Raw genomic sequence first — 57,671 nt, forward strand, 5'->3', positions numbered from 1 at the left:
CCGCGCCTGGCAGAGGCCTCATCGCGCAAAAGGAACCCTTGGCGGAAAACCCGCTTATGGAACTACTGTCTCAAATGGCACCATTTTCGCAACCACCTCACCACTCAGCAACGAAACAGCGCATATGGTGGCATTTCCGCCCGTCAATACTCAGGGAGCCGTTTGATCAAATGGTGGCATATAGATAAATTGGTGGTATTTGCTACTTGGGTGCCTTTCCCGCATAGGGTGGCATTACACACCTGGCGAAGGCGTCGGCGGGGCGCAATTGCCACCATATGCGCACAGGTGCGGGGCGGCGGCGGGGTTCCGGGGGAGGGGTGGCTGCTGGCACGACGTGCCGGAAGGGGTGCCCCGGCGCGGCCGTCTGTGGTTGGTGGGCGAACGGAGGGGTCTGCGCCGGGGTGCCTGGAGAGGGATCGGGCTTGGCCGCTGCGGATCGAATCGAGGGAACGAACCCGGTGGAGTGGACGTGGGTCTGCTTCGCCCTGTCGGGCGTCGATCGACTCCAGGGCTTACCGGGGGAGTGGAACGACTCATATGGAACCTTTTGCGCAATCTGTAAAGGTGCCACTTGCGCAAAGGGTACTGTTTTCACGACGATGATGTTGATCCGTCAGGCTAAATGCGCGTCTGGACAGGGGAGTGGGCGGTCCTGCGACAACTTCACCTGGACCGCCGGAACGCCATGTCCGCCAGGGCCCAGTCGTCTGGTGGCCCTTCAAATGCCTCCCATGGGTAGTCTTCGTCGGGGGAGAGGAGCTCGGCGACGGTGGTGACGTGCCTGGTGAGCCATTCCTTCCACAGGATTCGTTCGACCCGGTAGCGGTGCAACTGTACGGCCACCGTCTCCAGGACCCCGAGGTGTTCGGCCAGCTGCTTCAACGACGTGGTAGCCACGATTGTCCAGGCCCGGCCACCGTTCCGGGAGATCAAGTTCCAGGAGGCCAGTATTTCCAGCGCCTCGTTTACTGCGGAGCGCGAGAGTCGGGTGACCCGGACGATCTCGGCGGTAGGCAGCGCGGGGGAGTGCTCGAGAGCTTCGTAGACGAAGGCCGCCGGCAACCCCAGTTCTCGGAACGCCGGGCGCAGGGCGTGGATCTTCCCCTTCTGCCAGGACGCGCCCTCGGCCGCGGTCTTTAACCCTTCGGGGACGGTAAGCATATACAGATCGCCCTTCGTTCCGCGGCCTACCTCAATCAGGGTAACCAGGGGGTCCTTCTCCGCACGCAGCGCCCTCAAATGCATACCGACCGTAGTGTGATCCAGGCCGGTGGCGACGGCAATGGAACGGACCCCGAATTCAATGAACCGGGACGCGGTAAGGTGCGCTGCCTCCCCTAATGACCTGAGCACCATTCGTCGCGCCAGGCCCGTTCTCGATTCCTGATAGGTCACCTCTCTGATTCTGAGCGCATTCCGCCAGGTCCGGATGAACCGGTGCTCCGCATCGGGAGTCGACGAAATTGGATGCAAGCCCTGAAGTACTAGGGGCTGTGTACTTGGCTGGCTTGTGGGGGATCTACGGACATCGTTGGTTCCGACCACGATCACGGGTTTTTTGCTCAGATAAGCGACGGCGCTCAACCAGTCCCTACGCAGTGCCGGAACCCGGTGCCGGGAGGCATAACGGGCGTAGAAGGAGGCGAGCCCCGGCCAGGTCCCCTGCATCATCCGGCGTTCGACGTCCACGAGCTCCAGGCCGGCGGCCGCGGCCCCCGTGACGACTGCCTGGCGGGCCTCCGAGTCGGAGGCGTACCGGGTGGTGTCGTAGAGTCCCGTCTGAGCCATCAGCTGCATGGTTCGGGACATCCGGCCGGCAGGGTGCTGGAATTGCGGTGCTGCGGTGGTCGCTGGTGTAAGGGTCTGCTCAAGCCGTAGCGCCCGGACGGCGGCGACCTCGCCGGCCAGGTCAGCGGTCATCGCCTCCCACACGGAGGGGCTGTTCGGTCGGCGGGCGATGTCGTAGGCCATGGACAAGCTCATGGCGAGCTGCTGGTGGCCGCCGCGCTTGTGCAGGGAACCAGGGGTGCGCATGCAACCGTGGAGGAGGTTCTGGTGCGGTGTCGTGTCCAGGCTGCGGTGCCGGGTCCCGAGTGCCTCAACCAGGTCACGCGCCTCGGTGAAGGAGACGCGCCGTTCCAGCGGGATGTAGACGTGGCGGCCTCCGTTGGGGGAGTAGTCCTCAATCCACCGGGCGCCGCAGCCGTACAGCCACGCCTGGACGGCCCGGACGTCCGCCTCCACCCAGTCAATGCCGGCCACGGAGGAGTCAAAGTCGAGGAAAATGGCGGCGCAAGCGCCGTCCTTGCCGAAGATCCGGACCGCGGCAGGGAATGACGGCAGGGCCTCGGTGAGGGCGCGTTCGTGCTTTTGCGGGTAGGTCTTTCCAGCGTCACGGGAGAGGCGGATACGCGGCTGGCCAGCCAGCAAAGGGGCCAGCGCAGCCCACGCCTGGGCAGGGTCGGATGACTCGTGCGACACGCCAGCAAGAGACTGGGCTGGCAGCACAGAGCCGTGCTGTTGTACGATGGGGCTAATCCTTTCGGGATTAAGTCACGAAAAAGGTCCAGTCCTCCAAGACTGGTCACGAATAAAAGCAGAATAAAAGCAGAATAAAAGCAGAATAAAAGCAATACTCAGATGATCCTGTGAAGGACCATCGCGACTTACGATCTGTTCAGCCGGCAAGCAATCCAGATGGTAAGTCTCAATCTTCGAAGGCCCGCCTAGTGCGGGCCTTCTGTTTTTACGAGGCGAGGCTGATCGGCAACTCCTGCTGGGCTTGGGGAGCGATCTGCGCCAAATCTTCCTTGAGGGAACGCACAACGGCAGACGTGACGTAGTCCGAGACGGTAATGCCCTTGAATGCGGCGACATGTGCGACGTCATCAGCCGTCTGCACCTGCGCGCGAAAGCCAATGAACTTGCGGAGGCCCTTGCTCGGGCGCCCGCCTCCACGATTGATTACTGCAGTCATAGTCATGTCCTTTGAATCTCGTGCAGCCGCTAACTGGCTGTCACTACTTCATCGTTGGCGTTGCTGTTGGCCATCCACTACCCAGGGGTTCTTGTTTCCGGCTGATCTGAAAGTAACACCGTCAAGGAACATTTCTGGGGATTTGTTTTCAGAAAACAGGCGTGTCGCGTCGCGAGCCTGTGGGAACGATGCCGACCGACGCGGAATCCTCCGCCTCCAGGTCCTCTTCCCAGCTTTCCAACAAATCCAAAAATAGCTGACCCTCCCCACATGCAGGGCGGATCGGCCGTTTTTTCACCCCCGACTTAACCCTCGTGCGACGAATCCCTCGGCTGGCGTCGCCGATCGTGCCTCTGCCTGGCGGCCCGGACGCAGTGGATGACAGGCGAGCAGGCGAAGGGTCCCTGGACTTCTGGTGTCGATCCCGCCCCAACACGCAGAATGGCCCGGCCGCGGTGCTCTACACGTCCGGGTGGACCCTGCGTCCGAGGTGATGATTTGACGCTGCGGGAGGTTGTTCCGCGGGCTGAACTCGCGCCTCACAATGGAATATTTTTTATGCCGATAATGAACGTTATGTCAAGTACAGAAACTTTAGATAAATAAACAAGTATCACTCAGCTATAATGATCGTATGGCGAAGAAACTCACGCAAGACCAGGAAGCCCTGGCATCGTACGTCTGGATGCTGTCCCGCCACCGGGCGGCCCTGGCCCGCCAACTGGCCGACGTGGAACAGTTCGAACGCGACGCCGTCGCCGCCGCCGGCCAGTTCGGCGTCAAGCAGGCACTGTTGGCGACCCTGGCCGGCCGCAGCCCGGGGCGGATCTCCCAGATCATCAGCGCCACCCCGACCGATTTCGATGCCGCACCCCAGGACATCCGGGAACAGTGGCGCCAGGCCCTGGAGAACCCGGCCGGGCATTTGGAACGCTACTCATCCTTCGGCCGGACGCCGGAGGACCTTGCGGCGTGGACTGCGAAACACCGGCTGATCCACGGTGAACACCACGACGGCGGTCACTGACACCAGCCAGGGCGCAGTCCCTGTCCACCGACGTTCCAGGGGCCGGCGCCTCCCCTGCCGAAAACATGGAGGCCGGCATAACTTGCCTCCCTGCCGCCGATCACAGATACTCGGTGTGGATCCGTGGGAGGCACCACACTCCCCGATCCAGGCCGCCGGACACCACGGCCGGCCAACGCCCCATCACAGCCTGCCGGGCACACCACCTGGCCTGGCCCCGCGCACCCCATCCCGGCACCCGCGGCCCCTCCCCCATCCCGGCACCGATGCTTCCGGCAGCACACCTCGATGGCCCAGTACTCCTATAGCTGTCCCTAGGTGACAAGTAGCATGATCTGGCATGGGTGCGAATCGGGAGCTATCGACGGATGAGCTGGTGGGGACTTGGACGCTTGTCGGCGATGACTGGGAGTTACTCGGCAACAAGTCGGGGGTGACCCGGCTGGGTTTTGCCCTGTTGCTGAAGTTCTTTGAGCTTGAGGCCCGCTTTCCGCGGGCTGGATCGGATTTTCCTCACGGTGCGGTGGAGTACGTTGCGGACCAGATCAAAGTCGAGGCAACGGCCATCGATGATTACGAGTGGTCCAGCAGAACGGCAAAGCGCCATCGGACCCAGATCCGGTCAGCCTTCGGATTCCGGGAGTTCTCCCGCGGCGATGAAGAGAAGATTGCCGGGTGGCTGGCCCGCGAGGTGTGCCCGGTTGAACAGCGGGACGAACAGTTGCGCGAAGCCATACTTCTCCGGTGCCGGGCTGAGCAGATTGAGCCGCCAGGGCGGATTGAGCGCATCATTGGCTCCGCCCGGGCAGCGTTCGAGAAGGACTTCTGCGAGTCCACCGTCGCCCGTCTGGGTGCGGCGTGTGCGGACCGGCTGGAGGGTCTGGCTGCTGACGGAGCCGATATCGTGTTGCTGGCAGAGTTGAAGGCGGATCCCGGTCAGGTGGGGTTGGAAACCTTATTGAAGGAGGTCGGCAAGCTCGCCGCGATCCGTGCTCTGGGGTTGCCTGCCGGGCTGTTCGCGCATACGCCGGACAAACTTGTGGAGGCCTGGCGGTCCCGGGCGGCCCGGGCCTACCCCTCGGACCTGAGGGCGATGCCGGCACCTGTCCGGTTAACGCTGTTGGCTGCGTTGTGCTGGCAGCGGTCTTCGGAGATCACAGACGCCCTGGTCGATTTGCTGATCGCCTTGGTGTTGAAAATCAATACCCGGGCTGATCGGCGGGTCGAGCGCGAGCTGACGGAGGATCTGCGCCGGGTTCGGGGAAAGGAAGGGATCCTGTTCCGGATTGCTGAGGCTGCGATCGGCCATCCCGACGATACTGTCCGGGCTGCACTGTATCCGGTGGTCGGGGAAAAGACGTTGAGGGAACTGGTCCGTGAGGCCAAGGCCAACGAAATCGCATTCCAGGGCCGGGTCCGGACCGTGTTGAGGAGTTCCTACTCCAACCATTACCGCCGGATGCTCCCTGCCCTGCTGGCGGCGTTGTCCTTTCGCTGTAATAACACTGCATACCGGCCTGTCATGCAGGCTCTGGAGCTGCTCAACCGCTACGCGGGTGTGGATGGGAAAGTCCGGTACTACGCCGACAACGCTGCCGTCCCGGGTGAAGGTGTCGTTCCCAAGGCCTGGAGTTCGGCGGTGGTCGATGAACGCGGCCGCATCGAACGTATTCCGTACGAACTATGCGTGCTGGTAGCGCTGCGGGATGCAATCCGCCGCCGGGAAATCTTCGTCGATGGCGCCAACAAATGGCGGAACCCGGAAGATGACCTGCCCCAGGACTTCGAGGCTAACCGCGAAGTTCACTACACCGCGCTACGCCAGCCAGTGGACCCCTCAGAGTTCATCAGTGACCTGCGCGAACGCATGGCAGCAGCGTTGGAACGCTTGGATTCTGCCCTGGTCAATGACACAGCGGGCGGGGTGAAAATCACCACCCGCCGCGGGGATCCCTGGATCGGTGTGCCGAAACTTGAACCGCTCCCCGAACCGCAGAACCTCAAGGCCCTCAAGGACGAGGTCATCCGCCGCTGGGGGACCATGGATCTCCTCGACGTACTCAAAGACTCGGACTTCCTCGCGGACTTCACCGCGGAATTCACCTCTGTCGCCTCCCGGGAAATCCTGGACCGTGACACGCTGCGCCGGCGCCTGCTGCTGTGTCTGTTCGCTCTGGGGACAAACATGGGCATCAAGGCCATCGTGGACACCGGCGGCCACGGAGAAAGTGAACGCGAGCTGCGGCACGTCCGCCGGCACTTCATCACCCGTGACAATCTGCGCCGGGCTATCGCCAAACTCGTCAATGCCACCTTCGAAGCCCGCGATCCCGGGTGGTGGGGTACCGGGACCGCCTGCGCCTCGGATTCAAAGAAATTCGGGTCCTGGGAATCGAACCTCATGACTGAATGGCACAACCGTTACGGCGGACCCGGGGTGATGATCTACTGGCACGTCGAGCGACGCTCCACCTGCATCTACAGCCAGCTCAAAAACTGTTCATCCTCCGAGGTCGCGGCCATGATCGAAGGCCTGCTGAGGCACTGCACCGACGCTGACATTGAAGCGAACTACGTCGATACCCACGGGGCATCCATCGTCGGCTTCGCCTTCACCGAACTGCTGGGATTCAAACTCCTGCCACGGCTGAAAAACATCGGCTCCATCCGCCTCTACCGCCCCGACGACACCGCCGTCCAAGGCGAGCTGGGCCCGGTGCTGACCCGGCCCATCCGGTGGGATCTCATTGCCCAGCAGTACGACCAGATGGTCAAATACGCCACCGCTCTCAGGCTCGGAACCGCTGAATCCGAATCAATCCTGCGCCGCTTCACCCGCGGAGGGCCCAAACACCCCACCTACCAGGGGCTGGAGGAGCTCGGCCGCGCCGTGCGCACGATCTTCGCCTGCGACTACCTCGCCGACCCGGAACTGCGCCGGGAAATCCACGGCGGACTGCAGGTCGTGGAGAACTGGAACAGCGGCAACACCGTCATCTTCTACGGCAAAGACGGCGACCTCACCGGCCCCGACCGCGAACACGCAGAAGTATCCATGCTGACCCTGCACCTGTTGCAGTCCGCCCTCGTGCACGTCAACACCCTGCTGCTGCAAACCGTCCTGGAAGCACCGGAATTTCACGACAGTATCGGCCCGCACGAACGCCGAGGGCTCTCCCCGCTGTTCTGGACCCACATCAACCCGTACGGCAAATTCCACCTCGACATGAACACCCGCCTCGACCTCACCCAGTCAAACAGGCCGGACGATCAGGACCGTGAACCAGGAGCCGCCAGCCCAAATGCCTCGTAACCCTTAGGTTGCAAGACAGGTCGGTGAGACACCTGTCATTTTCCTCTAATGGTTCTTGGCAGGGCTGGTACCCGCTGGCAGAAAAAGACTTAGGGACCCGACGATGAGCGCCCAGTGCGTGAACCATCAGTGCGCGGTTCGAGCGACTATAAGTCCTGACAACATGGTTTCCCGTCTGCCGGTGCTGCAGGACGGATTCGTCGAGGTGGGCGAGCGGCGGGAGGACGGGCTGGAGACGATCTTCGAAGTGGCCGCGGGTCCGACCCACCGGCGAACCGGGGTCGCTGGGCTGTCCTCTGAAGCGGACGGTCCAGCCTTGAAAACGCGGCGGGCCGGAAGCGGGCGGCAGGCCGGAATCAGAATCGGGTCGCTCAGTTGAGCCCAAATATCCTGCTCACATGATATTCTCGGTAAAAATCCCTTAGACCTGAGGATGAATTCATGCAACCGCTCAATGACGAAACATTGCATTCCTTCACCGCCCCGCTGCAGGTTCCAGGCTATGACCGCTCGGCCCTGAGCGCCGGAATCGTCCATTTCGGTGTCGGCGGGTTCCACCGCGCCCATCAGGCGATGTATCTGGACCGTCTGATGAATGAAGGCCTGGCGCAGGACTGGGCGATTTGCGGCGTCGGTGTGCTGCCCTCCGACGCACGGATGAAGCAGGTCATGAAAGACCAGGACTGCCTTTACACGCTGGTGATCAAAAATCCCGACGGCAGCCGCCAGGGCCGCGTCATCGGTTCCATCGTCGATTATCTGTTTGCGCCCGATGACCCCGATGCCGTCATCGAACGGATGGCCTCGGAACAGATCCGGATCGTGTCGTTGACTGTCACGGAGGGCGGTTACAACTTCCACCACGTCACGGGGGAGTTTGATGCGGAAAATCCGGACGTTGTGCACGATCTGGCCCATCCCCGGGAACCCGTGACAACTTTCGGCCTTATTACCGAGGCGCTGGCCCGGCGCCGGGAACGCGGACTGCAGCCCTTTACGATCATGTCGTGTGACAACATCCAGGGCAACGGCGATGTTGCACGGAAGATGTTCACTTCGTTTGCGGCTCTTCGTGACCCGGAACTGGGACAGTGGGTGGCGTCCCGCGTTGCCTTCCCGAATTGCATGGTGGACCGGATCACGCCCGTCACCACCGATGAGGACCGTGAATCCATCGCGGAACAGTTCGGTGTCGTCGACGCGTGGCCGGTGGTCTGCGAGCCGTTCGAACAGTGGGTGCTTGAGGATCACTTTGTGCTGGGGCGCCCGCCCTACGAGAGTGCCGGTGTCCAGCTTGTCGAGGACGTGGAACCCTACGAGCTGATGAAGCTGCGCCTGCTGAATGCCAGCCACCAGGGCCAGTGCTATTTCGGGTACCTGGCCGGGTACCGGTACGCCCATGAAGTGTGCCAGGACGAGCGCTACACACGCTTTTTGCTTGCCTACATGGATAAGGAGGCGACGCCGACTTTGTCCCCGGTGCCTGGTATCGACCTGGACGGTTACAAGCATCAGTTGATTGAGCGGTTCGCCAACGAATACGTCCGGGACACCCTGGCCCGGCTCTGCGCGGAGAGCTCGGACCGGATCCCGAAGTGGCTGCTGCCGGTTATCAGGGAAAACCTGCGCAGCGGGGGCGAAATTGCGCGGTCGGCTGCCATCGTCGCCAGCTGGGCGCGGTATGCGGAGGGCCGGGACGAAGCCGGAGAGCCGATCGTGATCGTGGACCGGCTCAGCGAGAGGCTCCGGGCCGCGGCCAGCCGGCAGCACGAGGACAAACTCGCGTTCATCGCGGACCGGGACCTGTTCGGCGATCTGATTGACGACCCCCGGTTCGTCGAAGCGTATGTCAGTGCCCTTGATTCCCTCCACGAGCGGGGCGCCACGGCCACGGTTGAAGCCCTCATCTGAGCTTATGCGCCGGAGCCCGGGGGCGCCGTTCAGCCAGGGACACCGTTCAACCCGAACGGTGTCCCTGCCTTGTTGGCCCTTCGTCCGGACCTGGGATTGTCCTCTCCGGCTCCCCGGCTGTCCGGCCCGGGCGGGCGGTTATACCCCGTAGACGGATTTCCGGGCGTCGATGTAGCGTCCGCGGACCTCTGCGCCCCATCCTTCTTCGGGTTCGTAGCGGGCGTCGATGCTGCGTTTCCAGTCCGGGTTTTCGCCCAGGAGGGTCCAGGCCGCCTGGCGGGCCGCGCCGAGGGCGACGTACTCACCGGTTGCGGGGACTTCGACCGGCACCCCGAAGACGGACGCTGCGGCCTTCCGGAGGGAACGGGACTTGGCGCCTCCGCCGACCAGCACCACAGTCCGGATATCAACGCCGAGTGCACGGAGGGCTTCGAGGCCGTCCGCCAGTGAATTCAGGACCCCCAGGACCGAGGCCCGGGCAATATTCTCCGGATTCATGTTGCCCCGGGTCAGGCCGGTGAGTGTGCCGCGTGCCTCCGGCAGGTTGGGCGTGCGTTCGCCGTCGAGGTAGGGCAGCAGGGTCAGCCCGGCTGCGCCGGCGTCTCCGGCCGAGGCCAGGTTGTCCAGGCCCGGTAAATCCACCTGCAGCATGCCGGCCGTGGCCGCCAGGACCCTGGCGGCGTTCAATGTGGCCAGGAGCGGCAGGTGTCCGCCCGCGGCGTCGGCGAAACCCGCGACGGCGCCGCTGGGATCGCGCGTCGGCTGCGCGCTGGAGGCAAAAACGGTGCCGGAGGTGCCGATGGACACAACGACTTCCCCCGGCCTGATTCCCAGTCCCAGGGCCGCGGCGGCGTTGTCGCCGGCGCCGGGTGCCAGCAGAGCGTCCGGCAGGCCCCAGCCCGGCAGGATGCGACCGGCCTGTTCGTGGGGCCCGAGCACCGGAGGCAGTTCGGGGACGCGGCCGAAGTATCGTTCCACAAGGTCGGTCCGGTACTCGTTCGTGACGGCGGAGAAGTAAGCAGTCCCGGACGCGTCGCTGCGGTCGGTGCTGAATTGTCCGCTCAGTGCATGGTTCAGCCAGTCGTGCGGCAGCACGACACGGTGGACCTGTTCTGCGGCGGCCCGTTCGTGCCGGGCGAGCCAGGCCAGTTTGGTCAGCGTGAAGGACGCGACGGGCACGACATTGACTGCGTCGACCCAGGCGGCCCCGCCCAGATCCTCCCGCATCTCCCGGGCTTCCGGGGCGCTGCGCACATCGTTCCATAAGAGGGCATCGTAAACGGGCTCGTCGGCACTGTTCAGCGCGACCATCCCGTGTTGCTGGCCCCCCACGCCGACGGCGCGCACATCCTGAAACTCCGCTGCACGGGCACCGGCCCAGGCAGTCCGCAGCGCATCGACCCAGAGGTGCGGGTCGACGGCGGTGCCATCCGGGTGCCCGGCGGCCGAGGCGGAGACGATGTCCCCGGTCTCGGCCTCGACGACCAGGACCTTGCAGGACTGGGTCGAGGAATCAATGCCGATGGTTTTCGTCATTTCCTGTACTTTCCGGTCGGTTCTTTGACAAGTTCGGCTGCCAGGGCATCATCGATGATCATCGTGGTGACAAACCCGGCCCTGGCCGCGGCGCGGACAGCAGGGGCGAGCTGGGCGGTTCGGGCCACCGCGATGACCTCCGGAGTTCTTTTGAGCTGCTCCAGCGTCACCGCAATGACTCGGCTGTCCAGATCCGTTTTCACTGCGTTGCCGTCGCCGTCAAAGAGGCGGCCGGAGCATTCGGCGATGGCTCCTGCTTCGGCAGCCGCAGCCCGGTCCAGGTTGCCGACGCGGTTCCAGACCGTCGAGGAGTTCGAATTCCATCTGCCGAGGGCCACCAGGGCGATATCCAGGGTGTCGGCCTTCGCCAGGGCACCCGCGATCTCCGGGGTGCGTCTTAATCCCGCGGCCGTGGCGGCGTCTTCGACGACGAGCGGCGCCCACACGGGCCAGGTCCGCCCGCCGGACAGCCTGCCCAGTTTATGGATCAGTTCAAACGAGTTGCCGCTTCCGGCGACGGGCAGGGCGCCGGCGAGCTGGACGATGTCGCATCGGGGCAGCCGGTCGACAAGTGTGGCCATCGCGTCAAGGGTCCGGGACCAGGAAATGCCGACCGTCGCACCCTCGCGCACGATGCTGCTGAGCACATCAGCGGCGGCCTGGGCCTGCACCTCCCGCCCGATGAGCGGGTCGTGATCGCTGCGGGTGATGACAACGCGGCGTAGGCCCAGCAGGTCCTGCAGTGCTTCAGCGCTGACGCCGTTCCGGGACTCCGGAGCCATGATTTCTATTCTGACGATCCCGGATTCCCGGGCCTCATCGAGCATCCGTGCTACCTGGAAACGGGAGAGCCCGTGTTCTTCCGCTATTTCAACCTTGGACTTTCCCTCGAGGTAATGGGCCCGCCCGATGGCCGCCAGCAGCTCATCTCGGTGGGGAACTGCCATGTCTGAACCTCTCGGTGTATAACGAATGAGAATTACTACTTGCTCAATTGAGTATATATGACTAGAGTCACTTAACACATGAGCATGAAGATGTCGCTCATATGTGCACCTTGGTGCAGGGAACCGGATCTCTCCGGGGTCACCCTCACGGGAAACCAGATATGTATCATCCATGGAGGAAATGGTGTTGACGCTAAGAGGCGTGAATCGTCTGACGATGGCCGCTGCGGCAGGGCTCGCAGGTGTGCTGGTATTGAGTGCGTGCGGCGGGGCCGGAGGATCGGGCGCGTCCGCGAAGGAAGTCAATGTCCTGATGGTGAATAATCCGCAGATGGTGGATCTGCAGAAGCTGACGGCGGATAATTTCACCAAACAGACCGGGATCAAGGTCAATTACACGGTCCTGCCCGAGAACGACGTCCGGGCCAAGATCAGCCAGGAATTTTCCAGCCAGGCCGGCCAGTACGATGTGGCCACGATCAGTAACTACGAGGTCCCCACGTTCGCGAAGAACGGCTGGCTGTCGTCGTTGGATAACACGGTGGCGAAGTCCGCTGATTTCAACCAGTCCGACATTCTTCCCGCGATGACCAAGGCCCTGACAGCGGCTGACGGCAAACTGTATGCCGAACCGTTCTATGGGGAGTCTTCCTTCCTGATGTACCGCAAGGACGTGTTTGCCCAGAAGGGCCTGACGATGCCCGCGCAGCCGACCTGGCAGCAGGTTGCCGATCTCGCGGCCCAGGCGGATGGCGCCCAGCCGGGCATGAAGGGGATCTGCCTGCGCGGCCAGCCCGGGTGGGGGCAGGTGTTCGCCCCGTTGACCACGGTGGTCAACACCTTCGGCGGCACCTGGTTCGATAAGGACTGGAACGCGAAGGTCAATGCTCCCGAATTCGTCAAGGCCACCCAGTTCTACGTTGACCTGGTGACCGCCCACGGCGAGGCCGGGGCCCCGCAGGCAGGGTTCACGGAATGCCTGAACAACCTTTCCCAGGGCAAGGCGGCCATGTGGTACGACGCCACGTCGGCGGCCGGGTCCCTGGAGGCCAAGGACTCGCCGGTGGCAGGCAAGATCGGCTACGTGGCAGCACCGGTGGACCAGACCAAGAGCTCCGGTTGGCTGTATACCTGGGCGTGGGCCATCGAAAAGGCCGGCAAGCACCAGGACGAGGCCGGCAAATTCATCGAGTGGGCCTCGAGCAAACAATACGAGGAGCTCGTTGGCCAGCAGCTCGGCTGGTCCCGGGTACCGGCGGGCAAGCGGGCCTCCACGTATCAGAACGCCGATTACCAAAAGAGCGCGGAGCCGTTCTACAAGCAGACCGAAGACGCGATCAAGAGCGTGGATCCGGCCAACCCCGGGGTCCAGCCCCGACCCGCTCCGGGCATCCAGTTCGTGGCCATCGCCGAATTCGCGGACATGGCAACCCAGGTCTCCCAGGAGGTTACCAGCGCCATTGCCGGTAAGCAGACGGTCCAGCAGGCCCTGGACAAAGGGCAGCAACTGGCCCAAAAGGTAGCGGACAAGTACAAGAAGTAACCGGACCGGGGCCGCGGAGCACGCTCCGCGGCCCCGGCCATCTACCGCAAACCCTTCGGCACAGGTGCATCATGGCACCCGAACCGGAACTAAGGAGACCAGTCATGACCGCAGCCACGGGCTTTGCCCGCCGCCGCCCGCTTCAAAGCCAGGCGCCGAAACAAAAACCGTCCGCCCGGGAGAAGGCAAGCGCATGGGCCCACCGGATCCCTCTGCTTCCTGCCCTGCTCTTCCTGATCGTGGTAACACAACTTCCCTTCGTGATCACGATCATCATTTCCTTCATTAACTGGAATGCCCTCTTCCCCGACGACGTCCGATTCGGCGGGCTGGACAATTACGTCAACGTGTTCACGAACGAATCACTTCGCAATGCCGTGCTGACCACGATTATCCTCACGGTCGCCGTGGTTCTGGTCAGTCTCGTTCTCGGGCTGTGCATTGCGCTGCTTCTGGACCGCAGTTTCTGGGGGCGGGGGTTCGTGCGGACCATCATGATCACACCGTTCCTGATTGTCCCCGTCGCGGCCGCGCTGGTATGGAAACATGCCCTGTTCAACCCGGAATTCGGGTTGCTCAACGGGATCCTCAACGGGATCTGGGGGGTCTTCGGGGGTCAGGCGCCGCAGCCGGACTGGATTACCATGCAACCGCTGGTCGCCGTCGAGATAGACCTGATCTGGCAGTGGACACCGTTCATGATGCTCATTCTTCTGGCGGGTCTGCAGAGCCGGCCCCTGGATATCATCGAAGCCGCACGCATCGACGGTGCCAGTACCTGGCAGATTTTCAAATTCATGACGCTTCCGCACATGCGCCGGTACCTGGAACTGGCCGCGCTGCTGGGGTCCATCTATATCGTGCAGAACTTCGATGCGGTCTTTACCATCACTTCCGGAGGGCTTGGGACCGCCAACCTGCCTTACACCATTTACCAGCTGTTTTTCCAGGCGCACGACTACGGGGAGGCTTCCGCCGCCGGTGTCATCATCGTCATCGGGTCCCTGTTGCTGGCAACTTATGCCCTCAGGACCGTTTCCAGCCTGCTGAAGGAGGAAAACAAATGAGTACCGTTTCCACGAGCAAGCCCCGCGGGGTAACGCCGGCGTCTTCGGGAGCCGGCAAACGCCGGCGGTCCGCCGCGACCGGCCTGCTGGGCCTGCTGGCCTGGGTCACCGGGCTGTTATTCGTCGCCCCGGCCGCCTGGATGGTTCTGACCTCCTTCCACGGCGAAACAGATGCGGCGACCAACCCCCCATCGCTCTTCGCGCCCCTGACCCTGGCCGGCTACGAAAACTTCCTGGGTGCCGGCAGCGGCGCCTCACCGTTGGCGCCCATGCTCAACTCGGTCATGGCGAGCGTGATATCCACGGTTCTGGTGCTGGCCCTGGCGATGCCGGCTGCGTACGCCCTGTCGATCCGGCCCGTCAAAAAATGGTCCGACGTGATGTTCTTCTTCCTGTCGACCAAAATGCTTCCCGTCGTGGCCGGCCTGCTCCCGATCTACCTCATCGCACAGGCCACAGGACTGCTGGACAGCATTCTTCTGCTCGTCATCCTTTACACGTCCATGAACCTGCCCATCGCGGTGTGGATGATGCGCTCGTTCCTCAGCGAAGTCCCCAAAGAGATCCTGGAGGCCGCTGCGATCGACGGGGCCGGCCTGCCAACCATCTTCCGCACGGTCATCATCCCCATCTCGGGACCGGGCATCGCCGCCACCGCGCTGATCTGCTTCATCTTCAGCTGGAACGAACTGCTCTTCGCCAACGTCCTGACCAGCACCGCCGCCACCACGGCACCGGTATTCCTGACCAGCTTCATCACCAGCCAGGGACTCTTCCTCGCCAAAGTCTGCGCCGCATCCGTCGCCATCTCCCTGCCCGTGCTGATCGCGGGATTCGCGGCCCAGGACAAACTCGTCCAGGGACTCTCCCTCGGCGCCGTCAAATAACACCGCCACCACCCTCCCCGGGACAGGATTGCCCGCATGAGCACTCTCACGCAACAACCGGCGCCGCCGCCGACAACGGTGCGCGCTTCGCTTCTCCAACGGCAAGGCAAGACCAGCCTCAAAACCGTTGACGTGCCGCGCGCGGAAGACGACCCCGCTCTGCCCTGAAGCCCTGCGGCCGTCAGCAGCCAGCGGCTCGCGGCGGTGAATAAGCAAGCGCAGATTTCTGCACCAAATACCTTCATTTCAAGCTAGACAAGGACGCGGACCGTGAGTGAAGAACGTAACTGGGCAGGCAATTACAGTTACAGGGCGCAGACTATCCACCGCCCGGGCACCGTTGAACAGGTTCAGGAACTGGTGGCCGGGGCCGCGAAAATCCGCGCCCTGGGCTCACGCCACTCATTCAACGACATTGCCGACTCTGCCGGGGCGCTAATCTCGCTGGAAAACCTCAACCCTGCCATCTCCGTCGACGCGGCAGCGAGCTCCGTCACCGTGAACGGCGGAATGAAGTACGGAACCCTGGCGGCGGAACTGCAGGGCCAGGGGTTTGCCCTGCACAACTTGGCGTCCCTTCCGCATATCTCCGTCGCCGGCGCCATCGCCACAGCCACGCATGGTTCCGGGGACCGCAACGGCAACCTGGCCACCGCGGTATCCGCCCTGGAGATCGTGACTGCCAGCGGAGAAATTCTCACAGTCTCCCGCAGCAGCACACCGGACTTTGCCGGGATGGTGGTCGGGCTCGGTGCACTGGGCATCGTCACCAGGGTCACACTGGACATTGAACCAACATTCGACGTGCGGCAGGACGTGTTCGAAAACCTGCCGTGGTCCCAGGTTTTGGAAAACTTCGACGATGTGACCTCCAGCGCCTACAGCGTCAGCCTGTTCACGGACTGGCGCGGCGACACCGTCGGGCAGGCCTGGTTGAAGAGCCGGATAGCCGACGGCGAGGTTCCTCTGAGAGGCCGGCCGGAGTTCTTCGGCGGAACGCCAGCCACCGAGGCCCGACACATCTTGCCCGGCGTCTCTGCTGATAGCTGCACCCAGCAACTCGGGGTTCCGGGTCCCTGGTCCGACCGGTTGGCGCACTTCCGGATGGCGTTCACGCCTAGCAGCGGCGAGGAGCTGCAGAGCGAATACATTGTCCCCCGGCAACATGCTGTGGAGGCCATCGAGGGCATGCGCGCCCTCTCCGATCAGATCTCCCCGCTGCTGCAGGTGGCTGAAATCCGAACCATGGCCGCCGATGACCTGTGGCTCAGCCCCAACTACCAGCAGGCCGGGATCGGGCTGCACTTGACCTGGAAGCAGGAACAAAAGGCTGTGGAGAAGCTGCTACCGCTGATTCAGGGCAAGCTGGCCCCCTTCGCTGCCCGCCCGCACTGGGGAAAGCTGTTCCACGCCGAAGCCGCGGCCCTTGAACCCCTATACGCCAGGCTCGGGGACTTCCAGTCTCTGGCCGAGCGGCTGGACCCGAAGCACAAGTTCCGCAATGACTTCCTGGCCCGCAACATCTTCGGCGCCTGAATAAGAGGCCCATTGCACGGGAAGCGACACCATACACACGCTCAACGAACAACGCCGCCTACTGTTACCGCCACAACGATCCTTAGCGCTACTTTTCCGCGCAATGGTCCCCGACCCCCGGTTCCACGCCCAGGATGCCGCCTACCGCGAGCAGGTCCTGCCCGCCGCGGTCAAGGCCAGGGTCTCGGTCGAGGCCGGAATCGCCCAGGGCTGGCGGGAATGTGTCGGGGATGCCGGACGCTCGGTGTCCTTGCAGCACTTCGGCGCCTCCGCGGACTACAAACGCCTGTTCCAGGAATTCGGCATCACCGCGGACGCTGTGGTCGGCGCCGCCAAAGACTCACTCGCAGCAGCAACCGCATAGCGGGAACGACAGTAAGGACAGAGCATCATGACAAATTCAACGCCCACCTCCCGACTTTCCCAGGCCGGGGTCTCCATCTGGCTGGACGACCTCTCCCGGGAACGGCTGACCTCCGGCGGCCTGCAGAAGCTCATCGATGAAAAGAACGTCGTCGGCGTCACTACCAACCCGAGCATCTTCGAAGCCGCCATCACTAAGGGTGAGGCCTACAAGGAGCAGCTGGCCGCACTTGCCGGCCGCGGCGCCGACGCCGCAACGGCCGTATTCGAAATAACCACCGAGGATGTGACCAACGGCTGCGATCTGTTCGCGCCCATCGCCGCAGCAACCCAGGGCGTTGATGGCCGGGTCTCCATCGAGGTTGACCCGCACCTTGCCAGAGACACCGCGGGCACCATCGAAAACGCCAAGAAGCTCGCCGCAAAGGTCAACCGGGACAACGTCCACGTCAAGATCCCCGCCACGGTGGAGGGACTCGAGGCCATCTCCGCGACGCTGGCTGAAGGCATCAGCGTCAACGTGACCCTGATCTTCTCGCTGGAACGCTACCGCGCCGTCATCAATGCGTTCATGAACGGCCTGGAGAAAGCCAAGGACAACGGCCACAATCTGTCCAGGATCCATTCGGTCGCGTCCTTCTTCGTATCCCGCGTGGACACCGAAATCGACAAGCGCCTGGATGCTCTGGGAACGGATGAGGCAAAGGCCCTCAAGGGTAAGGCAGGCCTCGCGAATGCCCGCCTCGCCTACCAGGTGCACGAAGAGCAGTTCTCCTCCGAGCGCTGGTACGAGCTGGCTCACGCCGGCGCCCATCCGCAGCGTCCGCTCTGGGCATCCACCGGCGTCAAAGACCCGGCCTACCCGGACACCATGTACGTGACGGAACTCGTCGCCCCCGGCGTCGTGAACACCATGCCGAAGAAGACCCTGGACGCCACCTTCGATCACGGCGTGGTCACCGGCGACACAATCACCGACAGCTACGACGAGGCGAACACGGTCCTGAACGACCTCAAACAGCTCGGCGTGTCCTACAAGGACGTCGTCGCCCAGCTGGAAACCGAGGGCCTGGACAAGTTCGTCGCCAGCTGGAACGAACTCCTGGACCATGTTCAGGATGCCCTGGACACAGCCGCAACCGGGGTTAAGGACTAATACGAAAGTAGAACGGGATCAGGCCAGCGTCAGCTGCGCATGATGGGGCATCAGCCGCTTCAGATTCGTTTCCTCCCGGCACTCCGTCGCCGATTCGGTGCACTCCTATACTCAAGGTCGTCCTGGATCAAGCCGTCACGGTGGTCCTGAATGAGATTGACATAGACACCAGATGGAGGTTCGGCTTACCTGGCGGCGTGTGAGAGTACTTTGGCCCCGTCCGGACGTAGTTCACCCGTGGGTGATACATGGCGGTACAGGGTCTGCCTGGTAATTCCCAATTCTTTGCAGAGATCGCCGACCTTGGTGCCGGGTTGTCCCATGGATGCCTTGGCCAGGCGGACTTTGGCGGGGGTCATCTTGTAGGGCCGTCCGCCTTTCCTTCCGCGGGCGCGGGCTGAGGCGAGGCCTGCGATGGTGCGTTCGGAGATGAGTTCGCCTTCGAATTCGGCGAGGGCGGCGAAGATTCCAAAGACGAGTTTCCCGGAGGCTGTGGTGGTGTCGATGGCAGCACCTTGGCCGGTGAGGACTTTCAGTCCGATGCCGCGTTCGGTCAGGTCATGGACGATGTTGACCAGGTGGCGCAGGTCCCGGCCCAGCCGGTCGAGTTTCCAGACCATCAGCGTGTCGCCATGGCGCAGGGCTTTCAGGCACGCCCCCAGCTCGGGGCGGTCTTCGCGTTTGCCGGATGCCTTGTCCTCATATAGGGACTCCGGATCAATGCCCGCGGCGATCAGTGCGTCGCGCTGCAGATCGGTGATCTGGGAACCATCCGCTTTGGAGACCCGCATATAACCGACCAGCATGGGCTTGATCCTCCATCATTTATACGGCCGATTACGTGACAACCAGATTCGGACCAGTAGCGATTCACAACCTGTCACTTAACCCGTAACTTATAGTAGGTCACGCAAAGGGCGCCCAGTCGGTGTTACCTGACACATGTTCACTTGGCGTGCCCGGTCGATGAGATTCTTCGTGACACCCTCCGCGGCGTCAGCCTGGTATAGGTCAAACCAGCCAAGCTACTTGTCACCTAGGGTCAGCTATAGGAGTACTGGACCTCGATGGAGAGAGCGGGAAAAACCGTGGGAGGGCTATGCAGCGTCGGCTAGATCCTCGGCGGGGGGTGGGCAGTGCGCGAATCCGGGGTACCAGCGGTGGAAGTCGGCGTCGAGTCGGCCGTCGAGCACTCGGGTGCGGATCTGTAGTAGGAGGTGGGCGCCGCGGGGGGTCCAGCGCATCTGCTGCTTTTTGACCATGCGTTTGCTGATGACCTGGTTGACGGTGGACTCGGTGAACGCGGTGGAGATCGCCTCTCCGGCGCGGCGGCGTTCGCCGTAGTTGGGGATCCTGTCGGTGTTGGCGCGGATGTAGGAGTCGAACTCGCCGATCGCTTTGGCCATGCGGGCCTGTTCTGGACCGTCGCGGGCGATCTCGGTGCCGACGGTGATCTGGGTGATGGTGATCAGCGCGCGGAAGACGTTGCCGTGCCACAGCAACCATTTGAGCCGTTGAAGGTCTTCGGCGATCTGCCCGGCCAGATCCGGCCGGGGCACTTGGGCGCTGGGGAGGCCGGCACTGTCGGTGTCGCCCGCGGGTGGTGGTGGTTGTAGGGATTTGGCCATGTTGGCCATCACGGTGATTCGCATGGTGATGTGGAACCAGTCCAGCAGGTGCTCGGACTGCGGGTTGAGGTAGCAGGGCAGGTCACGGATGTCCTCCCCGCCGTCGGTGAGGAACGTGACGCACTGGTTGTCCTGCATCCCCTGGGCGCGTAGCGCCTGGTACAGGCGGCGTTTGGGTTTGCTGTCGTAGGTCTGCACGTAGGCGAACCGGGTCGGCTTCCCCTCGGCCGGGACAATCTTGCCGGCGATGACCTCGAACCAGCCGTCGGTGCGGGAACGTTGCGCGGCCGAGTGCACGTAGCCGCCGTCCAGGCCGACGAGGATCGGCAGGTCCGGGCGGGGCAGTTCCTCACGCTCACGCTGGCAGGTGTCAATGAAGCTGAACTGTTCGGCGCCGAGCTCGTCTTCCAGCCGCTGGGCGACGGCCTGCGCGTGCAGGCGGACTGCGGTCGCGTGCAGCCGCCGGCCCAGGGGCAGGACCTCGGCCAGTAGCTTCGCCCCTGCGCCGTAGGGCGCCAGGCCGGCGAACTTCGTCTCCAGATACATCAACTCCGGGGTGGCCCGTTCGGGCAGCAGCTCGGCCAGCGGGCTGAACGTCGCCGCCGTCGCGGGCGTGCACAGACAGTGCCACCAGCGGGGGCTGTCCAGGTGGAGCACGCCGTAGGGGGTGCGGACCACGATCGGGCGGGTGTCCTTGTGACGGTGGGCCGCCCCGCACGACGCGCACACCGCCGCCCCGGCCAGCGCGGCCCGGGCCTGTTCGGTGGCCATCGTTTCCTGCACCACGCGCAGCAGGTCCTTGGCCTCGTGAAGGTGCAGGCCGAAGGTATCCGAGGAGAGGTGATCACGCTCGATGGTGAGCACGTCGCGGACCACGGCGGCGGCGTGCTCATCGTTGGGGTGGATGGTGACCACACGGTGATTTTCATGGTGGTGTCCTTTGCGTCGTAGCCGGGGCGAGGTGGGCGAGGGTTTGGTTAAGGGCGCGGCGGTCGAACTGGTCCAGGCTCAGCAGCGGGGCCAGGCGTCGCAACTGGTCGAGGCCGTCGCCGCCGAGCGCCGCGGCAAGCGTGGTGTCGGGGTCGGCGTCGAGGACCTCGCGCAGGATGGCGGCCGCGCGCACGGTCGCGTCGAACACCCGGTGGGGTTGAGTGCGCTCGAGGTAGTCCCAGGGGCCGTCCCAGTCCTCGTCCGGGCCGGTGCGGCGCCCACCGGCACACCGCGGATACACGCGCCCAGGTGCGGCGTCGGCGATCTGCTCGACGCGCAGGTCCAGGCGCCACCCGGCGGTGAAGTTGTAGTCGTAGGCGAACCGCTCGCCCTCGCGCAGCCCCCACTCGCGCAGCCTCACCCGGCTGCCGCCGTAGCGGGGCTCGTGCTCCGCGCCGTGGACGGTGAACCGGCACAGGTGCTCCCCGGACCAGCCGAACGCGGTTTGCAACACCTCACCCAGCCCGGCGATCGTCATGTCATCGCGAACGATCAGGCGCCGCCAGATCAGCGGGCTGACGCCAGCCACCACGACGCGTAGCCGGTAGACCGCGGCGGGCGGGCCCGGTTCGAGCACCGGGTCACCCCTGCCCGTCGGACGCCGGGTGGGGGTCGACGCGGATGTGGCGGTAGACGGTCATCGGGGCGACCGAGCAGGACGCGGCGATCTCGGCCATCGTGAACGACCGCGAGTCATACATCCGCTGCGCCTTGTCGACCAAGGTCGGGGTCATCTTCGGTGTGCGGCCGCCGACCCGCCCGCGGGCGCGGGCCGCGGCCAGACCTGCGGCGGTGCGTTCGGCGATCAGGGCGGCCTCGTACTCGGCCATCAGCGCGAACATGCCGAACACCAGTTTGCCGTGCGCGGTCGTGGTGTCGATGATCCCGTCGGTCAGCGACCTGACCGAGACCCGGCGTTGGTCGAGGGTGGTGACGATGTCGATCAGGTCTTTAAGGTTGCGGCCGAGCCGGTCGATCTTCCACACCACCAGGGTGTCGGCGGGGCGCAGATCGGCCAGGCACGCCTGCCACTGCGGCCGGTCGGCCTTGGTGCCCGAGGCGTGGTCGGTGTAGACCTTCAGGCAGCCCTCGCCGGCCAGCGCATCCAACTGGGCCCGCGGGTTCTGATCAGCGGTACTGACCCTGGCATACCCGATCTTGTCTCCCACCAGGCGACCCTATCGCAACCCACCTGCGGACGGCAGTTTCGTGGGATTGATTCCGTGGCGAGCTCTGGTGCACCCCACCGCGGGGAAACACCCTCCACCACCAGCCCGTCCCGGGGTCTATCGCAAACGGTCGTCTCCGATAGACCCCCCACCTCCCACGGTTTTTCCCGCTCTCCTCGATGGAGACCACGATGATCAAGCACCATTCCGACCTGGTCCTGGAAATCACCGCCCAGGACCCGGACACCCTCGAAAACGACCTCAACACCGCCGAGGCCATCGCCCGCACCCGGGCCGCGCAGGAGCGCCGGCACGGCATCCTGGTCACCCGGCACGGCCACACCACCTACACGGCCACACCACCTACACGGTCGCCCTCAGCGGCGACGTCCCCTACGGCGAAACCCGCGAACGGCGCGACAAACCAGACCACCCGTAGCCGGCCGCCCCGGCCAACCACTACCGGGAATCCCGACGGCCCGCGGGTCGATCGAGCGATACCAATGAGTTGTCCCAGGAACCGGGACGCCTGGTCGGCGTCCTCGAAAGAAAATATGGCCTCTTCTCATCTCCGAAGCGCTATGCGAACATGCTTCCATGAGCGAACACACCAATGCCGGTCCGGCCCCGGAGAATGCCGGAGCTGCGCGCCACAGCAGCCCGGACGGCCCCCACGAAAACCTGTCGACCCAGCAGATGCGCACCATCGGACAACGGCGCTCCGACGCCGAAGAAAAACTTGCCCGACACTTGGAACAGGCCGAGCACCCGCCCGCGGAGAAACACCCGGCAGCGGACAAGCCAACCGACCAATAGGCGGCCGCACCCTCCCAAAACCACACCCCGAAATGCTCGGCACCCGAATTCGCCCACGCCCGGGAGACAGGCGTCAGCCCGCTCACAGTCCCGCGGCCCCGGGGCGTTGTCCGGCCGGCGACATCTCTTAGCCCGGGCACCTCGGCCCAGCCAGCCCTGGACCGGCTGGCCGTCATGGTGAACCCCCCCTTCACCCCGGGTGGTCACGCCCTGGATCTCAGCGGGAGCAACCGCCCCTTCTATATAGTTCGCGGCCGGGCGTGGAGAACGAGGGGGACAGTTTTTCCTGTGCGAAGGCTCCAAAGTGGACCGGTGTCCGGCTGACACCACCCATCTCATGCCTCCTTCAGCAATAAGGTTTCCCTTGCCCCTCCGCGATAACTTCTGCCGCCTCTATATCAGGCCATCGGGGCCAAACCTCAACGTCCCACCGCCGGCCGCCGGACTTTCACTGGCGTCAGCCGTGGTCGCTGCCGGAGCATGAGGATTCCGCAGGCCCAATCTCGGAGCTCCCCATCCGGATTGTGGGACGCCATTACCCCGGCCAGCCACCCTGGATCGGGATGACTGGGAGATCCACGGATGGACGAACATGCCATACACCGGTTGGGCCCACAATTCCCCGAGCCAGAAGCCGGAAAAACGGGTAGCGGCTACTCGGGCCACGAGGGTCGGGGACTATTAAAGTAGGATCAGCGGGGGCTGCGCACCGGCGCGTACGCCTCCCGCTATGGCCATCGGTGTACCGTGGCCTCCTTGAGCGGGCCGACGGCAATGAGCCTCTGAGACCGGGCTTTGACAGCCGCCGGCCCTGGGACCAATTCCCCGCCTCGACGCCAACCAAGGAACTCCGGTCCTGCACCACAGCGGTGGCCTCCCATCAGTCGGGAAACCTTACCGTCCGACAGTCGTAGTAGAGATAGTGGTCCGTGGGCCCGTTTATGGCGTACAGGCCCATGGACCGGCCATCGATCACCATCACCACACCCTCGGCACGTCCGTTGAACGGGTCATCAGCGAGGACGTAGTCCCCCACTTTGAAAGGATTCCTGGCCATTCTTCTCTCCTGCCTGCTCGTTGTGCCGGTACCAGGGCCACATCGTTATGGACCGGTGGCGGCCTTTGCCAAGGGGATACGCCGCGGCACCCTACCGCGGCACGGTGCAGGGAGCGCTCCATGCCGGGCTGGCCGAGCCGGATCAAGGCTCCGACGCGGCCAGCGGAGATCCACTCGGAGCGAACCAGCCGGCAGATGGTCCTGTTGGACCCGTCCAGGCCGCCGGCGAGGTTTGACGCGGCCGGCTGCCGTGAGGTGGAAAAGCCGTGCGCTTGTGAGGTTTCACCCAACGGTCCCCCAACCTTCACCCATTAGCGGGCCCGGCCGCCCGTGCGGCCGGGTAAGAACTGTTCCTTCACCCTAGGGGCTCGTGTGAGGGAGGGTGCAGATGGTCACGGTTACGGTTCCGTAACGATCACCGGGGGCTGGGGCCGGTTCTCGGAACAGCCACCCCCCGCTGTGTGGCCGGCAAGAGGGCCAAACCCCGCCTGCCCGTACCGGGCGGGACGGGGGTAGGGCAGCTCCATGGTTGCGTGCCAAGGGCCTCTGGCTCGGCTCCGTGAAAAGAGAATCCAGGGACCATCCCATTGCCTTCCCTCCTGCCGCTCGAGAGGGAGAATTCAGGAATCTGGACGGGCCGCAGGCAAGTCACAGATCACTGTGCGGTTGAGGGAATTCGTCCCCCGCGCATCCGACATTGTGTGGGCGGCCGGTTACACCACGGTAATGGACGCTACCCCAGGCTGCGGCGGCCAGGTGCGCGATCGGGTGTTCCCGGCGATCGGTCAGGTGGGTGCGTACTAGCGGGTCGATGGCGCTGAACCTCGTGGTGCCGTACTGCTTAACGCCGGCCCCATCCGGGACGGTGTCCAGTCGCGGGCGGTGCTGTTGGGCTTGAGCGTTCCCGCGACGGAACCGATGAGTTCGCCGTCAACGTAGACTTCGGCTGTCACCAGGGACACGGATCCCTCACCAGCCTTATGGTCCGGGCCGAGTTCGGCGGTCCTGGTGTGGCGCCAGACGGGCCTTTTCAGCTTGCCGGGGCCCACGGGTTTCAACTTCAGGTCAGGCATGGTGGCTCCCCTCGGGGCAGTTCAACCCCTCATGTGGGCGGAGACCCCGGAAGACCTCACCGCCTGGCGGAGCTGACAGCCGACAGTTCGGGCTACAGCAGAAGCCGGCCCCTCGCCCAGCCCCTCACGGCGGCCAGGTCCAGGTCCGTGGCGATCGGCCCGTCGCGGAAGTACCGCCCGTAGACCGCGTCGGGGTCAAACGAAGCGAGGGCGAATTCGTCGATGACTTGTTCGTAGGCGTCCTGGATCCTGTCGTCATCGGCCGTGGAGCCCAGCTCGTCGGCCAATTCCTGGATCAGATCATCGCGGGTGTGGCGCATGCTTTCGTCGGGTTGCTGAGGCATCGCTGAACCTCCGGTCATGGGCACAGCGCAGATGCTGTGGCTAAATTATAGCTATTTAACCTTCCAAGGCAAGGCCCCGACGAGACTCATGAATAGTGCTCACGAAACGGGGTGTCGCCTCATTTGAGAAACGCTCGCGAAATCCTGGGCCGCTACGGGCATGGCGGTGGCGATGAGGGATGGGTCTGTCGTTAAGAACGCGTAGAGATATCACGAAGAAGTCCGCCGCGGATTACGCGAAGGCGTCCAGGGAGGCGAAGGGCGCGATTATGGATGAGCTGGGCACCGTTACGGAGTGGTCGCGGGCCAACGCTCGCCGCCCGACTGTCCGCTTCCCTAGACGGGGAGACTCCGGTTCGGACACTCCCCCTGCGGAACCGAATGCGCGGGTCTCGCGTAATCTGACTGTCTCCGATGTTGCCCCGAAGCCCGGGCGGTTAAGGCAACCACAGCGGTAACCTTCCGGACGGGGAACTCATCCGACTCAGGAATCCATGCTCAGGTACCGGTACACGGTGGCGCGGCTGGCCCCGATGACCTTTCCGATGTCGGCCGGCTTGAGCCCCCACGCCTTCAGCTCATGAGCGCGCTGTACCTTCTCGTGGTCAGCGGTGACCTCCGGGCGTCCTGCCTTTCGGCCGGCGGCAGCTGCTGCTGCCATGCCGGCCCTGGTGCGCTCGGAGAGCTGGTCTCGTTCAAGCTGGGCAAAAGCAGAAATGATGGTGACCATGGCCTGGGCAATAGCTCCCCCGACCTTACTGTCAGGGTCAGTGGCAATGCCGTCCCGCAACGAGCGGAACTTGATGCCGCGGGACTTGAAGTCATCCAGCAGCTCCAACAGGTGGCGGGTGTTGCGCCCCAGCCGGTCCAACTTCCACACCACAACCTCATCTCCGCGCCCGATGCGGTCCAACAGCCGGTCCAGCTCTGGACGTTTTATCCGGGTCCCGCTGACCCCGTGGTCTGTGTAGATGCGGTCGCACCCGAGCCCGTCCGCTACCGGCAGCTCGTCGTCGATCCTTCACCGAAGGCCACGCCGCCCCGGCCGCCCATCGCCCGGGGGTGCCCGCCAAGCATGGAGAGGCCGCCGGCAGGCCGACCATGGAGACCCGCCTCACCTGACATAGTCCGGTCAGCTGAATAGCCACTAGCCAGGTTTGCAACGAGTGTCAGGCTTTGGCTTGCATGCTTGATCGGGCGGGGTTGGCCTGTTCGGCCGCTTTGGGGTCCTTCTCGTTCTGCTTGGCCCGGACGCCAGCCTGGACCCGGTCACCGAGGTCCTGGTCGACGTTGCGCCAGTACTCGTAGGCGCGTTCCAGCACGAGGTCGCTTACACCGTTGAGCAGGTGTCCGACAATGTTCTGGACCAGCCGCTCCCGGCCGGCGTCGTCCAGGACCTCGCGGACCATCGTTGCCGCCTGTCCCCAGTCGTCGTCCTCGGCGCGCAGCGTGTAGGCGGCGCGCACCATCTCGCCGTCGCTGTACCAGAGGCCGCCGTCGTCCGTCAGTGATGGATCGGCCGCCGGCCCGTCGTAGGAGTTCGGCGCATACACGGGGTCGGTGACGTTCTGCATCCGCATGTGGCCGTCCTTGGAGTAGGAATGCACCGGGGACCGGGGCATGTTCACCGGAATCTGCCGGTAGTTCCCGCCGAGGCGTGCCCGGTGCGCGTCGGAGTAGCTGAACCCGCGAGCGAGCAGCATCTTGTCCGGCGACAGGCCGGTACCGGCGACCAGGTTGTTGGGCTCGAACGCGGCCTGTTCGATCTCGGTGTGGTAGTCGGTGACGTTGCGATTCAGCGTCAACCGGCCCACTTCCTGCAACGGGTAGTCGGCGTGCGGCCAGACCTTGGTCAGATCAAACGGGTTGAACCGGTAGGTCTTCGCCTCCTCGAACGGCATGATCTGCATGTTCAGCGTCCAGCTCGGGTACTTCCCGGAACTGATGTGCTCGAACAGGTCGCGCTGGTGGTAATCCGTGTCGACAGCAGCCATCTGATCTGCCTCGTCCTGGGTAAAGCACTCGATGCCCTGGTCGGTCTTGAAGTGGTACTTCACCCAGAACCTTTCGCCTTGGGCATTGATCCACATATAGGTGTGGCTGGAGTAGCCGTTCATGTGTCGCCACGTCCTCGGGATCCCCCGGTCGCCCATCAGCCACGTAACCTGATGGGCCGACTCCGGCGACAGCGTCCAGAAGTCCCACTGCATGTCGTGGTCGCGGAGGTTGTTATCCGCCCGCCGTTTCTGGGAACGGATGAAGTGCTGGAACTTCATCGGGTCGCGCATGAAGAACACCGGGGTATTGTTCCCGACCAGGTCGAAGTTACCCTCGTCGGTGTAGAAGCGCAGCGAGAATCCGCGCGGGTCCCGCCACGTGTCCGGGCTGCCCCGCTCACCGGCAACGGTGGAGAACCGGGCCAGCACCTCGGTCTGAACACCTGGTTGGAACACCGCCGCCCGAGTGAAAGCGCTGACGTCGTGGCTCACCTCGAACACCCCGAAAGCACCACCTCCCTTCGCGTGCGGCTGGCGTTCCGCGATCCGCTCACGGTTGAAGTTCGCCATCTGCTCGATCAGATAGTGGTCCTGCAGCAGCAGCGGCCCGTCGGGCCCGACCGTGAGTGACCGCTCATCGCTGGCGACGGGGATCCCCGCGTCCGTCGTCGTGGGCGGGCGAGATTCTGATGTGCTCACACGTGACTCCTTAAGTCAGTTTGGTTGTCCAAACGTTAATGAGTACTGATTCCGCTATCCTCTACCCAGGTCCGAGACTCATGCAACCGAGTCTCCCCCTTTTTTCGTCCGAAATGCGCTGCTGTTAGCTACAACTTTAAACTGACCAGAAACCGCGGGCCCCGGACCGGGGCGACGGCGGTCGTGCGGATGAGTGCATGCCCCCGCACCACTTCCACCCCGGTGACGGCGAAGAATTTCAGGGTCTATTGGGCTCGACAGCGGCCGTTAAGTCTTTCAGACAGTTCGTCGTTAAGTCGGGTTCCCGCGGCCAGGGATTCCTGGTCCCGGGTCTGATGAGCGCCAAGGGCCCCCGGAAACTCGGGGCCATCAACGCCGCCGGCCCGAATCATCTATTCAGGCCCGCGGATGTCGAGTTGGGGGTCTTCGGGCCGGGCTTCCGAGGCCACCCGGTTGGCCGGCCGCTTCGGCGGCATCGGGGCCGTCACCAGCCTGCGGGGTCCGCTCCACAGGGCCGGGGGCGCGTCGATGACGTAGGCCAGTCGATAGGCAACGTCCTCATAGTTCAGCCGCCATCCTCGAAAGTGGGGCCACGCCTGTTCGGCTGAATGTTCCACCGGATAACCAACCGACCGAAGCATCTCCACGGCGGCGTTAAATTCGGCAAACGTCAGTTCGGTCTCTCCGTCCGGGTCGACGTCCTCCAGGACGGGAATGGAAAGCGCGTCCGCGATCTGGTTCAGGCAGGAAAATCCCATGCGCAGGAGCAGCCGCGCCCGCAGCGTCGGCGCCGTGCCCGGACTTAGCGAGAGTTGCAGCGCGGCACCGTCCATGACACTGAGCAACGCCGTCAGCCAGTTCGACTCCGGCAGCGGTGACCGGAGCATACACAGGGTCAGATAGGTGCTGTGGGACTCGGCGACCTCCGCCGCCCACCGTTCCCAGGTGCCGTACAGCGTCCCCAGCTCCGCAGTGCTGTCCACGGTGGAGAGACCGAACCGGGTTCGCATGAGGAGCTCCGGACCCCACGCCGGGGAACCGGCACGTGATACAAGCAGGGTGACTTCGGATTCCCGACGGTTGAAAGCCGCGTACAAGGTGGGCAGGTACCCGATCTGGAGGGCAATGACGACCAGGCCGGTAAAAGCCGCCGAGTACACCAACAACGTGTTCCCCAGTTCGTCCGGCGGCGCGTAGCCAAGAGTGAACAGGGCCGAACCCGCCTCGCTGAATGCCCGGCCGGGTTCACCCTGGACAAACGGAAAAAGCATCAGCGCGAAGGAGAGGTAAAACAACATCATCCATATACCGAGCCTGATGAACAATGACATCGGTGCCTGCCAGGCAAGCAACCGGTCCAAACGCCGATATGTCCTGATCGGACGGCGGGCCACAACAAAAATCCCCTTGGTCATCAGGGCCGCTGCCGCGGAAAGCCTGTCCTTATGCTGACGCGGCACGATGAGAGTCCCGATCACACTCGTCCAGGTCCAGATCAGGATGAACACACCCGCCGAAAAGCCTAACCACCCGAAAACTCCGGCCACGCCGCTCCTCACCGGCGCTTTACGCGCCTCGTACCAACTACAGGCCCGCACAATCACGCAAGCCCGCTCTTGCCGCCTGGATCCTCTCCCGCCACGGTAGCTGTAAATCCCCTTTCGGGGATCGTCTTCATACAAAAGGAACCGCCAGCAGCCCCCGCCCACCCTGCAATCGGCGGGGATGGACCCTTGGCACCCGACCGTCCCCGGCGAGGCATGCCGGGCGCGTTTCACGCTCCCCCTCTCACCCCCGGTGGGACGATCCGCCGGCGGTAGCGCTCCCCTGGGGCGAGCGGGGTCCCGGAGGCTGCTTAGGCGGCGCCGGCCGCCCCCAGGAGCCGCCCGATGATGAAAGTGAACGCGACGGCTATGGCACCGCCGATGACCACACGGACGGCAGCATTCCCGCGTGAGCCGCCGCCCAGGTGGGCCCCACACCGCCGGTGACCGCCAGGGCTATGAGCACCGAGACGAACGTGACCGGGACCCGCCACGCTTCCGGCGGAAGGAGGATCGCGAGCAGGGGAAGAACTGCGCCGAGGGTAAAGCTGACCGCCGAAGCAAACGCCGCCTGCCACGGGTTCACGATCTCATCCTCGCCCGCATGCAGATCAACGGACAGATGCGCTTCGAGGGCGTTATTCTCGGTGAGTTCTTCAGCCACTCTCCGGGCCGTGTCCCCGCTGAGCCCTTTACGCCGGTACGCGCCGGCCAGTTCCGGCAACTTTTCTCCAGGCTGCTCGTCCAGTTCGCGGCGTTTGCGCTCGATAACCGCCCGCTGGCTGTCGCTCTGGCTACTGACGTAGACGTACTCGCCCAAAGCCATCGACACCGCACCCCCGACAAGGCCGGCCATGCCGGCAGTCAAAATCGGTCCCGGCGCAGCGCTCACGCCAGCGACACCCACGACAATCGCAGCCACCGACACAATCCCGTCATTGGCGCCGAGTACCCCTGCGCGAAGCCAGTTCGCCGGGAAGACGAACTCGATGAACGCAAGAACAACGCGCGGGCAGTTCTCGGTGCCAGCCACTGATCACAGCTGCAGAGTAGAATCCGTAGCCACCTTCAGATCGGGGCGCTCCTTTCCCACAATTCTCCGGATATGGATGAGTGCCGATCACAACCCAGGCACCCCTCCAACCACCTCCGGCGAGATCCTCGAACGCCACCGCAACCAGAACGCAATGAAGTTCCTTCACACGGTGGCAGGTGAAGCCACAGTGATGGCACCGGTAGTCGCGCCCGGAGGGGGCGTTGCGTGTAAGGCACGCGGGGCAGGTCTTGGAGGAGTGGGACTCGTTCGTGTAGGTCGGTTTGGATCCGGTTTTGTGGGCCAGGTAGTGGTCCTGGCGTCCGCGGGACCATTGGGAGAGGCGGCGGCGCTGGTCCTTGCCGAAGCGGCGCTTCTCGGCTTTGGCGGTGTTTTTCTCGATCCCGCGCACGTCGCCGACGGCGATGGTGAACCGCACTGGGTTTGGTGGAGACTCCAACCTCACAGGGAGAATAGAGTCATGGCCAGTGGCAAGAAGTTTGACGAGGAAACCAAGGCCCGTGTGGTGCGCCTGTACCTGGAGCGACGGGGCGAAATGCCTGCCGAGTCAGGGGCTGCTTCGAGGCGGCATGTCAGTGGGTTGGTGGGGATCAGCGAGCAGTCCATGAGGCCCTGGATTGCCCAGCATGAGATCGAAAACGGCACCCGGGCCGGGTCAACAATCGCCGAAAGCGAAGAGGTCAAGAAGCTGCGCCGGGAGAACGCCGAACTGCGCCGGGCCAATTCCATTTTGAAGGCGGCCTCGGCTTTCTTCGCGGCCGAGATCGACCGGCCACACACCAGATAGTTGCCTTCATTGCGGCCCACAAGGGGCGTAAAGACACCAAAGGCCTGCGATGGGGCGTCGAACCAATCTGCACCGTGCTCACCGAGCACGGCTGCAAAATTGCCCCCTCGACCTACTACGCGGCGACCCGCCGCGGCCCGTCCAAACGGGCGGTCTCGGACCAGTTGATGACCGACGTCATCCAGACCATTCATGCCGCCAATTTCTCAGTGTATGGAGTGCATAAAATGTGGAAGAAACTCCTCCGTGACGGCCACCGTGTCGGCCGCGACCAGGTCGCCCGGCTCATGCGCCGTGCCGGGTTGTACGGGGTGTTGCGCGGCGGGCGCAAGACGTTCACCACGCGCCGGGACGACACGGCGGCCCGGTTCCCGGACCGGGTCAACCGCCGCTGGGACACAGGCGTCCCGGACCGGATCTGGGTCGCCGATTTCACGTACGTATGGACCTACGCAGGGTTCTGTTATGTGTCGTTCGTCACGGATGCCGCATCGCGGCGGATCCTGGGCTGGAAGGTCTCCACGTCCAAGGAGACGGTCTTGGTCACCGACGCCCTGGCGCAGGCGCTCTCGGTGCGCAGGAGGACGCTGACGGGGTTCACCCCGGAGGGGCTCATCCACCACTCGGATGCCGGCAGCCAGTACACCTCCGTGATGCTCACGGACCAGCTCGCCGCCGCCGGGATGGCAGGCTCCATCGGCACCGTGGGTGACGCGTACGACAACGCCCTGATGGAGTCAACAATCGGTCTGTACAAGACCGAGCTGATCGACCGGAACAGGCGCACGACATGGAAATCATGCCAGCAGGTCGAGACCGAAACGGCGCGCTGGGTCACCTGGTACAACTCCGAACGGTTGCATACCGGGATCGGCGACATCCCGCCAATGGAATATGAAACCAACCATCAAAAAGCGTGTATTCTGTCATCGCAGACTGCATAAACCGAGTCTCTACAAAACCCAGTGCGGTTCATGGTGCGCACGTTGTGGGTGATGGCGATGCCGGCGGCCTTGCGGGAGACCTGGTGGTCGATGTTGCGCAGGGAGCTGTTCGCGTGGGCGCGGGCGTGTTTGGCGGCCTGGTTGTAGCGGCGCCATTGCCGGGAGCCTTTGGTGCAGCGGGACATGAGGCGGTGCAGGTCCGCGACGGCGTTGTTGCGGCGGTGCTTGATGGCGCGGGCGGCACGGCCGTTGATGACGGTGATCTCGTAGGCGTCCGGGGTTTCCACGGCGATGGTCATGGGGTTGATGATGCCGGGGTCGATGGCAATGATGTTCGCCGGGTCCAGCACGGGGGTGGCAGCGGTGCGGTGGCTGATGTGCAGGGACCAGGACCGTCCGTCACGGTCCCAGCAGAGCCGGATTTCGCCCCAGTCGGCGGCCGGCACACCATGGTTGGTGCGGGAGTCGGTGACGGCCGGCAGGGCCAGGCGGATGCCCGGCAGGTTCCGGCCCAGGGACAGGTTCAGCCGCCCGTCCCCGGTGATGCGCCACCCGTAGCCTTTGGTGAAGGACAGCGGCCGGTAATTCTTCTCCCGCCACGGTGCACGGGTCCCGGCACCACGGTTCGCCCGGGAGGTGGCGACCGCGTCGAGCAGGTCATCGACGATGGCCTGTTTCGTGTGGGCGTGCAGCCGCTGCAGGTCCGGGTCCGAGGCTGCGGCCAGGTGCCGGAGCTCCTTGGTGGTGGGGTCGGTTTTCACCTCATCCCACCGGGTCCTGAGGGCGGCGAGGGTGTGGTTCCACAGCCCGGCGGCCCGGTGGCAGGCCTGATGCGCAGCCGTGTAGGAGGCCCCGTTCAGACGCACGGGGACCACGGCCACCCGGTAGTCTGCGGAGCTTCTCTTCATCCTTTGATTTTACAGTGGTCTGGATTTAGAATCAACCTATGATTGATGATGATTTCAGGAACGGCCGTCATGTGGTCTATAAACTTCATGCGCATCTTGTCCTGACGCCGAAATACCGCCGCAGGGTCATGACGGACCGGGTCGGGGCGGAGTTGAAGTCCACGTTCGAGGAGGTCTGCACCCGGTACGGGGCCACCCTGGATGAATTCGAAACCGACCAGGACCACGCCCACCTGCTGGTGACCTACCCGCCCAAGGTCGCCCTGTCGAAACTGGTGATGAGCCTGAAGACCATCTCCTCCATGCGCGTCCGCGCGCACCAGTGGCCCGAGGTCACCCGGGCGCTGTGGGGCGACCACTTCTGGTCCCCGTCCTACGCCGTCGTCTCCTGCGGCGGCGCACCGCTGGAAACCGTCGCCGAATACATCCGCAACCAGCAGTCCCCGAACCGCAAACGCGGCAGATACCCCAGCTGACCTACAGGGCTATCCCCGCCCTCACGGACGGGGGTTGCGCCCAGCAAAACCACACTCAACTGGAATACACCAGCCGAACAGCTTCGTGATTTACTGATAGCCAGCTGACCTCGGAGGTTGCATCGACCCTAGAATTCCCCTCCGAGCACCTTTCAGACCTTAAAACACCGAGGCGAACACACCTTCATGAAAAACCGTGGCTAGGAGACACCATGAGTCTGGGTAACAGCATGTATCAGGAACCAAGAGATGGCCAGGGGCAGACGCGGGTCATTCCACTCGGAACGGGCCGGATGGCGGCACTTTTACAAATCACACTGGATCAGTTGGAGGACCGTGACTCTGCAGTCCCGTCGCTCGACGACATCCTTCGCTTGGTGGAAATCTTAAGAGCCAAAATCGCACATTACACCGTTCTTCATACCAATTTGACCCATTCCCTGGCAGTCGAAAGCGCTCATGACGATGCGGCACTTGTGTGGGTGCAAACCACCCTGGAGGACGTCGCCGCCACCCTCATGGGAATCTCCACATACCCACAAGAGGAGCTTAGAGGTTCCGCCGACAGGTGAGGCCGTGCCGGATTGGCAAGGGCGGATTCTAGGCGAGGCACAAGCCCTGTTAAACACAGATTGTCTAGATTCGGTCGTTTGCCAAGGGTGCTTTTGCAATGCCGTTCCATCCTCCATCATGAAGTCCCTGTAGGCCCCATTCGAGGCCCACATCTCGTCCGTGGCCGACGCCCACCCGCTGGGCTGTCACCGGCCCCGGGTGCCGGACCGGATCGTCTTTGACAAACTCGTTCAGGTCCTCGTGCTCGGCGCCGCCTACGAGAAGATCGCGGACACCACCTTCTCGGCCACCACGATCCGCCGGCGCAGGTACGAAGGGATGCGCGCAGGAATCTTTGCGGACCTTGAGCAAATCTGCCTGGACTCCTATATCCGGGTGGTCGGCATTGACTTCGATGACCTCGCCGTGGACGGGTGCATCGTCAAGGCACCGTGCAGGGGCGAGGCAGCCGGACGATCCCCGGTGGACCGCGGCAAACAGGGCACCAAATGTTAGTGGCCACGAGAAGATGCCCACCGGCGGTCAAGAGGATTTCGCCGAATACGCATCGGATGGCCACAAAGGGTGCCCCCTGGCGGCCACGCGAATCGCGCCTGTTTCCGCTGTCAGAATCCCCGAATTCAGGCTGTTCGACGGGCCAGGGTTCGAGTCGGAACAGCCTCGACTGACGACCTGCGTCGCCACAACCGGCGACGCCTCCTGAACGTCCCAGAGGCCGCTGGCACGTGAATGCAGGGATCGGTGGGCCGCTGGCGCCTCCCTGGCCGGTGCCGGGGCGAGGTACCACGGCTGTATCCTGAAGGCAGTTATTGGTACAGCTCCTCCGGCAATGAAGGATCGAATTTTTGGGGCCGGCATGACGACAGCCGAGCCCACTGACGGCCATCGAACTGTGGCATTCCTGTTGGCCATCTACGGGCACTTCCTTCTGGCCGCTGACAACCAAACGCTCCCTGCTCGTCGATGGCAAAGGCATCCCGCTCCACACCGAGGTCGCACCGGCGAACCGGCATGACTCGCCCCTGCTCCGCCCCTCCCTGGAAGGACTGTCCCGGTGCGGCCGTATGGTTTTGTGAGACAGGTTGTTAGGAGCCCTTTTTCGCATTACTGATCGTAAGAAGTACACGCAGCAGTTCAAGGATGATGCCGTGGAGCTGGTGATTTCCTCGGGCCGGCCGATCGCCCAGGTCTGCACTGATATCGGCGTCAACGAGGGCACGTTGGGGAACTGGGTGCGGCTGTACCGTGCCGATCATCCGGAGAGGTTCGGCGCCGATGAGAAGGCGCCGGTGCCCTGGGATGAGCACCAGAAGCTCTTGGCCGAGAACGCGAAGCTCAAGCAGGACGTCGAATTCTTGGTCAGCGCCTTCTTTGCAGCGAAGCAACGGTAGAAGATTTCTACGAGTTCATCGAAGCGGAGAAGGCGAGCCATCCGATTGCCTGGCTGTGCCGGACCCTGAAGGTCTCCCGGGCCTCGTTCTACCGGTGGCGCAGGCCCAAGCGCCCGTCCCCGCGCCAGGTGCGACACGACAAGCTCGTCGGTGAGGTAACCGGCCTGTTCAACAAGGAAAAGGGCCGGGCCGCGTAGTTCACCCCGGAGGCAGGCAGGCAGGCAGGCAGGCAGGCAGGCAGGCATGGCAGCGGCCGTGCAGGACCGGGCTGTCACGGTTCCGAGAATAATCAGGGCCGGGGTTCCGGGGAGGCTGTGACGATGAGGTTTTGGCCCCATAGGTCCCGGGTGTAGCAGCTGATGATAACGAGCCGGTCGGGCACGATGCGCCAGATGTCAGCGTCCTGCAGGGTCGTTTTGTCATGGGTGGTGATTGAATCCACGATGTACATCATCGTTCCCGTTCCCGTTGTGACCTTGATCAGATCCCCGATTTGAACACGGGTGCTTAATTGGTTGAAGGGCGCGTTCAGACCCTCCCAGCTATGGCCGATGATGTAGGTGGTGTTCACGGATCCTTTGCCCGGCTTCCCGAAGGAGGTCAGCCAGTACCCGTCCAGGGTCAGGGGCGGTTCAATCGGCTGGCCAGCGCCGGTGGGGGTGAGGGGCAGTACCGGGATGTCGACTCCGGCAGCCGCGATACTGAACCGAATGGGAGCGGACGCAACGGGAACGGAAGAGGCGGTGGGGGTGTTGTTCCTTTCCGGCACCGGCACCGGCACCGGCACCGGCACCGGCGCAGGGATGACCCCGGCCGTCAGCGGCGGGGAACCGGAGATTGATTGCGCGGCAGTAAAGGGTGGCTGGACCGATGGGACCGGGACTGGTATCGCTGTATGCTCGGTACTTGCCGCGGATGCTTTACCTGGCCCTGGCCATGTATTCCCGCCCGTCCATTGTGGGTTCAGAGCGAAGGCTGCAACGACCATCAGCGCCGTCGCGACCAGCACCAGAAAGACCGCTGTCAACAGCGCTGGTATGGCCGGCCGGGGTGAGGACCCGGGGCGAGTATTATCCAGGTGGTTCACGGCAGAGTACCCCTTATCGTCAGCCATGGGAGGTGCCAGCCCGGAAAGGGCCGGCACCTCCCTATTTGCCCTGGGACGAGTGCCCGGCCTGGCTGAAAGCCGGCACTTCGTAGGAACGAGGAACTATTTAGTGCTTCCTGCGGTATTCACGGCGCATGACAGTCCTGGCCGCGAAGAGAAGCGTCAGCCCTATGAGGATGAGAGCCCCGGACACCAGGGTGCGCCGAGGGCCTTGATCGTACGCCACGGCTGCCGTCTGGACGCCCGAGCCTGGATTCATGCCCCCGGGTCCCTCACTTGCACCTTCGCCGCCGCCTCCCGGGGTCTCAGTGACAGTCGGTGTGGCCGTAGCGCTAGGCGTGGCCGTCGGCGTTCCGCCGCCGCCTCCCGGGGTCTCAGTGACAGTCGGTGTGGCCGTAGCGCTATGCGTGGCCGTCGGCGTTCCGCCGCCGCCGCCGCCGCCGCCATTGTTGCCGCCGCCGCCGCCATTGTTGCCGCCGCCGCCGTTGCCGCCGCCGTTACCGCCGCCGCCGCCATTGTTGCCGCCGCCGCCGTTACCGCCGCCGCCGCCGCCATTGTTGCCGCCGCCGCCGTTACCGCCGCCGCCGCCATTGTTGCCGCCGCCGCCGTTACCGCCGCCGCCGCCATTGTTGCCGCCGCCGCCGTTACCGCCGCCGCCGCCATTGTTGCCGCCGCCGCCGTTACCGCCGCCGCCGCCATTGTTGCCGCCGCCGCCGTTACCGCCGCCGCCGTTACCGCCGCCGCCGTTACCGCCGCCGCCGTTACCGCCGCCGCCGCCATTGTTGCCGCCGCCGCCGCCGCCGTTGTCGGTGGGTGTGGGGGTGGGCGTGATTGTGGGTGTGGGGGTGGGCGTGATTGTGGGTGTGGGGGTGGGCGTGATTGTGGGGGTGGGTGTGGGCGTGATTGTGGGGGTGGGTGTGGGCGTGATTGTGGGAGTGGGTGTGGGCGTGATTGTGGGAGTGGGCGTAATCGTTGGAGTGGGCGTAATCGTGGGGGTGGGTGTAATCGTTGGAGTGGGGGTCGGTGTGGGTGTCGGAGTGCCGGAGCTACACGCTGGCGTAGTGACGACATTGCTGTCCAGGGTTACTGCGCCGTTGCGCGCCAGCGTGCGGCCTTCAATATTGGTGCCGGTGGTTACCGTGATTGATGTCAGGGCCAGGATGGACCCCTTGAAAGTGGAGGCCGTGCCGAGGGTGGCCGAGCTGCCGATCTGCCAGAACACGTGGCAGGCTTGGGCGCTGTTGATGAGCACGACCTGACTGGCGGACGCAGCGGTCAGGGTGGATCCGATCTGGAAGATGAAGACCGAGCTGGGGTCACCTTGCCCGTCGAGGGTCAATGTGCCGGTCAGTCCAGCAGAACTGGTGGCGGTGTAGACCCCAGCCACGAGGGTCTGGCCACCGAGGTCCCCGGAGATCGCTGCGGTTGAGGGCCGGCCCGCGGCGTCGTTGTAGGCCGTCACGAGGTCCGCCTGGGCCTGGGCGGCGGCCGCATCGGCTGCGTGCATCGTTCCGATCACTGTCCCCGGCGGAAAGCCGGTGATGGCTGTCCCCGGACTGACCCCGAGGTCACCGTTGACCACGGAGGGTCCCGTGTTTGTTACTGCTTGGCCCCCGAGGACTGCGTAGGAGTCTGCGGTCCCAAGCCCGACCGTCGCCGGCCCTCCGGCAGCTGAGGCCATGATGGGCGCCGTGAGAATGCCCGTCACAAGTGCCGCGGCCCCTGCGGCGGTAAGCGCAGCGACTGCTGGTTTCCATTTTCTTGCAGTGAAAATCTTGGTCGATCTGTCTTCCGTCCTACGGTCCATGAAAACGATTCCTTCCGAGACAAAAACTGTGGAGGCCGGCTGTCGTCATCAAAGATAACTCCAGCCGGGGGTCAGGACTGGAGCGGGGCGCTCATCGCGGGCAGGCGGTTATCCCAGTCAAGCGGGCGCCAAAGCAAAGAGAGACCTGTCCGGGAGCCGTCCAGAGTACGGCTCATCCTGCCGGCATGCCCCCGGGGCATGCCGTTGATGTAGGCGACGATGTCCTACGTCACTCGTTCGTCTTCCCCTCCCGTCGGCAAGGGCGGGGACGGAAAGCCGGAGCCCCTGAGGTGCATCAAAACCAGGGCCGGCCTCACAGCTGCGCAACGTGACATACTCCGGTACCAATCATAGGAGGAATACATAACAATTCATGGGAGGAATACATAACAATGCGGTGTGTAACGAAACATTAGGGGCCGCGAATGTGCGTGTCAATGGCTATGAGTTTGTGCCCATGGGCGGCCAGCTGAAATTCCCGCTGGGGTGAGTTCTAGCAGTTACAACACCCCGGACAAATCGGGAGTTGCAACACCCATGGATTCACCATCACTAAACAGTTCTTCCTCGAGGGAAAAATCACTTTTTAAGGGAAAAATCGGGCCCCCGGCGAGCACGCCAGGTAAACGTCACCAGCAATCACACAGCCGTGCCCAACGGGAGGAATTTCTTTCCTCCGTGGCACGCCTGGGAGCCGTGGCTGCGGCGGCCAAGGAGCTCGGCATCAACAGGAGCACCTGTCAGAAGTGGGCGAACGCTGCCGGCCTGACACCCCATGGCCGGTCCCCGACAGCCGCTGATCGAAGCCCATCATTGCGGAGTTCAATGCTCTTTGGCGGCGTTCTGTGATCGATTGGTGTCGCCTTCAGAGAGGACACGACCAGCGGCTGGTGCTGCTTTCCTCCAAGGAGGTAGGTGAACTTTCGGCGCAGCCGGCGGTGCGTTGGCGGGGGCCGTCCCCAGATCCAGGGCTTGGCGCGGGTGTTGAGCCAGGCGGTGGCCAGGGCCGTGGCCGTCCCGGTCTCGCCGGGCCCGGCGAGGGACTGCCCGGCCAGGGCGGTATTGCGGAAGATCCGCCACCAGCCCTCGGCGCCGGTCCAACCAGCACGCGCCGACCGGGATGAAGGCGTGGCTGATCCGGGGATGGTCCGCCAGCCATATGCGGGTGGCCACGCTGTGAGGGGAGGAAAGGAAAGTCGGTGGCCACCACGATGTCCTTCTCCGGGTTGTCTTCCTCCACCTTGTGCAGGAACCGCGTGCAGGAACCGGGCTCTTCGCGGTTCGTGGTGAATACCGGCCCGCTGAGATGAATTCATGCCACCGTCCGGGCGGCACTTCTCAATAGGATACGTGCTTGGTAGTTGATGGGGTTGCGGAACCCGCGGGCGGTGCGTTTGATGTTCTTGATCATGGTGTTCGCGGCCTCGACTTTGGCCGTTGTGACCCTGGTGGCGAGCAGGGTTTGTATCTCAGGCCACCACTTGGTCACGGTGGCCAGCAGCCGGTCGGTTTCCTTCATCCCGGCGGCTGTGACTTGGCGCTCGAAGAAGGCTCGGCGGTCTTGAACGCTGGCCGGGTTGGTGCTGGAGAGCAGCAGCCGCAGGGCTTCCTTGACGCCCCAGGCGGCGACGAGTTCCTGGGTCGGGTCATCGGTGGCGAAGACATCGTCCAGGCGCTTTTTCCGGCTTCGGAGAGCGTATCGTAGCCGCGGAGCAGCAGTTGTCGGTGGGCCCAGGCCTTGTCCGTTTTCAGTCCTCGTCGCCCGTTCTGCTCCCGGGAAACCCTTTGGCGGACCGTGGTGAGCATGTCGTTGGCGAGCTGGACCATGTGGAAATGATCCACGCTGACTGCCGCGTCGGGCAGGTGCTCGCGCAGTGCCTTGCGGAACGCCGCCGATGGGTCGATCCCGACCGTCTGGATGCCGGCCAGCCAGGTGGCGGGGCGGGCCTTGAGCCAGGCACCCACGCCGCGGCTGTCGCGGCCGTCCACGATGCCCAGGACCTGGCCTGTATCGACATCGACGATGGTCGACATCCACGGTTCGAACCTGGACCACTTGCCGGTCTCCTCGTTTTTGAACCACCGCACGGACCGGTAGCGGTGTTCATCAATTCCCAGCCGCGTGGCCGAAACCAGGTCCACGCACGGCAGAGCCGCAGCGGCGGAGAGGACGACCGTGTTGACCAGCCACCAGGACACCCCGAACGCGGCAGCGACCTCGCTGGCCGCTCTCCCCGAAGCGATAACGGCGTCTTTGAGGGTGCCTTTAAGCCGGGTGGTGGAGCGGGCGAACCTTGGGACCTGCGGGGTCGCCTCGGAAAAGGTCTTCCGGGCGCAGGCTGTCTCGTCGCAGAAGAACCTGCGCTTGGCCCACCACACGCTCACGGGCCCGGCAACGAGGATGTCCCTGACCCGCTGACGGCGCCGGGAGTGAACGCGGGAGGCGATCACGGCACACTCCGGACAGCCCGGCGGAAACTCCGAGACGACCGTGACGACACGGGCGCCGGCGCTGTCATCGATGGCGGAGAGGACCCGGTAATCGGGCAGATTGAAGATTATCGTGGCCGCATCCGGGCACGACTGGGTAGGCTGATTCAAGGCTCGTGGTTCCTGACCTGGGAAGAATGCTAGACACATCCATCCCAGCAGGGCCACGGGCCCCTACTTTGCTACGACACGAACCCCGGTTTCACCACCAACCGCGAAGAGCCAGGAACCGCTGGTAGGCGGTGCTGTCGCGGCGCGTCGCGGCCATCGTGGCCTCTTGGCCATCGGAGGGCCGCAGGGCCCCGTGCACCCAGGTCTTCCCGGGGCCGGGACGCACGTCCGGTTCGCTTGTGATCCGGTGCCCGTCCCCGGCCTGTCCTGGAACCGGACCAGCCCGGCGGGGGCGCCGGTGCGCTTCGATCACCGCCCGGGTTCGCGGGGGCAGGGGATCGTCGGGCGGGCGGGTGCGGGGCCCGAGGATCCGTGTCCTTTGGGGACGAAGCCGCCGGTCCTTGCTCCGGATCCAGGACCGGGTGCGGCGCCAGCGCACGCCCTCGGCGGACAGGATCGAAGCGGACCTGGCTGCGGTGCACCTCGATACCGCCGGCACGGGCCCCGGTGGGGGTGTCCAGGGTCCACTCCGGCGGGCCGGTTTCCTGGGCCGGTTTCCTGGGCGGCGGCCAGTTCCCCGGCGCTGTCGCGGACCAGGCGGCCGGGCGGTGGCTGGCCGGCCAGGGCGATGATGCGGGAGCGTTCGTCCTCGCCCAGGCGGGGCGGACGCCCGCTGATTGGCTTGTCGCCGAGCCCGTCCAGGCCCTCGGCATTGAAGCGGTGCAGGCGCTCCCGCACGGTCTTGGTGTGGCAGCCCAGGTCCGCGGCGATGGTGCTGACGGGGTTACCGGCCCAACTGCCGGTGACCATGCGGGCCCGAAGAATCCACCCGGCAGGGGCATGGCGGGCACCGGCCAGCCTGCGGATCCTGCGTTCCTCGCCCCGTTTCACGCCGCGGACGGGCAGAGGGGGGGTGTGACCATGGCACGGCCCTCCGCCACCGAGTATCCGCCGCCACGCACCGGCGGTCCATACCTCCTTTGAGGAACGCAGCGCTATCCGGGGCTTCGCCCCAGCCCGACGAGTCGTGTGGTGGTCGCTGCGGTATCGGGGGTTCGGGCCGGTGGGATTGTGGCACTGGCTGGCTGCATCGATCGGGTGTAAGAACCGTTGTAGCGGCCGGGTGGACTGTCGGCCGCCCGATCCCCGGGAGCCCGTCATGACCGTTGCACGCAGCGTAGCCGATGTTGTTGCCGAACATGTCCTGTTCGAGGTCGAATGCATTGACCGGATGTATCTTAACGTGTATGTTCCTGGCCTGCAGTATGCCCCGGGACTGGTTGCCTACGTGCACCGGCAGTTGGGGTTGCCGGTCGCTTCGACCGCACCGATGGCAAGAATCACCGACCGGTTCTCGGCCGCGGTGCACCGTTTCGCCGCTGCCGCCCAAATTCCGTGGGTGACTTCGCCAGGGGCCAGCGCAAGGACGATGTGATGCACGGGTACCTGAAGGACTTCACTGCGGCGGAGGGCGTGGTGTTCATCGGCCGGGCGCAGGAAAAGACGGCGCTGTTCCGGACCGAGGAACGCCACGACGCCGAGGGCAAGAGCTACCCGTGGATCATCAAGTCCACCGGGGTGGTCAACCACTTTTACTTCTACTGCGTCGACGCGGACTTCGGCCCGTTCTTCCTCAAGTTCTGCTCATACTTCCCCTACAACGCAAAGCTGTGCATCAATGGCCACCACTGGGCCCAGCACCAGGCGGGCAAGGCCGGACTCGGGTTCACCGCCCTGGACAACGCCTTCGCCGCGGTCCAGGACCCGGCCGCGTTGCAGAGGATCTGCGACCGGCTGACCGGCGAGGAAATCGACGCGCTGCTGCGCAAGTGGCTGGCCATTCTGCCCGATCCGTTCACCGATGCCGACCGGGCCGCGGGCTACCGGTATGACCTGCCGGTGCTGCAGGCCGAGTTCTCCCTGACCCAGATGCTCGACACCCCGGTCTCGGGGCGGATCTTCTTCGAACAGGTCATCCGCGACAATCTCGACATCGGCCGCCCCGACCAGGTCGGGTGCGGTCTTCCACCGCCGTCTGATATCCAAAGGACCCCACGCCACGCCGGGGAAGTTCCGCACCCGGGTGATCACCGAGGGCGTCACCCCCAGCCTGCACATCGACTACAAAAACACCACGATCAAGCAGTACCACAAGGAAGGACGTGCCCTGCGCACCGAGACCACGATCAACAACACCTATGTTTTCCGGATCGTCAAAAGACTGACAAATCTGCCCGCCCTGCGGGAGATCGGCTACACCGCCAACCGACGCCTTCTCCGCGTCCAACGACTCAGCCACGACCCGATCACCGGCGCCGATGCCCTCGCTGCCATCACCAGCCCTGTCACCACCGCCGCCGGCACGCGTGTGCCGGGACTGCGCTTCGCCGACCAGCGCAGCCACACCCTGTTGTCGGCGCTGCTGGTCTTCCGGCTCCAACCCTACGGATTCACCAACGAGGACCTGCGTACCCTCACCGCCGAGCTACGCGGACTTGACCCCGGCGGCGTTTCCGCCGGGCAGATGACCTACGATCTGCGCCGCCTCAAAACCCGCAACCTGATCACCCGGATCGAGGGAACCCACCGCTACCGGGTCACCGACCACGGGCTCGACACCGCCAAATTCCTCACCTGCGTCCAGGACCGGATCCTGCGCACCGGCCTGGCCGAACTCAACTCCCCGGCACCCGCACCGGGCTGCCCCAGCTCTGCCGCGACCGCCTACCGCGCCGCAGTCGATACGCTCACCACTGCCGCGCTGTTCGCGGCATGAAGCACTCCGCAGCCCCGGCCCGGTGGCCACCGGCCGAACCCGACCCAAAAATCCGGCTACGCCGCACATAGCCCTCTAGGGTCGGGCCCGGATCGGATGTCCATCGGACGGACATCATGTCCGTGAGGAGCCGACCCTGCCGCCCAACAGTGAGGTGGCGTCCGGGTAGTATCCACCCCAATTAGAGTGGTGAGGCTGGAAATTCGAGTGCCGGCACTCTCGTCTGAAGAAGTGGCTTCTTCCTACGATGGGCAAGCGGTTACCGTCCGGTCCATCTCTCAGGGGGAGTGTCCCATTAACATCTTCAAGCGCCTTCGAAACGCCAATGCAGGGCGGCATGTTGCCATTCCGGTCGGACCCGCCCTTGGGACAGCATCCCCCCCAACCGCCGCCGCCCCGGTCCCCATGCCCAGCCCCAACCAGCCACAGGCTGGGGACGGAACCGCAACCCCCGGCGAGGTGGGTGCGGCTGGAGAATCCGGGCCGGCCAGCGGGGCAACGTAGCCGACATCGGCAAACACCAGCCCGGCCAAGGCGACCGGGCCACCGCTGCACGCGCCAGTGCGCGTCAGCGTCCGGACCGCCTATCCACGCGCAATCCCGGTTCGCGGACCCGACTATTCAGCATGTCCCCGCACCATCGCAGCAGGGGCCTCAGCCTCCGCGGCGGATGGCCGTGTTGTTCCTGCCAACTCAATCAAGATTTGAGGTCCCATCATGGTCTCCATATACGTTGTACTCATCGTCGGCCTGACCGCTCTCGTGGTCGCCGCAGCCGTCGGCAGGGCCTGGTTCCACCGCCGGCATCGCAGGCCCGAGCTGCTGCGCAAACTCTCCCTCACCGTCCTCGGAGCACTGCTCTTGGCCAACTTGGCCGCCTTCGCCACCAGCGCCGACGAGTTCTGGCAGACCGCCGACCTGACGGCAAGTCTGGCCGCCATGACCGCGCTCGTCATCTCCATGGCCGCCCTGCGGACCCTGGGAACGCCGGCCCGGCAGCCGCGCCGGGTCCTGGCCATAGGCGCCCACCCCGACGACCTGGAACTGGCCTGCGGCGGGACGTTGGCCAAATTCGTTGACTCCGGCCACGAGGTGTACGGCTTGGTCATGAGCGACGGGATGCAGGGCGGGGACGCCCTCGAACGATCCCTCGATGCCCAGCGGGGAGCCGCCTTCATGGGTTGACCGGGCTGGTCCACCACAGCTTCACCGACACGGCCCTGTCCCGGCACGGGCAGGAAATGGTCGGCGCCATCGAGGCGGCCATAGCACGGTACAACCCGGACATCATCCTCACCCATTCCAACCACGACCAGCACCAGGACCATCAGGCCGTCCATATGGCGACCCTGCGCGCAGCCCGGCAGCACCACTCCATCCTGTGCTACGAGTCGCCCTCGGCGACCCGGGACTTCAATCCGAGCGTGTTTGTGGACATTGAGGACTACATGGATGCCAAGGTCGAGGCCGTCAAAATGCACACCGACCAGTTTGACAAGCCGTACATGACTGCCGAACGGGTCCGCGGCGTTGCTTCCTTCCGTGGCGGCCAGGCACGCCGTAAAACCGCCGAGGCGTATGAGCCCGTCCGTTTGCTCAGCACCGAATTGGAGAAACTGTGAACCACCGCATCCTCGTTACCGGAATCGGCGGGCCCGCCGGGCGCGCCGTCGCCACCGCACTGCACGCCCGTGGCATCCACGTCATGGGCACCGACATCATCGACGTCCCCGCCCCGGACGGGGTGAGGGTTGTCCAGGTTCCGCCGGCCACCGACCCGGATGCGGTCGACGCCCTGCGCCGCCTCATCGCCGAAGAAGGCATCACCGTGCTCATTCCGACCGTCAGCGACGAGCTGCCCCGGATTTCCGCCGCCCGCGCCTGGTTTGGCGACAACGTCCACGTGGCCATCTCCGCCCCGGGGCCGGTCTCTCTGGCGAATGACAAGCTGCTCACCGCCTGGGTTCTGGACGCCGCAGGAGTCCCGGTACCGCGTTTCGGTGTCCCGGGTGACTTTGCCGATGCCGGTGTAGCGATGGCCGCCTTGGGCGCCCCCGTGGTGGTAAAGCCGCGGATCTCCCGCGGCGGGCGAGGGGTCCTCGTCATTGACAGTCCGGACGCCGTGGATTGGGACGCGCTGCCTGCGGGGATGATTGTGCAGGAATTCATCCCGGGCACGGAATACGGTCCCATGGTCCATGGAACGGAGCAGGGAAGTCCAGACACACCCTTCGCCGTCGTCTTTGAAAAGACCGAACTCGCTCAGGGCATCATCGGCAACGCCGTCGCCGGGCACCGGGTTGGCGCGGAGGACGCGGCGGATGTCGGCACCGCAGCTTTGGCCGCAGTCCGGGCCCTCGGACTGGCGGGGCCCGCCGACGTCGATGTGCGCCGACGCGCCGACGGGACACCGGCGGTGCTGGAAGTCAATGCCCGTTTCGGGGCGAACAGTGCCTTCGCTCCGGAACTTCTGGACGCCGTTTTGGCCTCTGCCGCCACTAGGCTTGGAGCAAGCGCCCATGTCCTGGTTTGATTCGGCCGTCCCCGGCGCACAGCTCGTCCTTATGGTCCTGGGCCTGCCCATCCTGATCTTCGGGCTCATCAAGCTTCTGGTCCTGCCATTGGCACTATGGTTTGAGGCACGGGCCTGGAAAGGCCGGCGCACCCAAGCCCCGACCCTGCTGGGTGAGCGGCCCTTCGTGTCGATCATTGTCCCCGGCTACAACGAGTCGGCCGTCATCGCCAACTGTGTCGAAGCAATCGCACTCACCCGCTACGACCGGTACGAGGTCCTTCTGATCGACGACGGGTCCACCGACGACACGGCGGCCCTGATGGCCGGGCTGGCCCGCCGTGACCCGCGGTTCCACTTCTACTCCCAAACAAACGCCGGCAAGGGCGCTGCCCTGAACCTGGGTATCCGCCACGCCAGCGGGGACGTGCTGATGTTCGTGGATGCCGACGGCATCTTCTCGGACCGCACCGTCGAACAGATGCTTGAAGGGTTCCGGGATGAACGGACCGGGGCCGTCTGCGGCGATGACCGGCCGGTAAACCTGAACCGGGTCCAGACCCGCATGCTCGCCTTCATCAGCCACGTCGGCACCGGCATGGTCCGCCGGGCCCTGACCCTCATCGGCTGCCTGCCTATTGTCTCGGGCAACATCGGCGCCTTCCGGGCCAGCGTCATGGCGGAGATCGGTGTGTTCCGCGAGGACACCGTCGGGGAAGACCTTGAATTGACCTGGCGGGTCCAAAAGGCCCGGTACAAGGTCGCCTTCGCCCCGAGGGCCCTCGTCTACGCCGAATCCCCGTCGACGATCGGTGGCCTCTGGCGGCAGCGGACCCGCTGGGCGCGCGGGCTCCTGCAGACCATGCGCATCCACAAGGGGATGATCGGCAACCCGCGGTATGGCCGTTTCGGTTTCTACCTATTGTTCAACACGCTCACCATGGTCATTCTGCCCGTCCTCCAGGTCGCCGTCCTACTTGACCTGGCGTTTCTCCTGGCCATGGGCCGGACCCCGTTCGGACAGGATGCTCTGGCGGTGCTGGGCTGGTTCGGCCTCGGGGTGACCCTGGTCCTGTCGGTGTTCGCAATCGCCATGAACCGGGCATGGCGGGACCTGTGCCATGTCTGGGCGCTGCCGCTCATCCCGTTCTATTCTGTGTTCGCCGGCTTCACCATGATTGCCGCCCTCCTCCAAGAGGCAAAGGGGAGCGAGGCCAAATGGAACAAAGGGACCCGGTCCGGGGTGGTGAGCGTCACGGCGGCCCGGGCGGACGCTCTCCCTTGAGCCGTGCTCCGGCCGCATTGCTGGCGGCGGTGCTGGCTTTGAGCGCTTGCTCGCCCGTCCCAGCCACGGCTTCCGCACCCTTGCCTGCGGAACGCACCGTCAGCGCCGGTTTCGAATCCGTCGCCGGGGCACGGGCGGACTTGGCGGGGCTGGCCAAAAAGCTGAACGCGGTCCACGCCAACAGCGTCAACATCAGTGTCGGGCGGCTGGACTGGACGGCGTTCCCCTGGGACCGTCACCCCGAGACGGAAGCGGTCCCGGGCCGGGACCACGTCGCCGACGCCATCAGTGCCCTCGCGACGGACGGATCCGGCCAGCGGCGCAAGATCACGCTCACCATCGATCTTCTGGTCCCGGGCTGGATCAGCAAACAGCCAGGGGTCGCCGGCATCAATTTTGACGGCACCCGGTCCGCGGATTTTGCCAGCGTGAGCGCATTGTCGACCGGCCCGGTCGGGGACCGGCTCGTGGATTTGGTGGCCGACGTGACGAAACGCTGCCACCCGGATGCAGTCGCCCTGACGGAGCTGATGTTCGAGAACAACACCTACGGCGGGGATGACCGCAATTCCTACAGGGCGGCCACGGGTGCGACTGACTGGCCCCGGACGGCCAACGGCGACATCGACGTCAATAACCCGTCAATCGGTGCCTGGCGCTCTGGAGCCATCGCCGCGCTCGTCACGCGGGCCGCGGCGGCGGCACACGCCAACGGCGCCACCCTTGATATGGATGTAAGGGCATCCTGGACCGACCCGGAATTGGACCGGCAGGTGAACGGGCACGACTACGGGCTGCTCGCCGCGGCTGCGGACCGGCTAGTCGTCTGGGACTATTTCGGGCTGAACGCTAAACCAGCAGGGTATTCCGGAGACCTCGCCCGGGCCATGGCGGCGCGTCCGGGACGTTTCGCAATTTCTGTCGGCCTGTGGGCAGACCAAGGCGCCATTGGTGCCGCGGACTTGGTTGCGGGGCTGGAAGCGGCGGCGGCCGGCGGAGCCCAGGCGGTGGCTGTTACCCCTGCCAGCATGATGACGGACGAGGCGTGGCAGGCGCTCGGAAAAGCCTGGGCCTGAAGGCGTGAATCGCATAGCTATGTGGCCGTAAATTCGCAGCCTTATCCTCAAACTTTCATGAGGCAGGGTTTTTCGTGGATCAGGGCTGGTTGTCTGCCTGACGGTTCCTATATTGGCATTTGGGTGTGACATTATGCCCGCTGGCCTGGTGGCGGTTGTCGGTGACTGGTTCCACGCCGGTCACGGTGATGCTGGGCCTTTCTGGTTGAGTGGCGGACGGTCGGCGGTGCCCCCTATGGAGGGCTCAGTGCCGCGAACCGCTTCAACCCGTTGCTCAGCAGCGTCACTTCCGGTGCTGTCGCGGCCACGTGCAGGGTTGCCTGGCGTGCATGACTGGCGATCCTGCCGCCGATTTCAAACCGTCTGGCCCGCAGTTTCTTGGGTTCCCAGCGCCTGGCTTTCGTGCCGGTGAACGCTTTTCCTCTGGGTCCAGGCCATGATCTCGGCGGCGAGCATGACCACGTGGCACCAGAGTTCGTTGCCAGCTTGCAGCGGAAGGTTCGCCAGGCCAGCCCCAAGCCGCGGATGCACGGGCCCTGGCCTAAGGCCCGGCACCCGGCCGAGCTCTCGGCAGCGGAGCGTGCAGAGGTTTTGGCGGTGCTCAACCGGGCGGACTACGCGAACCTCTCACCGACCCAGATCTATGTCCGCATTGGATCAGGGCCGGGCGAACGCGAGCCCACCCCAACGGTTTGTACGAGTCAGAGGAGCTCCTTCCATCATGACAAGCGAGGACATAAAAGTCATTGCCGGCGTTGACACCCATGCCGACACCCACCACGTCGCCCTCATCACCGAGTACGGCAAACACCTCGGCGACAAGAAGTTCCTGGCCGTTGGATCCGGCTACCGGGAAATCGCCGAATACATCACCGGCTGCGGCCCGGTCCTCGCGGTCGGCATCGAGGGCACGGGCTCCTACGGCGCCGAACTGGCCCGGGTCCTGGCCAAGGAGGGATTCATCGTCAAGGAGGTCAACCGGCCCAACCGTGCCCAACGCCGCCTGCGCGGCAAATCCGACCCGCTGGACGCCTACCAGGCAGCCGAATCGGTGCTCGCCGACCGCGGCACCTCCACCCCGAAAACCCGCAACGGGTATGTGGAGGCCCTGCGCGTGCTGCGCACCGCACGCACCAGCGCCCTGAAGGCACGCACCGCCGTGCTGACCCAGATCAGCGCCGTGCTCACCGCCGCCCCCGAGATTGTGCGCGCCAAATACCGCGGCCACGGCAGCGAGGCCAGGTCCCAGGCCATGGCAGCCTCCCGCCCCTGCGGAGACATCACCGACCCCGCCGTCGCGACCGCCGTGACCCTCAAGCGCATGGGCGCCCGCTACCAGTACCTCAACACCGAGATCGCTGAGACCGACGCCGAGCTGGGGCACATCATCACCGAGCGTGCGCCGGCAATTCTCGAGGTCAACGGGGTCGGCACCGCTGTGGCATCCCAGCTGCTGGTCACCATCGGCGACAACCCCGAACGCCTGGCCAGCGAGGCCCAGTTCGCTGCGCTGACCGGCACCGCCCCCATCCCCGCGTCCTCGGGCAAGACGACCCGGCACCGGCTTTCCCGTGGCGTAAACAAAACTAGTCCGGTCAGATCTATACCCCAGACCGGGCTATCCGCCAAGCCCTCCATGGCTGAACGCCTCGACGATGTTGATGACGGCCGGGCCCAGGATGATGATGAACAGGGTTGGGAAGATGAAGAACAGCAGTGGAAACAGGACCAGAACAGGTAATTTCATCGCCTTTTCCTCGGCCCGCTGGCGCCGCTTGATCCGCATCGTCTTGGCCTGCGTGCGCAATACCTTGGCGATGCCAATGCCGTAGAGGTCCGCCTGGACGATGGTGCGGACAAAGCTCTTCAGTTCCGGCACGGTGGTGCGGTCCGCCAGGGACATGTAGGAGTCTTTGCGGGAGCGTCCCATCTGCATGTCCTGCAGTGTGCGGACCAGTTCCTCCGCGAGCGGCCCCTTGCCGTTCTCGGCGGCGCGTGCCATGGCGCTTTCAAAGCCCAGACCGGCTTCCACAGCGATCAGCATCTGGTCCAGGGTGTCGGCCAAGGCAAGCTGGATGGCCTTCTGCCGTTCCTGCCCCTTGCTCATGATGAGCAGATCGGGGATGAAATAGCACAGCGCGGTAAGGAAAGCCGCGAGGAGGATCATTTGTGCTCCGGGGCGCAGGCTGATGAAGAGTAAACCTACAGCGGCTGCCGCGAGTGCCAGCGTCGGTTTGGTGGCGAGCAGCCGGGAGAGCGGCATGGAGGCTGGACGCCCGGCACGTGCCAGCAACCTGTCCAGCGTTGCCTGGTAGCCGGCGGGGGTGAACCTCGTGGCCAGTTCCAACGCCCTTTGGTCATTCCTCACTGGGGCGGACTTCCCCGGTGAGGTGCCCCGGGAAAGATTCCCCTGGATGATCACTCTGGATTTGCGGTCCACCGTCACAAAAGACCAGGCGAGATAGCTGACCGGCAGAGTAATGGCGGCAATAAAGACCCACACGATGAGTGGCATTTGTCCTCACCCTCTCAGAATTTGATTTGGATGATTTTGCGGAGCCACAGGCTGCCGATGGTCATCATGACTGCCCCGACTCCCAGCATGACCCAGCCCAAAATGCTTCCGGTCAGGACTCCCAGATACTTGGGGTTGACCACCATCAGCATCAGGGCGATGCCGATCGGAAGCGCGATCAGGATGATGGCGGACAGCCGGCCTTCGGCACTGAGTGCCTTGACCTGTGCCTTGATTTCGGCCCGTTCCCGGATGGTTTCTCCAACATGGTCCAAGACCTCCGCCAAATTTCCGCCCACTTCGCGGTTGATTTGGATGGCCTGGCCGATCCAGGCGAAGTCATCGCTTTTCATGCGTGCAGCGGTCTCTGTCAGAGCCTCGTCAAGATCCCGGCCTACGCGGGTCTCATTAACAATCCGGGCAAACTCTTCCGACGACGGAACGGCAGCTTCCTGGGCCGCCGCGTCGATGGAGCGCAGAATGCTGTGCCCGGCACGCAACCCTCCGGAGATGAGCAGGATGTTATCACCGAGTTGCTCATCAAACTTCGCCCGCCGCCGGTCCGCGAGAAGGCTTAGGTATGCCAACGCAGCAAGGGGTGCCATGGCGGCGAACAGGATTGCCAGGCCGGGGCCATTGAGGACCAGACCCCCGAGTCCGAAAACCGCCATGGCCGCCAAGACAAGGATTAGAAAGTCGGGCGGTGAGATCCGCAGCCCGGCGTCTTCGAGCTTGGCACGGCTGAACGGCCCGCCGCCGACGGTGCGCTCCAACGCTGCGGACGTCCCGTCTGCGAACCGTCCCAGCCCCCTTTTTTCCATGCCGCCAAAGGGACGCCGGCGCTCAACCGGGACGCCGGAATGCCGCGGTTTGAGGACGACCAGCAGGACCAGGACCAGGGCGGCGACACACAGTGTGGCGCCGGCGATGAGAAGGGCAACCGGCATGGTCACCACCGCCCCGTGTGGGTGGTGGGTGTGCCAAAAACGGCGGGGGAAACGCTGATGCCCAGGTCTGCAAATTTGTCGGCAAAGCGTGGTCGGACTCCCGTGGGAACGGATTTGCCCAGCAACCGGCCGGACGGGTCCGCACCGGCCGAGTAGTCAAAGACGAACGCATCCTGCAAGGTGACGATATCGCCCTCCATGCCCTGGACCTCGGTCACATGTGTCACGCGCCGGGTGCCGTCGCGGAGGCGCGAGAGTTGCACTATCAGGTTGACCGCCGAGGAAATCTGTTCGCGGACGGCCCTCAGTGGCAGGTCCATGCCGGCCATCAACACCAACGTCTCCAGGCGGGCCACGGCGTCGCGAGGTGAATTGGCGTGCACCGTTGACAGCGAGCCATCGTGTCCGGTGTTCATGGCTTGGAGCATGTCCAATGCCTCCCCACCGCGGACCTCTCCGACCACGATCCGGTCAGGGCGCATGCGCAGCGAGTTGCGCAAGAGGTCGCGGATCGCGATCTCGCCCGTACCTTCAATGTTCGCCGGCCGGCTCTCCAGCCGGACCACGTGCTGCTGCTGGAGCTGCAGCTCCACTGCGTCCTCGATGGTGACAATCCTGTCGTCGGCGGGGAGGAAGGAGGAGAGCACATTGAGCAGGGTTGTTTTTCCGGTGCCGGTGCCGCCGCTGACCAGGATGTTCAGCCGGGCCTTCACGCAGGCGTCCAGAAGCTCGGCCATTTCCGTCGACACTGTGCCGTAGTCGATCAGGTTCTGCACAGTGAGTGGCACCTTGCTGAACTTGCGGATGGTCAGGGACGGGCCGTTGACGGCCAGCGGAGGGATCACGGCATTGACGCGGGACCCGTCTTCAAGACGGGCATCCACCATGGGCGAGGACTCGTCGATCCGCCGGCCCACCCGGGACACTATCCTTTCGATGACCCTGCGCAGGTGTGCGTCCGTGGAGAATTTGGAGTCCGTCAATGACAACTGGCCGGATCGTTCAATGTAAATCTGGTCAGCCCTGTTCACCATGATCTCGGTGACGGTGTCGTCGTCCAGGAACTTTTGCAAAGGCCCGTAGCCGAGAACGTCGTCTTCGATTTCACGGATGAGCCGGCGGCGCTCCTCCGGCGACAGCGGAACCTGCTCCGCGTCAATGACATGGCTCAGTTCCTCCCTGGCGGATTTGTGCAGGTCATCCTCGGTCAGGTTGGGGTCCGTCAGCCGCCCTCCCATGCGGTCAAAGAGCGCTTCGCCGGCACGGTGTTTGAGGCCGGCCAGGGCATCCCCGATACCGCTTTGGCCCGGAACAGGTCCCGGCGCGGGGACCGGGACGGAATCCTCTGGATTGGTGGGCGGCGTTGCGGGCCCCTCCCCGGAAGGCATTCCTCTGGCTGTGTTCAACCTGTCGTAGAGGCTCATGACACCACCACCCTCCGATGAAGCTGTCGATGGGCCTTGACGCCCCATTCCGGGTCGAAACGCTGAACCAGCTTTTTCAGCCCCCTGGCTGCCGCATCCCGGGCCCCATCCTGAAGAAGGGGTATGCCCCGGTTGGTGGAGAAGGGCAGGGTGGCCGAGTGGGGGATGACCACGTCCACAGGAACCCCGATGGTGGCCTCGACATCCTGGATGTTGATGCCGGCGCAGCGGTTCGCGAAATTGAGCACCACGTGGCGTCCCTGTGGAACCAGCCGGAGTTCATTGAGGATCCCCAGCCCGGTGCGCAGACCCCTGATGCTGGGGATGTCCATCCCCACCACCCAGACAACATCTGTGGCATATTCCAAGGTGGCAAGCGCCAGCTCACCGAGACCGGGGGCGGTGTCGACGACGACGTATTTGAAGCCCGAGGCCAGCTGCGCAAGGAGCCTGCGGATCTGGTCGCCCGTCACGAGATCCGCCTCCTGCGGGTTCTTTGGTGCACACAGCGCGTAGATGCCGCCGGGGTGAACCGTCAGGAATGCCTTGAGCACCATGGCATCGTTCGCTGCGGCGCCGGTGACCGCGTCAACCAGTGTGTGCTCGGGGTCCAGCAGGAGCCCGGAGGCGACGTCGCCGAACTGCAGGTCCAGATCGACGACGACGACGTTCATCGGGTCCACCTTGCCCAGACCGACGGCGAGGTTGGTGGCCACCGTCGTCTTGCCCACACCCCCCTTGGGCGACATGACGGCGATGATGCGCCCCGTCTCATGTTCGGATTCGCCCTGGGAGGGCAGCCCGCGGCGGCGGCCAGCGGACGAGAGGCATGCCCGTTCCAGCAGGATGCGGATGGTTTCGCTGTCAGCCAACGGGCTGACAATGTCCCGGATGCCGGCGCGCATAGCCGACAGGACGAGGTCCGGCGACAAGTCGGCTGCCAGGATCACGCTGATTTCCGGGAACTGGAGGTCGGTGATGGTGGCGAGTTTCAGTGCCTCGTCGGTGGAGACGCCCGGCCCCAGAATGATGACTTCCGGTGGCTCACCGGTCTGCTGGCGCAAGAGGTCATGCGGCCCACCATTGAGGGCCGACTCCGGAAGGGTCTGGACTGTGCCGCGAAGCCCGCCGGCCACGGCTTCGCGCACGCGCCGTTCAAAGTCGGCTGCCGGGGTGATGATGATAAACCGGCTCATTTGAGGACTCCGTCCTTGTGCAGCGTATCCGTGGAATCCGTGGGGGTGTCGGCGTTTTCCTTGGACAGGTAGATCTTTCCGAACTCCATGCCATGAATGGTGTGCGTGGCGTCGGCGCCGGACTGCGCCACGGTCACAAGAACCAGGGTGGTGGAACCGCTCTTTTGGCCGTTCTGGTCCGACCCGCTGGATGGGGTGGCTGCACCGCCATCGACCCTGGTAACCAGGACCTTGCGGAATTGCAGCTTGGTGGCCGGGTTGTCCTGCGAGCCGGGAGCGACGCCGGTGTTGTAGGAAATGAAGATCCCCACGGTGTCTCCGGCCTGCAGCTGGCCACCGATCACACGCTCGGGATCAAGCTTGAGGGTGACCTCCTCCAGACCTTTGGGGACCGGAACCTGGTTGGGGGTGGTCAGCGCCGTCGGATCCACCAGCCGGGACTCCATCAACTGCTCGCCGGGGACCAGGGCCACGCCGGCGACCTTTCCGGTGAACTTCGACAGGTCCTTGACGGCCCCGGCGGGCACCGCCGCCTGCGGGAAGGACTGGGTCTTGACCAGTTCCTTCAGCTTGTCGATGGTGGTGCCGACGGGAACGGGCTGCTGGACAACCAGCACGTCCACGGGATTCATCCCGGCTTGTGCGCGGCTGTCCGCGGCCTGAACGTAGGTGGAGAGCAGAACTATGCCGACAATGGCCAAGACCAATGCGGCGACGCCCCCCAGTAGGCGTGTTTTCACGATGAACTCCTTACTTGGTCAGGGCCACAAAACGGCCGCCGAGGTCCGGTCCGCCGGGTGTGAATCCTGCGTCCATGGACACATATTGGACAAACTTTCCGATGATGCCACGACAGCCGCCGGTGCAGTTAAGTGACGATGGGGTCAGCCCGGTGTTGTGAAAACTCAGTGGAGGGCTGTTGTTGCCGCCGGAGAACTTCCAGCCGAGCACCTGGTAGGCGGCGAATCCGCGGATGTGGAAGGTGGCGTTGGCGCCGTTGCCGGTTGCCTGGTCATAGACGGGAAGTAGGACGATTGCGGGGTTGCCAGCATTGATTTTGGCAACCCAGCCGTTCAAAACACTGTCGCAATTGCCTGGAGGGGAATTGCCGGGCCGGCTATCGGCGATGCCGCCATTGGCGTTGATGTTGATGGTGGCCTGGCACAGCCCCGAGTCCTGCACCAGCCAGCCAAAGCCGCCGGGCACAATCAGGCCGGAGGTGCCCCGCTGGCAGGTATGCGCGGGATCCGTCATATGGTATTGGAGCAGCTGGATTGTTCCGCTGAGATCAAACTGGCAGTCAGAAAAGGTGATGGGGAATGCGGCGGGTCCCGCCGAGGGGCCGCCATAAGATGCCGTGGCCGTGGCACCAACATTGGCGGTGCTGATGCCGAAAATGTTGGCAAAGGCCAGCTGGATGGAATCGTGGCCCGCGCCGTCCCGGCTGGACGTATTGACCTTAACGCTGCCGGCGGTCGGGAAGGTGACACTTTCCACCTTTGAGGCCCCGTCGTTCGAATTCGAGTTGGCCATGGACCGGGCATCCGCCGCGTAGTTTCCGCAGGCGCCCTTGGCACAATTGTTGGCGACGGCCAGGGCCGCCGAGTCGGCACCATTCTGCAATTGCCCACGTTCGGCGTACATCATGCCGACGTCCACAGCGATGGCCCCGAAGCCCAGCAATACCACCATGAGGATGGCAGTCACTACGGCAGCAGCTCCGCGCTCATCGTCCCTGATCCTGGTCAGCCGCCGCATTGCATGACTCCTATGCCGGTGACCTTAGGTGCCGCAAAGGGGAGGTAGCCCGTCATCCACTTGAGCTGGTTCATCACTTTGACTGTCACCGTCACGCCCGCCGCACAGACTTTGCCTGTGCTGAAGCTAACGGTGGCCGTGGTGCCGGCGGGCAGGCTTGGCCCGGCCGCGAGGGCGACACCCGCCGCCTTCGCATCGCTGTATCCCGTCTGCGAATAGTTGACTGCCACGTATCGCGCGCCTTCGCGCGCCGCGTTGCTCGCCGAGATCTGCACGTTGTACGCGCGACCAAACTCCATGATGCCAAGCACCAGCAGCAGCAACACCGGCAGCAGGAGCGCAAACTCCACCGCAACGGCGCCGCGTTCGGAATCCCTGGATTTCATGTCCGTCACCTCTCCCAGTAGAAAGCCAAAGTGGCGGCCCCAGAATCCTGGAGCCGCCACCAGGGCGGATCGGAATGCGTGCTACATGTGGATGGAGGCGGCGATGCCGTTGAACAGCGCGAGGAGGTTCCCGCCGAGGAGCGTGACACCTCCGATGATGGCAACGGCGATGAGGGCGACCATGAGGCCGTACTCGACGGCGGTGGCGCCCTTTTCCTCCCCGCCGAGGCGGTTCTTGACGCCGGCGATGAAGGCCATGGTGGAGATCATTACTGCGTTCATTGTTCAATTCCCTTCGTGCATTCGGATAAACACCGAATATTCGGATAAGAACCGAGTTTCCGCTGCCCCCAGAAAGGCGGTCTTGGAAGTTCGATAACTAAGAGATACAGGTCACTTGGAAAGCCGGGCAACACTCGTTTATTGCTGGAAAGGCCAATTCACCACTCTAAAAAATGTGGCACCACTCGCTTTTTGACCAACCGAGTACTTGGGTGACCACTCGGTTCCTCGCCTAGGCGCACAGTGCGGGGAGCATAAAATGTCCTATTTCTTGTCCGAACA

The 57,671-nt window shown here is 64.4% G+C and carries 48 protein-coding genes and 7 pseudogenes (1 of these 55 only partly in view); 24 read left to right on the forward strand and 31 right to left on the reverse strand.

From position 1 onward, the window contains the following. Positions 1-666: 666 nt before the first annotated feature. Complete coding sequence (locus ACQCSX_RS22175) at positions 667-2,484, reverse strand: MarR family transcriptional regulator (protein WP_427019402.1); 1,818 nt, start codon at positions 2,482-2,484, stop codon at positions 667-669. 265 nt (positions 2,485-2,749) lie between these two features. Further along, positions 2,750-2,980 (reverse strand): hypothetical protein, encoded by a 231-nt coding sequence (locus ACQCSX_RS22180; RefSeq protein WP_427019403.1) that lies wholly within the window; start codon positions 2,978-2,980, stop codon positions 2,750-2,752. Positions 2,981-3,614: 634 nt separating this feature from the next. Here ACQCSX_RS22180 and ACQCSX_RS22185 point away from each other — a divergent pair. The 3 genes from ACQCSX_RS22185 to ACQCSX_RS22195 all read left to right on the forward strand — a co-directional run bounded on the left by ACQCSX_RS22185 (position 3,615) and on the right by ACQCSX_RS22195 (position 9,231). Continuing rightward, complete coding sequence (locus tag ACQCSX_RS22185) at positions 3,615-4,007, forward strand: hypothetical protein (protein WP_427019404.1); 393 nt, start codon at positions 3,615-3,617, stop codon at positions 4,005-4,007. 340 nt (positions 4,008-4,347) lie between these two features. Then, the gene (locus ACQCSX_RS22190) at positions 4,348-7,320 is read left to right on the forward strand and encodes a Tn3 family transposase (protein ID WP_427019405.1); all 2,973 of its coding nucleotides are present in this window, start codon (positions 4,348-4,350) and stop codon (positions 7,318-7,320) included. Between the two features lie 441 nt (positions 7,321-7,761). Next, positions 7,762-9,231, forward strand: a complete 1,470-nt coding sequence (locus ACQCSX_RS22195; protein ID WP_427019406.1) for a mannitol dehydrogenase family protein — start codon at positions 7,762-7,764, stop codon at positions 9,229-9,231. 138 nt (positions 9,232-9,369) lie between these two features. On the opposite strand, the gene xylB is transcribed toward ACQCSX_RS22195, so the two are convergent. Together xylB and ACQCSX_RS22205 are read right to left on the reverse strand one after the other, a co-directional pair. Continuing rightward, entirely contained in the window at positions 9,370-10,767 is a 1,398-nt protein-coding gene (gene xylB, locus ACQCSX_RS22200) for a xylulokinase (protein WP_427019407.1), read from the reverse strand. Continuing rightward, entirely contained in the window at positions 10,764-11,714 is a 951-nt protein-coding gene (locus ACQCSX_RS22205) for a sugar-binding transcriptional regulator (RefSeq protein WP_427019284.1), read from the reverse strand. Before ACQCSX_RS22205 ends, xylB begins: the two co-directional genes overlap by 4 nt. Positions 11,715-11,931: 217 nt before the next feature. Between ACQCSX_RS22205 and ACQCSX_RS22210 the strand changes: the two genes are divergently transcribed. From ACQCSX_RS22210 to tal, 7 genes and pseudogenes are all read left to right on the forward strand, one after another. Then, positions 11,932-13,257 carry an ABC transporter substrate-binding protein gene (locus ACQCSX_RS22210; RefSeq protein WP_427019408.1) on the forward strand — a complete coding sequence of 442 codons (1,326 nt, stop codon included), beginning with the start codon at positions 11,932-11,934 and terminating at the stop codon, positions 13,255-13,257. 104 nt (positions 13,258-13,361) lie between these two features. Continuing rightward, positions 13,362-14,324, forward strand: coding sequence for a carbohydrate ABC transporter permease (locus tag ACQCSX_RS22215; RefSeq protein WP_427019285.1), 963 nt, complete (start codon positions 13,362-13,364; stop codon positions 14,322-14,324). Further along, complete coding sequence (locus ACQCSX_RS22220) at positions 14,321-15,211, forward strand: carbohydrate ABC transporter permease (RefSeq protein WP_427019286.1); 891 nt, start codon at positions 14,321-14,323, stop codon at positions 15,209-15,211. The genes ACQCSX_RS22215 and ACQCSX_RS22220 overlap by 4 nt, the downstream gene beginning before the upstream one ends. A gap of 36 nt (positions 15,212-15,247) precedes the next feature. Continuing rightward, positions 15,248-15,379, forward strand: a complete 132-nt coding sequence (locus ACQCSX_RS22225; RefSeq protein WP_427019287.1) for a hypothetical protein — start codon at positions 15,248-15,250, stop codon at positions 15,377-15,379. A gap of 102 nt (positions 15,380-15,481) precedes the next feature. Further along, positions 15,482-16,747: an FAD-binding protein gene (locus ACQCSX_RS22230; protein ID WP_427019288.1), complete on the forward strand. Its 1,266-nt coding sequence runs from the start codon at positions 15,482-15,484 to the stop codon at positions 16,745-16,747. 121 nt (positions 16,748-16,868) lie between these two features. Next, positions 16,869-17,111 (forward strand): annotated as a pseudogene (locus ACQCSX_RS22235) (transketolase-like TK C-terminal-containing protein); the annotation flags it as partial. 27 nt (positions 17,112-17,138) lie between these two features. Beyond that, complete coding sequence (gene tal, locus ACQCSX_RS22240) at positions 17,139-18,266, forward strand: transaldolase (RefSeq protein WP_427019289.1); 1,128 nt, start codon at positions 17,139-17,141, stop codon at positions 18,264-18,266. A gap of 185 nt (positions 18,267-18,451) precedes the next feature. Here the strand turns inward: tal and ACQCSX_RS22245 are convergent, their stop codons facing one another. The 4 genes from ACQCSX_RS22245 to ACQCSX_RS22260 form a co-directional block, all read right to left on the reverse strand. Further along, positions 18,452-19,072: a recombinase family protein gene (locus ACQCSX_RS22245; protein ID WP_427019290.1), complete on the reverse strand. Its 621-nt coding sequence runs from the start codon at positions 19,070-19,072 to the stop codon at positions 18,452-18,454. Positions 19,073-19,363: 291 nt separating this feature from the next. Next, on the reverse strand, positions 19,364-20,809 hold the full coding sequence (locus ACQCSX_RS22250; protein WP_427019291.1) for an ISKra4 family transposase: 1,446 nt from the start codon (positions 20,807-20,809) through the stop codon (positions 19,364-19,366). A gap of 10 nt (positions 20,810-20,819) precedes the next feature. After that, on the reverse strand, positions 20,820-21,461 hold the full coding sequence (locus ACQCSX_RS22255) for a plasmid pRiA4b ORF-3 family protein (protein ID WP_427018176.1): 642 nt from the start codon (positions 21,459-21,461) through the stop codon (positions 20,820-20,822). A 4-nt stretch (positions 21,462-21,465) separates the two neighbouring features. After that, entirely contained in the window at positions 21,466-22,053 is a 588-nt protein-coding gene (locus ACQCSX_RS22260; RefSeq protein WP_427018177.1) for a recombinase family protein, read from the reverse strand. Between the two features lie 597 nt (positions 22,054-22,650). Here ACQCSX_RS22260 and ACQCSX_RS22265 point away from each other — a divergent pair. Beyond that, a complete protein-coding gene (locus tag ACQCSX_RS22265; protein WP_427019292.1) occupies positions 22,651-22,869 on the forward strand; it encodes a hypothetical protein in 219 nt (72 codons plus the stop codon). An 880-nt stretch (positions 22,870-23,749) separates the two neighbouring features. On the opposite strand, the gene ACQCSX_RS22270 is transcribed toward ACQCSX_RS22265, so the two are convergent. The 7 genes and pseudogenes from ACQCSX_RS22270 to ACQCSX_RS22300 form a co-directional block, all read right to left on the reverse strand. Then, the gene (locus tag ACQCSX_RS22270; protein WP_427019293.1) at positions 23,750-23,926 is read right to left on the reverse strand and encodes a hypothetical protein; all 177 of its coding nucleotides are present in this window, start codon (positions 23,924-23,926) and stop codon (positions 23,750-23,752) included. 1,165 nt (positions 23,927-25,091) lie between these two features. Further along, positions 25,092-25,343: a hypothetical protein gene (locus ACQCSX_RS22275; RefSeq protein WP_427019294.1), complete on the reverse strand. Its 252-nt coding sequence runs from the start codon at positions 25,341-25,343 to the stop codon at positions 25,092-25,094. Positions 25,344-25,827: 484 nt separating this feature from the next. Further along, positions 25,828-26,361: a recombinase family protein gene (locus ACQCSX_RS22280; protein ID WP_427019409.1), complete on the reverse strand. Its 534-nt coding sequence runs from the start codon at positions 26,359-26,361 to the stop codon at positions 25,828-25,830. A gap of 151 nt (positions 26,362-26,512) precedes the next feature. Next, positions 26,513-28,039 (reverse strand): catalase, encoded by a 1,527-nt coding sequence (locus tag ACQCSX_RS22285; protein WP_427019295.1) that lies wholly within the window; start codon positions 28,037-28,039, stop codon positions 26,513-26,515. A 392-nt stretch (positions 28,040-28,431) separates the two neighbouring features. Beyond that, positions 28,432-29,586 carry a hypothetical protein gene (locus tag ACQCSX_RS22290; protein WP_427019296.1) on the reverse strand — a complete coding sequence of 385 codons (1,155 nt, stop codon included), beginning with the start codon at positions 29,584-29,586 and terminating at the stop codon, positions 28,432-28,434. A gap of 308 nt (positions 29,587-29,894) precedes the next feature. Next, positions 29,895-30,574: pseudogene (locus ACQCSX_RS22295) on the reverse strand (VIT1/CCC1 transporter family protein). Beyond that, positions 30,519-31,082, reverse strand: coding sequence for a zinc ribbon domain-containing protein (locus ACQCSX_RS22300; RefSeq protein WP_427019297.1), 564 nt, complete (start codon positions 31,080-31,082; stop codon positions 30,519-30,521). Before ACQCSX_RS22300 ends, ACQCSX_RS22295 begins: the two are co-directional and overlap by 56 nt. Before the next feature lie 15 nt (positions 31,083-31,097). Between ACQCSX_RS22300 and ACQCSX_RS22305 the strand changes: the two are divergent. Further along, a pseudogene (locus tag ACQCSX_RS22305) lies at positions 31,098-32,368 on the forward strand (IS3 family transposase). On the opposite strand, the gene ACQCSX_RS22310 reads toward ACQCSX_RS22305, so the two are convergent. Continuing rightward, positions 32,332-33,276: a hypothetical protein gene (locus tag ACQCSX_RS22310; RefSeq protein ID WP_427019298.1), complete on the reverse strand. Its 945-nt coding sequence runs from the start codon at positions 33,274-33,276 to the stop codon at positions 32,332-32,334. The pseudogene ACQCSX_RS22305 and the gene ACQCSX_RS22310 overlap by 37 nt on opposite strands. A gap of 38 nt (positions 33,277-33,314) precedes the next feature. Between ACQCSX_RS22310 and tnpA the strand changes: the two genes are divergently transcribed. The 5 genes and pseudogenes from tnpA (at position 33,315) to ACQCSX_RS22335 (ending at position 35,716) form a co-directional block, all read left to right on the forward strand. Then, a complete protein-coding gene (tnpA, locus tag ACQCSX_RS22315; protein WP_427019299.1) occupies positions 33,315-33,752 on the forward strand; it encodes an IS200/IS605 family transposase in 438 nt (145 codons plus the stop codon). A gap of 212 nt (positions 33,753-33,964) precedes the next feature. Beyond that, positions 33,965-34,324, forward strand: a complete 360-nt coding sequence (locus ACQCSX_RS22320; RefSeq protein WP_427019300.1) for a hypothetical protein — start codon at positions 33,965-33,967, stop codon at positions 34,322-34,324. Between the two features lie 151 nt (positions 34,325-34,475). After that, positions 34,476-34,814: pseudogene (locus tag ACQCSX_RS22325) on the forward strand (IS5/IS1182 family transposase); the annotation flags it as partial. 452 nt (positions 34,815-35,266) lie between these two features. Continuing rightward, positions 35,267-35,386: pseudogene (locus ACQCSX_RS22330) on the forward strand (IS5/IS1182 family transposase); the annotation flags it as partial. A gap of 21 nt (positions 35,387-35,407) precedes the next feature. Further along, complete coding sequence (locus ACQCSX_RS22335) at positions 35,408-35,716, forward strand: transposase (RefSeq protein WP_427019301.1); 309 nt, start codon at positions 35,408-35,410, stop codon at positions 35,714-35,716. Positions 35,717-36,005: 289 nt separating this feature from the next. Here the strand turns inward: ACQCSX_RS22335 and ACQCSX_RS22340 are convergent, their stop codons facing one another. The 6 genes and pseudogenes from ACQCSX_RS22340 to ACQCSX_RS22365 all read right to left on the reverse strand — a co-directional run bounded on the left by ACQCSX_RS22340 (position 36,006) and on the right by ACQCSX_RS22365 (position 43,335). Next, entirely contained in the window at positions 36,006-36,830 is an 825-nt protein-coding gene (locus ACQCSX_RS22340) for a class F sortase (RefSeq protein WP_427019302.1), read from the reverse strand. 100 nt (positions 36,831-36,930) lie between these two features. Then, entirely contained in the window at positions 36,931-38,505 is a 1,575-nt protein-coding gene (locus ACQCSX_RS22345; protein ID WP_427019303.1) for an ice-binding family protein, read from the reverse strand. A gap of 1,438 nt (positions 38,506-39,943) precedes the next feature. After that, positions 39,944-41,271, reverse strand: a pseudogene (locus ACQCSX_RS22350) (ISL3 family transposase). 270 nt (positions 41,272-41,541) lie between these two features. After that, positions 41,542-42,456 (reverse strand): helix-turn-helix domain-containing protein, encoded by a 915-nt coding sequence (locus ACQCSX_RS22355; RefSeq protein WP_427019304.1) that lies wholly within the window; start codon positions 42,454-42,456, stop codon positions 41,542-41,544. Positions 42,457-42,516: 60 nt separating this feature from the next. Beyond that, positions 42,517-42,822, reverse strand: a complete 306-nt coding sequence (locus tag ACQCSX_RS22360; RefSeq protein WP_427019305.1) for a hypothetical protein — start codon at positions 42,820-42,822, stop codon at positions 42,517-42,519. Between the two features lie 54 nt (positions 42,823-42,876). Then, a complete protein-coding gene (locus ACQCSX_RS22365) occupies positions 42,877-43,335 on the reverse strand; it encodes a hypothetical protein (RefSeq protein ID WP_427019306.1) in 459 nt (152 codons plus the stop codon). Here ACQCSX_RS22365 and ACQCSX_RS22370 point away from each other — a divergent pair. From ACQCSX_RS22370 to ACQCSX_RS22400, 7 genes and pseudogenes are all read left to right on the forward strand, one after another. After that, positions 43,316-44,008: a hypothetical protein gene (locus tag ACQCSX_RS22370; protein ID WP_427019307.1), complete on the forward strand. Its 693-nt coding sequence runs from the start codon at positions 43,316-43,318 to the stop codon at positions 44,006-44,008. The genes ACQCSX_RS22365 and ACQCSX_RS22370 overlap by 20 nt on opposite strands. Positions 44,009-44,725: 717 nt before the next feature. Further along, positions 44,726-45,193 carry a PIG-L deacetylase family protein gene (locus ACQCSX_RS22375; protein ID WP_427019308.1) on the forward strand — a complete coding sequence of 156 codons (468 nt, stop codon included), beginning with the start codon at positions 44,726-44,728 and terminating at the stop codon, positions 45,191-45,193. Next, positions 45,190-45,630, forward strand: coding sequence for a PIG-L deacetylase family protein (locus ACQCSX_RS22380; RefSeq protein WP_427019309.1), 441 nt, complete (start codon positions 45,190-45,192; stop codon positions 45,628-45,630). The genes ACQCSX_RS22375 and ACQCSX_RS22380 overlap by 4 nt, the downstream gene beginning before the upstream one ends. Beyond that, positions 45,627-46,541: an ATP-grasp domain-containing protein gene (locus ACQCSX_RS22385; protein WP_427019310.1), complete on the forward strand. Its 915-nt coding sequence runs from the start codon at positions 45,627-45,629 to the stop codon at positions 46,539-46,541. Before ACQCSX_RS22380 ends, ACQCSX_RS22385 begins: the two co-directional genes overlap by 4 nt. Further along, the gene (locus ACQCSX_RS22390) at positions 46,528-47,805 is read left to right on the forward strand and encodes a glycosyltransferase (RefSeq protein WP_427019311.1); all 1,278 of its coding nucleotides are present in this window, start codon (positions 46,528-46,530) and stop codon (positions 47,803-47,805) included. The genes ACQCSX_RS22385 and ACQCSX_RS22390 overlap by 14 nt, the downstream gene beginning before the upstream one ends. Positions 47,806-47,945: 140 nt before the next feature. After that, the gene (locus tag ACQCSX_RS22395; protein ID WP_427019312.1) at positions 47,946-48,881 is read left to right on the forward strand and encodes a hypothetical protein; all 936 of its coding nucleotides are present in this window, start codon (positions 47,946-47,948) and stop codon (positions 48,879-48,881) included. A 721-nt stretch (positions 48,882-49,602) separates the two neighbouring features. Next, positions 49,603-50,454, forward strand: a pseudogene (locus tag ACQCSX_RS22400) (IS110 family transposase); the annotation flags it as partial. A 45-nt stretch (positions 50,455-50,499) separates the two neighbouring features. On the opposite strand, the gene ACQCSX_RS22405 reads toward ACQCSX_RS22400, so the two are convergent. From ACQCSX_RS22405 to ACQCSX_RS22445, 9 genes are all read right to left on the reverse strand, one after another. Continuing rightward, positions 50,500-51,396: a type II secretion system F family protein gene (locus ACQCSX_RS22405; RefSeq protein ID WP_427019313.1), complete on the reverse strand. Its 897-nt coding sequence runs from the start codon at positions 51,394-51,396 to the stop codon at positions 50,500-50,502. Positions 51,397-51,410: 14 nt separating this feature from the next. Continuing rightward, positions 51,411-52,169 (reverse strand): type II secretion system F family protein, encoded by a 759-nt coding sequence (locus tag ACQCSX_RS22410; RefSeq protein WP_427019314.1) that lies wholly within the window; start codon positions 52,167-52,169, stop codon positions 51,411-51,413. A gap of 176 nt (positions 52,170-52,345) precedes the next feature. Then, positions 52,346-53,767 carry a CpaF family protein gene (locus tag ACQCSX_RS22415; RefSeq protein WP_427019315.1) on the reverse strand — a complete coding sequence of 474 codons (1,422 nt, stop codon included), beginning with the start codon at positions 53,765-53,767 and terminating at the stop codon, positions 52,346-52,348. After that, positions 53,764-54,963: an AAA family ATPase gene (locus tag ACQCSX_RS22420; RefSeq protein WP_427019316.1), complete on the reverse strand. Its 1,200-nt coding sequence runs from the start codon at positions 54,961-54,963 to the stop codon at positions 53,764-53,766. Before ACQCSX_RS22420 ends, ACQCSX_RS22415 begins: the two co-directional genes overlap by 4 nt. Beyond that, on the reverse strand, positions 54,960-55,703 hold the full coding sequence (gene cpaB / locus ACQCSX_RS22425; protein ID WP_427019317.1) for a Flp pilus assembly protein CpaB: 744 nt from the start codon (positions 55,701-55,703) through the stop codon (positions 54,960-54,962). The genes ACQCSX_RS22420 and cpaB overlap by 4 nt, the downstream gene beginning before the upstream one ends. Before the next feature lie 10 nt (positions 55,704-55,713). Next, a complete protein-coding gene (locus tag ACQCSX_RS22430; protein WP_427019318.1) occupies positions 55,714-56,721 on the reverse strand; it encodes a TadE/TadG family type IV pilus assembly protein in 1,008 nt (335 codons plus the stop codon). Then, on the reverse strand, positions 56,709-57,107 hold the full coding sequence (locus tag ACQCSX_RS22435; RefSeq protein WP_427019319.1) for a TadE/TadG family type IV pilus assembly protein: 399 nt from the start codon (positions 57,105-57,107) through the stop codon (positions 56,709-56,711). Before ACQCSX_RS22435 ends, ACQCSX_RS22430 begins: the two co-directional genes overlap by 13 nt. A gap of 81 nt (positions 57,108-57,188) precedes the next feature. Beyond that, positions 57,189-57,389, reverse strand: a complete 201-nt coding sequence (locus tag ACQCSX_RS22440; protein WP_427019320.1) for a Flp family type IVb pilin — start codon at positions 57,387-57,389, stop codon at positions 57,189-57,191. Between the two features lie 232 nt (positions 57,390-57,621). Then, on the reverse strand, positions 57,622-57,671 hold the final stretch of the coding sequence (locus ACQCSX_RS22445; RefSeq protein ID WP_427019321.1) for a prepilin peptidase. 652 nt of this gene lie beyond the right edge of the window; 50 of the gene's 702 nt are visible here — the last part of the coding sequence; the start codon falls outside the window, past its right edge; the stop codon is at positions 57,622-57,624.

This window comes from Pseudarthrobacter sp. P1 (assembly GCF_050156935.1).
Taxonomy (GTDB): Bacteria; Actinomycetota; Actinomycetes; order Actinomycetales; family Micrococcaceae; genus Specibacter.

Excerpts from the sequence above, each read along its gene's own strand:
- ACQCSX_RS22265 (WP_427019292.1), top strand. The coding sequence starts at position 22,651 with ATGAGCGAACACACCAATGCCGGTCCGGCCCCGGAGAATGCCGGAGCT.
- xylB (WP_427019407.1), bottom strand. The coding sequence starts at position 10,767 with ATGACGAAAACCATCGGCATTGATTCCTCGACCCAGTCCTGCAAGGTC.
- ACQCSX_RS22185 (WP_427019404.1), top strand. The coding sequence starts at position 3,615 with ATGGCGAAGAAACTCACGCAAGACCAGGAAGCCCTGGCATCGTACGTC.
- tnpA (WP_427019299.1), top strand. The coding sequence starts at position 33,315 with ATGATTGATGATGATTTCAGGAACGGCCGTCATGTGGTCTATAAACTT.
- ACQCSX_RS22345 (WP_427019303.1), bottom strand. The coding sequence starts at position 38,505 with ATGGCCTCAGCTGCCGGAGGGCCGGCGACGGTCGGGCTTGGGACCGCA.
- ACQCSX_RS22420 (WP_427019316.1), bottom strand. The coding sequence starts at position 54,963 with ATGAGCCGGTTTATCATCATCACCCCGGCAGCCGACTTTGAACGGCGC.
- ACQCSX_RS22270 (WP_427019293.1), bottom strand. The coding sequence starts at position 23,926 with ATGGCCAGGAATCCTTTCAAAGTGGGGGACTACGTCCTCGCTGATGAC.
- ACQCSX_RS22225 (WP_427019287.1), top strand. The coding sequence starts at position 15,248 with ATGAGCACTCTCACGCAACAACCGGCGCCGCCGCCGACAACGGTGCGC.
- ACQCSX_RS22210 (WP_427019408.1), top strand. The coding sequence starts at position 11,932 with ATGGCCGCTGCGGCAGGGCTCGCAGGTGTGCTGGTATTGAGTGCGTGC.
- ACQCSX_RS22245 (WP_427019290.1), bottom strand. The coding sequence starts at position 19,072 with ATGCTGGTCGGTTATATGCGGGTCTCCAAAGCGGATGGTTCCCAGATC.
- ACQCSX_RS22355 (WP_427019304.1), bottom strand. The coding sequence starts at position 42,456 with ATGCATTCGACCTCGAACAGGACATGTTCGGCAACAACATCGGCTACG.
- ACQCSX_RS22320 (WP_427019300.1), top strand. The coding sequence starts at position 33,965 with ATGAGTCTGGGTAACAGCATGTATCAGGAACCAAGAGATGGCCAGGGG.
- ACQCSX_RS22375 (WP_427019308.1), top strand. The coding sequence starts at position 44,726 with ATGGTCTCCATATACGTTGTACTCATCGTCGGCCTGACCGCTCTCGTG.
- ACQCSX_RS22430 (WP_427019318.1), bottom strand. The coding sequence starts at position 56,721 with ATGCGGCGGCTGACCAGGATCAGGGACGATGAGCGCGGAGCTGCTGCC.
- ACQCSX_RS22440 (WP_427019320.1), bottom strand. The coding sequence starts at position 57,389 with ATGAACGCAGTAATGATCTCCACCATGGCCTTCATCGCCGGCGTCAAG.
- ACQCSX_RS22220 (WP_427019286.1), top strand. The coding sequence starts at position 14,321 with ATGAGTACCGTTTCCACGAGCAAGCCCCGCGGGGTAACGCCGGCGTCT.
- ACQCSX_RS22275 (WP_427019294.1), bottom strand. The coding sequence starts at position 25,343 with ATGCCTCAGCAACCCGACGAAAGCATGCGCCACACCCGCGATGATCTG.
- ACQCSX_RS22215 (WP_427019285.1), top strand. The coding sequence starts at position 13,362 with ATGACCGCAGCCACGGGCTTTGCCCGCCGCCGCCCGCTTCAAAGCCAG.
- tal (WP_427019289.1), top strand. The coding sequence starts at position 17,139 with ATGACAAATTCAACGCCCACCTCCCGACTTTCCCAGGCCGGGGTCTCC.
- ACQCSX_RS22415 (WP_427019315.1), bottom strand. The coding sequence starts at position 53,767 with ATGAGCCTCTACGACAGGTTGAACACAGCCAGAGGAATGCCTTCCGGG.
- ACQCSX_RS22195 (WP_427019406.1), top strand. The coding sequence starts at position 7,762 with ATGCAACCGCTCAATGACGAAACATTGCATTCCTTCACCGCCCCGCTG.
- ACQCSX_RS22390 (WP_427019311.1), top strand. The coding sequence starts at position 46,528 with ATGTCCTGGTTTGATTCGGCCGTCCCCGGCGCACAGCTCGTCCTTATG.
- ACQCSX_RS22405 (WP_427019313.1), bottom strand. The coding sequence starts at position 51,396 with ATGCCACTCATCGTGTGGGTCTTTATTGCCGCCATTACTCTGCCGGTC.
- ACQCSX_RS22205 (WP_427019284.1), bottom strand. The coding sequence starts at position 11,714 with ATGGCAGTTCCCCACCGAGATGAGCTGCTGGCGGCCATCGGGCGGGCC.
- ACQCSX_RS22180 (WP_427019403.1), bottom strand. The coding sequence starts at position 2,980 with ATGACTGCAGTAATCAATCGTGGAGGCGGGCGCCCGAGCAAGGGCCTC.
- ACQCSX_RS22340 (WP_427019302.1), bottom strand. The coding sequence starts at position 36,830 with ATGGCTGACGATAAGGGGTACTCTGCCGTGAACCACCTGGATAATACT.
- ACQCSX_RS22310 (WP_427019298.1), bottom strand. The coding sequence starts at position 33,276 with ATGAAGAGAAGCTCCGCAGACTACCGGGTGGCCGTGGTCCCCGTGCGT.
- ACQCSX_RS22435 (WP_427019319.1), bottom strand. The coding sequence starts at position 57,107 with ATGAAATCCAGGGATTCCGAACGCGGCGCCGTTGCGGTGGAGTTTGCG.
- ACQCSX_RS22190 (WP_427019405.1), top strand. The coding sequence starts at position 4,348 with ATGGGTGCGAATCGGGAGCTATCGACGGATGAGCTGGTGGGGACTTGG.